Annotated in this window: 53 protein-coding genes and 1 tRNA gene (1 of these 54 running past the window's edge); 30 read left to right on the forward strand and 24 right to left on the reverse strand. The window is 42.0% G+C overall.

Going from position 1 to position 57,671, the window contains the following annotated elements; translation table 11 throughout:
• Window positions 1–2,010, forward strand: a 2,010-nt coding sequence (locus V7K42_RS20595; protein ID WP_334919217.1) for an AAA family ATPase, incomplete at its 5' end; no start/stop codon positions are given.
• 103 nt (window positions 2,011–2,113) lie between these two features.
• Here V7K42_RS20595 and V7K42_RS20600 read toward each other — a convergent pair.
• From V7K42_RS20600 to V7K42_RS20610, 3 genes are read right to left on the reverse strand one after another with little or no spacing between them, the layout of a single operon-like run.
• Window positions 2,114–2,356 (reverse strand): hypothetical protein, encoded by a 243-nt coding sequence (locus V7K42_RS20600; protein ID WP_334919218.1) that lies wholly within the window; start codon window positions 2,354–2,356, stop codon window positions 2,114–2,116.
• Between the two features lie 15 nt (window positions 2,357–2,371).
• Window positions 2,372–2,539 carry a hypothetical protein gene (locus V7K42_RS20605; protein ID WP_334919219.1) on the reverse strand — a complete coding sequence of 56 codons (168 nt, stop codon included), beginning with the start codon at window positions 2,537–2,539 and terminating at the stop codon, window positions 2,372–2,374.
• A gap of 4 nt (window positions 2,540–2,543) precedes the next feature.
• Window positions 2,544–3,146 carry a tyrosine-type recombinase/integrase gene (locus V7K42_RS20610; RefSeq protein ID WP_334919220.1) on the reverse strand — a complete coding sequence of 201 codons (603 nt, stop codon included), beginning with the start codon at window positions 3,144–3,146 and terminating at the stop codon, window positions 2,544–2,546.
• 219 nt (window positions 3,147–3,365) lie between these two features.
• Here V7K42_RS20610 and V7K42_RS20615 point away from each other — a divergent pair, with 219 nt between their 5' ends.
• The 10 genes from V7K42_RS20615 (at window position 3,366) to V7K42_RS20660 (ending at window position 9,554) form a co-directional block, all read left to right on the forward strand.
• Entirely contained in the window at window positions 3,366–3,722 is a 357-nt protein-coding gene (locus V7K42_RS20615) for a hypothetical protein (RefSeq protein ID WP_334919221.1), read from the forward strand.
• Between the two features lie 5 nt (window positions 3,723–3,727).
• Complete coding sequence (locus V7K42_RS20620) at window positions 3,728–4,162, forward strand: hypothetical protein (protein ID WP_334915496.1); 435 nt, start codon at window positions 3,728–3,730, stop codon at window positions 4,160–4,162.
• 3 nt (window positions 4,163–4,165) lie between these two features.
• A complete protein-coding gene (locus V7K42_RS20625; RefSeq protein WP_334919222.1) occupies window positions 4,166–6,298 on the forward strand; it encodes an alanine-zipper protein in 2,133 nt (710 codons plus the stop codon).
• A gap of 2 nt (window positions 6,299–6,300) precedes the next feature.
• Window positions 6,301–7,248: a hypothetical protein gene (locus tag V7K42_RS20630; protein WP_334919223.1), complete on the forward strand. Its 948-nt coding sequence runs from the start codon at window positions 6,301–6,303 to the stop codon at window positions 7,246–7,248.
• 344 nt (window positions 7,249–7,592) lie between these two features.
• The gene (locus V7K42_RS20635; protein ID WP_334919224.1) at window positions 7,593–7,952 is read left to right on the forward strand and encodes a hypothetical protein; all 360 of its coding nucleotides are present in this window, start codon (window positions 7,593–7,595) and stop codon (window positions 7,950–7,952) included.
• Between the two features lie 31 nt (window positions 7,953–7,983).
• Window positions 7,984–8,415: a hypothetical protein gene (locus V7K42_RS20640; protein WP_334919225.1), complete on the forward strand. Its 432-nt coding sequence runs from the start codon at window positions 7,984–7,986 to the stop codon at window positions 8,413–8,415.
• A gap of 6 nt (window positions 8,416–8,421) precedes the next feature.
• A complete protein-coding gene (locus V7K42_RS20645; RefSeq protein ID WP_334919226.1) occupies window positions 8,422–8,763 on the forward strand; it encodes a hypothetical protein in 342 nt (113 codons plus the stop codon).
• Complete coding sequence (locus tag V7K42_RS20650) at window positions 8,760–9,185, forward strand: hypothetical protein (RefSeq protein WP_334919227.1); 426 nt, start codon at window positions 8,760–8,762, stop codon at window positions 9,183–9,185. Before V7K42_RS20645 ends, V7K42_RS20650 begins: the two co-directional genes overlap by 4 nt.
• Before the next feature lies 1 nt (window position 9,186).
• Window positions 9,187–9,375, forward strand: a complete 189-nt coding sequence (locus tag V7K42_RS20655) for a hypothetical protein (protein ID WP_334919228.1) — start codon at window positions 9,187–9,189, stop codon at window positions 9,373–9,375.
• Entirely contained in the window at window positions 9,375–9,554 is a 180-nt protein-coding gene (locus tag V7K42_RS20660; RefSeq protein ID WP_334919229.1) for a hypothetical protein, read from the forward strand. The genes V7K42_RS20655 and V7K42_RS20660 overlap by 1 nt, the downstream gene beginning before the upstream one ends.
• Window positions 9,555–9,741: 187 nt before the next feature.
• Here V7K42_RS20660 and V7K42_RS20665 read toward each other — a convergent pair whose 3' ends face one another.
• The 7 genes from V7K42_RS20665 to miaA form a co-directional block, all read right to left on the reverse strand.
• Entirely contained in the window at window positions 9,742–10,206 is a 465-nt protein-coding gene (locus V7K42_RS20665; RefSeq protein WP_334919230.1) for a response regulator, read from the reverse strand.
• Between the two features lie 401 nt (window positions 10,207–10,607).
• Window positions 10,608–10,679, reverse strand: a tRNA-Lys gene (locus V7K42_RS20670).
• Window positions 10,680–10,740: 61 nt separating this feature from the next.
• Complete coding sequence (locus V7K42_RS20675; protein WP_334919231.1) at window positions 10,741–12,990, reverse strand: PAS domain-containing sensor histidine kinase; 2,250 nt, start codon at window positions 12,988–12,990, stop codon at window positions 10,741–10,743.
• 471 nt (window positions 12,991–13,461) lie between these two features.
• Window positions 13,462–14,046, reverse strand: a complete 585-nt coding sequence (locus tag V7K42_RS20680) for a hypothetical protein (protein ID WP_334919232.1) — start codon at window positions 14,044–14,046, stop codon at window positions 13,462–13,464.
• An 86-nt stretch (window positions 14,047–14,132) separates the two neighbouring features.
• A complete protein-coding gene (locus V7K42_RS20685; RefSeq protein ID WP_334919233.1) occupies window positions 14,133–15,371 on the reverse strand; it encodes a glycoside hydrolase family 10 protein in 1,239 nt (412 codons plus the stop codon).
• A gap of 212 nt (window positions 15,372–15,583) precedes the next feature.
• Window positions 15,584–17,056 carry a glycolate oxidase subunit GlcD gene (glcD, locus tag V7K42_RS20690; protein WP_334919234.1) on the reverse strand — a complete coding sequence of 491 codons (1,473 nt, stop codon included), beginning with the start codon at window positions 17,054–17,056 and terminating at the stop codon, window positions 15,584–15,586.
• A gap of 348 nt (window positions 17,057–17,404) precedes the next feature.
• Window positions 17,405–18,307: a tRNA (adenosine(37)-N6)-dimethylallyltransferase MiaA gene (gene miaA, locus V7K42_RS20695; protein ID WP_334919235.1), complete on the reverse strand. Its 903-nt coding sequence runs from the start codon at window positions 18,305–18,307 to the stop codon at window positions 17,405–17,407.
• 208 nt (window positions 18,308–18,515) lie between these two features.
• Between miaA and gyrB the strand changes: the two genes are divergently transcribed.
• Window positions 18,516–20,453, forward strand: a complete 1,938-nt coding sequence (gene gyrB / locus V7K42_RS20700; RefSeq protein WP_334919236.1) for a DNA topoisomerase (ATP-hydrolyzing) subunit B — start codon at window positions 18,516–18,518, stop codon at window positions 20,451–20,453.
• Window positions 20,454–22,127: 1,674 nt separating this feature from the next.
• Entirely contained in the window at window positions 22,128–23,297 is a 1,170-nt protein-coding gene (rpoD, locus tag V7K42_RS20705) for an RNA polymerase sigma factor RpoD (protein ID WP_094346204.1), read from the forward strand.
• Window positions 23,298–23,429: 132 nt separating this feature from the next.
• On the opposite strand, the gene V7K42_RS20710 is transcribed toward rpoD, so the two are convergent.
• The 3 genes from V7K42_RS20710 to gyrA all read right to left on the reverse strand — a co-directional run bounded on the left by V7K42_RS20710 (window position 23,430) and on the right by gyrA (window position 26,908).
• Window positions 23,430–23,615 carry a chlorophyll a/b-binding protein gene (locus V7K42_RS20710; protein ID WP_094332805.1) on the reverse strand — a complete coding sequence of 62 codons (186 nt, stop codon included), beginning with the start codon at window positions 23,613–23,615 and terminating at the stop codon, window positions 23,430–23,432.
• Window positions 23,616–24,034: 419 nt separating this feature from the next.
• Window positions 24,035–24,367 (reverse strand): GNAT family N-acetyltransferase, encoded by a 333-nt coding sequence (locus V7K42_RS20715; RefSeq protein WP_334919237.1) that lies wholly within the window; start codon window positions 24,365–24,367, stop codon window positions 24,035–24,037.
• 6 nt (window positions 24,368–24,373) lie between these two features.
• Window positions 24,374–26,908: a DNA gyrase subunit A gene (gene gyrA / locus V7K42_RS20720; protein ID WP_334919238.1), complete on the reverse strand. Its 2,535-nt coding sequence runs from the start codon at window positions 26,906–26,908 to the stop codon at window positions 24,374–24,376.
• A 332-nt stretch (window positions 26,909–27,240) separates the two neighbouring features.
• Here gyrA and V7K42_RS20725 point away from each other — a divergent pair, with 332 nt between their 5' ends.
• Window positions 27,241–27,642: a response regulator gene (locus V7K42_RS20725; RefSeq protein ID WP_334919239.1), complete on the forward strand. Its 402-nt coding sequence runs from the start codon at window positions 27,241–27,243 to the stop codon at window positions 27,640–27,642.
• Between the two features lie 301 nt (window positions 27,643–27,943).
• Here the strand turns inward: V7K42_RS20725 and V7K42_RS20730 are convergent, their stop codons facing one another.
• Entirely contained in the window at window positions 27,944–28,831 is an 888-nt protein-coding gene (locus V7K42_RS20730; protein ID WP_094332809.1) for a tetratricopeptide repeat protein, read from the reverse strand.
• Window positions 28,832–28,975: 144 nt separating this feature from the next.
• Here V7K42_RS20730 and V7K42_RS20735 point away from each other — a divergent pair, with 144 nt between their 5' ends.
• From V7K42_RS20735 to V7K42_RS20760, 6 genes are all read left to right on the forward strand, one after another.
• A complete protein-coding gene (locus tag V7K42_RS20735; protein WP_334919240.1) occupies window positions 28,976–29,614 on the forward strand; it encodes a TetR/AcrR family transcriptional regulator in 639 nt (212 codons plus the stop codon).
• Window positions 29,615–29,990: 376 nt separating this feature from the next.
• Complete coding sequence (locus V7K42_RS20740; RefSeq protein ID WP_334919241.1) at window positions 29,991–30,545, forward strand: hypothetical protein; 555 nt, start codon at window positions 29,991–29,993, stop codon at window positions 30,543–30,545.
• 102 nt (window positions 30,546–30,647) lie between these two features.
• The gene (locus V7K42_RS20745; protein ID WP_334919242.1) at window positions 30,648–32,225 is read left to right on the forward strand and encodes an efflux RND transporter periplasmic adaptor subunit; all 1,578 of its coding nucleotides are present in this window, start codon (window positions 30,648–30,650) and stop codon (window positions 32,223–32,225) included.
• Between the two features lie 129 nt (window positions 32,226–32,354).
• The gene (locus tag V7K42_RS20750; RefSeq protein ID WP_442938605.1) at window positions 32,355–33,635 is read left to right on the forward strand and encodes an ABC transporter permease; all 1,281 of its coding nucleotides are present in this window, start codon (window positions 32,355–32,357) and stop codon (window positions 33,633–33,635) included.
• Window positions 33,636–33,701: 66 nt separating this feature from the next.
• Complete coding sequence (locus tag V7K42_RS20755) at window positions 33,702–34,373, forward strand: ABC transporter ATP-binding protein (RefSeq protein WP_334714443.1); 672 nt, start codon at window positions 33,702–33,704, stop codon at window positions 34,371–34,373.
• 116 nt (window positions 34,374–34,489) lie between these two features.
• Entirely contained in the window at window positions 34,490–35,902 is a 1,413-nt protein-coding gene (locus V7K42_RS20760) for a TolC family protein (RefSeq protein WP_334919243.1), read from the forward strand.
• A 491-nt stretch (window positions 35,903–36,393) separates the two neighbouring features.
• Here the strand turns inward: V7K42_RS20760 and V7K42_RS20765 are convergent, their stop codons facing one another.
• Window positions 36,394–37,155: a hypothetical protein gene (locus V7K42_RS20765; protein ID WP_334919244.1), complete on the reverse strand. Its 762-nt coding sequence runs from the start codon at window positions 37,153–37,155 to the stop codon at window positions 36,394–36,396.
• A gap of 161 nt (window positions 37,156–37,316) precedes the next feature.
• Between V7K42_RS20765 and V7K42_RS20770 the strand changes: the two genes are divergently transcribed.
• Together V7K42_RS20770 and V7K42_RS20775 are read left to right on the forward strand one after the other, a co-directional pair.
• Window positions 37,317–38,183: an aldo/keto reductase gene (locus V7K42_RS20770; protein WP_334919245.1), complete on the forward strand. Its 867-nt coding sequence runs from the start codon at window positions 37,317–37,319 to the stop codon at window positions 38,181–38,183.
• Between the two features lie 82 nt (window positions 38,184–38,265).
• A complete protein-coding gene (locus V7K42_RS20775) occupies window positions 38,266–38,805 on the forward strand; it encodes a GNAT family N-acetyltransferase (protein WP_334919246.1) in 540 nt (179 codons plus the stop codon).
• A gap of 30 nt (window positions 38,806–38,835) precedes the next feature.
• Here the strand turns inward: V7K42_RS20775 and V7K42_RS20780 are convergent, their stop codons facing one another.
• Window positions 38,836–39,534 (reverse strand): Crp/Fnr family transcriptional regulator, encoded by a 699-nt coding sequence (locus V7K42_RS20780; RefSeq protein WP_334919247.1) that lies wholly within the window; start codon window positions 39,532–39,534, stop codon window positions 38,836–38,838.
• A 2-nt stretch (window positions 39,535–39,536) separates the two neighbouring features.
• On the reverse strand, window positions 39,537–40,940 hold the full coding sequence (locus tag V7K42_RS20785) for an amidase (protein ID WP_334919248.1): 1,404 nt from the start codon (window positions 40,938–40,940) through the stop codon (window positions 39,537–39,539).
• 208 nt (window positions 40,941–41,148) lie between these two features.
• Here V7K42_RS20785 and V7K42_RS20790 point away from each other — a divergent pair, with 208 nt between their 5' ends.
• Window positions 41,149–42,609: a hypothetical protein gene (locus tag V7K42_RS20790; protein ID WP_334919249.1), complete on the forward strand. Its 1,461-nt coding sequence runs from the start codon at window positions 41,149–41,151 to the stop codon at window positions 42,607–42,609.
• A gap of 253 nt (window positions 42,610–42,862) precedes the next feature.
• Here the strand turns inward: V7K42_RS20790 and map are convergent, their stop codons facing one another.
• From map to V7K42_RS20820, 6 genes are all read right to left on the reverse strand, one after another.
• Window positions 42,863–43,690: a type I methionyl aminopeptidase gene (gene map, locus V7K42_RS20795; protein ID WP_094333161.1), complete on the reverse strand. Its 828-nt coding sequence runs from the start codon at window positions 43,688–43,690 to the stop codon at window positions 42,863–42,865.
• A 281-nt stretch (window positions 43,691–43,971) separates the two neighbouring features.
• Complete coding sequence (locus tag V7K42_RS20800; RefSeq protein WP_334919250.1) at window positions 43,972–44,496, reverse strand: cupredoxin domain-containing protein; 525 nt, start codon at window positions 44,494–44,496, stop codon at window positions 43,972–43,974.
• 100 nt (window positions 44,497–44,596) lie between these two features.
• On the reverse strand, window positions 44,597–47,254 hold the full coding sequence (locus V7K42_RS20805; RefSeq protein ID WP_442938607.1) for a M16 family metallopeptidase: 2,658 nt from the start codon (window positions 47,252–47,254) through the stop codon (window positions 44,597–44,599).
• Window positions 47,255–47,883: 629 nt separating this feature from the next.
• Entirely contained in the window at window positions 47,884–48,327 is a 444-nt protein-coding gene (locus tag V7K42_RS20810; protein ID WP_334919322.1) for a VOC family protein, read from the reverse strand.
• 129 nt (window positions 48,328–48,456) lie between these two features.
• Window positions 48,457–48,969 (reverse strand): TIGR02652 family protein, encoded by a 513-nt coding sequence (locus V7K42_RS20815; protein ID WP_094333562.1) that lies wholly within the window; start codon window positions 48,967–48,969, stop codon window positions 48,457–48,459.
• 36 nt (window positions 48,970–49,005) lie between these two features.
• Window positions 49,006–49,194, reverse strand: coding sequence for a hypothetical protein (locus tag V7K42_RS20820; protein WP_334919251.1), 189 nt, complete (start codon window positions 49,192–49,194; stop codon window positions 49,006–49,008).
• A 14-nt stretch (window positions 49,195–49,208) separates the two neighbouring features.
• On the opposite strand from V7K42_RS20820, the gene V7K42_RS20825 reads away from it, so the two are divergent.
• From V7K42_RS20825 to V7K42_RS20835, 3 genes are all read left to right on the forward strand, one after another.
• On the forward strand, window positions 49,209–49,736 hold the full coding sequence (locus tag V7K42_RS20825) for a gamma carbonic anhydrase family protein (protein ID WP_334919252.1): 528 nt from the start codon (window positions 49,209–49,211) through the stop codon (window positions 49,734–49,736).
• A 187-nt stretch (window positions 49,737–49,923) separates the two neighbouring features.
• The gene (locus tag V7K42_RS20830; protein ID WP_094333564.1) at window positions 49,924–50,052 is read left to right on the forward strand and encodes a photosystem II protein Y; all 129 of its coding nucleotides are present in this window, start codon (window positions 49,924–49,926) and stop codon (window positions 50,050–50,052) included.
• A 156-nt stretch (window positions 50,053–50,208) separates the two neighbouring features.
• A complete protein-coding gene (locus V7K42_RS20835; RefSeq protein ID WP_334919253.1) occupies window positions 50,209–51,588 on the forward strand; it encodes a bifunctional folylpolyglutamate synthase/dihydrofolate synthase in 1,380 nt (459 codons plus the stop codon).
• A gap of 7 nt (window positions 51,589–51,595) precedes the next feature.
• Here V7K42_RS20835 and V7K42_RS20840 read toward each other — a convergent pair whose 3' ends face one another.
• On the reverse strand, window positions 51,596–52,894 hold the full coding sequence (locus V7K42_RS20840) for an ABC transporter substrate-binding protein (protein WP_334919254.1): 1,299 nt from the start codon (window positions 52,892–52,894) through the stop codon (window positions 51,596–51,598).
• A gap of 140 nt (window positions 52,895–53,034) precedes the next feature.
• Here V7K42_RS20840 and pilM point away from each other — a divergent pair, with 140 nt between their 5' ends.
• From pilM to V7K42_RS20860, 4 genes are all read left to right on the forward strand, one after another.
• Window positions 53,035–54,141, forward strand: a complete 1,107-nt coding sequence (gene pilM / locus V7K42_RS20845) for a type IV pilus assembly protein PilM (protein WP_094332619.1) — start codon at window positions 53,035–53,037, stop codon at window positions 54,139–54,141.
• Window positions 54,142–54,145: 4 nt separating this feature from the next.
• Window positions 54,146–54,922 (forward strand): PilN domain-containing protein, encoded by a 777-nt coding sequence (locus V7K42_RS20850; RefSeq protein ID WP_334919255.1) that lies wholly within the window; start codon window positions 54,146–54,148, stop codon window positions 54,920–54,922.
• Window positions 54,919–55,686 (forward strand): pilus assembly protein PilO, encoded by a 768-nt coding sequence (locus V7K42_RS20855; RefSeq protein ID WP_334919256.1) that lies wholly within the window; start codon window positions 54,919–54,921, stop codon window positions 55,684–55,686. Before V7K42_RS20850 ends, V7K42_RS20855 begins: the two co-directional genes overlap by 4 nt.
• A 118-nt stretch (window positions 55,687–55,804) precedes the next feature.
• Window positions 55,805–57,671, forward strand: the 5' portion of a protein-coding gene (locus V7K42_RS20860; protein ID WP_334919257.1) for an AMIN domain-containing protein. The gene runs 599 nt beyond the window's last position; the window shows 1,867 of its 2,466 coding nt (coding positions 1–1,867); it begins with the start codon at window positions 55,805–55,807; the stop codon falls past the right edge of the window.

The raw sequence follows: 57,671 nt of genomic DNA on the forward strand, positions 1-57,671 counted from the left end.
CTTCAGGAATTAGCTAATAGCAGCCCTGGCAGAAGAGTTAAAGACTTAGAAGACCTCTACATGAAATCGCTGTGTGCCACAGTCGAGCCACGAAAAAGTTTAGATGAGCTTGAAGAGGAAGTAGGCACACAGGGGAGACAATGGCTTTTGGGCGGAATACTTCCACAGGCAACCACAGCACTGGTAATCGCCGATGGTGGCGTTGGCAAAACCAAATTTCTTTACGACTTACTGCACTGCATAGCCGACGGTAAAAACTGGAATGGCTTCCCTGCCACTGCCGATAGTCGCCGCGTTCTTATCTACCAGGGTGATGAATCAAAACACGATATGCTTCAGGCCCTAAATAAGCGCGGCTTTAAACCAGGTACAGAAGTTCGTAAGAAGACAGGAGTCAGATTTGGCTGGAACACCGACGCAATGCCAACTCTGTATGAAGACGCGGCTGAGTTTAAACCCGCAGTCATCATGATCGACTCACTGACCTTTGTTAGCCGCTACTCCCTTTACGACGAAAACAGAACAGAATACTCTCGCCCCGTCCTGGAGCTAAACAAGTTCGCGGCGGAAACGGGGATAACCGTAGTCATTGTTCACCACACCAACAAAAGCGGAGGGTCTAGGGGGACGACAGCAGTTAGAAATGCTGTCTCAGAAGTTATCAAACTTGAGAAAGACTCCAACCCCAGCGCTAACCCGCAAGAGAAAATTCTCACGATCGAGAAATCGCGATCGCGCCGATTCCCCGCCAGCTATCGCCTATTCTTTAACGAAGAGGATTTCAGCTTCTCTCTGTTAGAGGAAGTTGGTCAGGAACTGGGTTCACCAGACAATTCCACCAAAGACCGGATCATCAAATTTTTACAAGAACACGCCAACAAGAAATTTGAAGCTGAAGAAGTAGCTCACTATATCAGCACTACCTCTGGCAATGCACGGCGCTGTTTATCGCAATTAGCCAGAGACGGACTAATAAGCCTTGACGAGAGAAGCTTGAGCGGTACGAAAAAGTTGTATTACATTGCTTGGGAATCGGGAAACTGTAGTACAGAAACTCTGTTACAAAGTGCAACAATAACACCATCTACGCGGATCACCTTTGAAAATAACTCAAACACTTATCATGACGAGATAAATGGTAAAAACGATGATGTGTATAAAAACGATGGATCACCTGTGATCACCTCTATGATCACCTTGACGGATCACCTTACCAACCACAATACCAACCATTCGTCAGAAAGCACTTCAGCCGATAACTTGCCAGAAAATTTGGAAGGTGATCACCTAAGTACATCAGGAATTGCAATTTTATCAAATCCCGAATCAGAAGAAAAAATCAACTTCAATGATGATCACCTGATCACCTTAGCCGGAAATGCAGAGCCAGTAAGTGATTCAGAAGGTGATCCGGTAAGGCGATCGCAAGGTGATCACGAGGTGATCCAATGCGATCGCGATCGCATTTGTGACAGCAGCGATATACTACATCAGCCCAAACTAACAGAACTTGGCTTTAAAACTAAAGACACAATCCGTATCACCGCCTGCCCCGGCAGGACAGAACTGATTGGGCGGGAAGAAACCATAGAGAGACTTTCCGATAAAACTATCAGGACTGCATCTGGATTGCACTTTGTAGCCGGAGAATTTGAGAAATGCTCACCAACTAAAAATAGCCCCACCTTTACCGCATTGCTCAAAGGTGATATTTGCCACTGCTCTCTTCACAACAAGAAAGCCAAGATCCAAGAAATAATTGTTACCAGAGCAGAGGCTAAAATCGTGCTTGCTGGTGACATAGATATAATCCGAGTGAAGCTATCTGACCTCACGGCATTAACCTGGAAGCCGGAACCAGGGAGAACTGCAATGTACGGGGGAGAACTGGTGAAAATTGTCGGATTCAAAAGCCGTGGCAGAGAATTGCAGATAGAGTACGCCTCTGGCAAATTTGACTATGTTAAGCCTAATAAGCTCAGTGAACCTAATTCAAGCACGCAATTATAATCTGGCGTTTGGCGATCGACAAGTATAAAAAAGCTCATACTAGCACTTGCTTGCATGAAACTACATCAAAAGTTAGCGTAGTGGAAACCTACCTCTGAGGGGTTCACCCGTCATCGTCGTCGTCATTAACATCATCAGCAATGACAATATTCACGCCGTCAGACCCAGCTTCAAAACCGACGATGCTAAATGTTTCGCCATAGCCATCAGTCAGGGAGATACGTGCATCGCTGGGAAAATTTTGTAATTCAAGAATCAGTTCCTGTACGGTTATTTCTTTGGTTGCAGAGGTCATATTTTTCTCCGATTTAAAAATGCGATCGCGGCTAGTTTGAATTAAAACCAATTTCAGATTATTCGATCAGCTCGACTTTGGGGGTAGTAGGTGGGGGTAGAGTTCCTCAACTTCATCCCAAGCACTATTGGTCAGCGCCTCCAGTGCCACGGCTAAATCAAAAGGGTGGTCATAGTTACCAGCTTGCAGTTGACAATAAAAACATTCAATTCTCACGAATAATGCATTGTTCATAGATTTATAAAGTAGCGATCGCGTTTTTCATATCGTCATCGCTCACCTCGATGTACTGAGAAAGCACTTTCAAGTCAGTGTGACCAGTAATTTTTTTAATCATGGCCAGGTTAATACCCTTGTTTGCCAGGTTGGTGATGAAACTCCGGCGGGTGCTGTGGGTGCTGATTCCCTTGGCAGATAATCCAGCTTTGTCAACCGCAGCGCGTAAAATTGCATCTGCCCACCTCAAGGTAATCGGTTTGTCGGTTTCACGAGCCGGAAACAGCCAAACAGAATCTGACTCTGGCTTGTATGCAAGCAATATCTCCTTAAGAACTGGATGCACTGGCACTTGTCGGTTTTTGCGTAAGGCTTTTTGTGCTTTCTGCTTACTATTGGGTTTAGCCTTGCGCGTTCTAGCTCGAAAATTGATATACTCACGTGGGCTACCATCGTCACTGTAAACATCGGTAACTCGCAGCTGTACCAAAGCCCCCCAGCGTTCACCTGTGTACCAAGCCAAATCAAAAAGCAACTTGTATTTACGGCTCCTAATCTGTGTGCGAATTTTTGAACAATCCGCATAACTCAAAACAGCAGCTTGACCTTCTCTATCATTTTTCATTTGACCTTCTCTTCTTAACTGTTCCGGTTTAACCACTCCCAATGGCTAAACCGGAACATTTCTATTTTTAGCTAATAGCTAAATCTGGCTTAATACTATTTACAGCAAGGCTTTTGCGTCTTCAGTGATTGTGCTTGTTTTACATAAAAGTGGAACATTTACATAAATTTGGCTTGCCGCTACAACGGATTTATTCACTTCATAAAATCCATTAATTTCATGGCAGAACCAACTTTAGTACAGATTTTTGGAACTGGGGCATCTCGATTAGCAAGTGGAGCGACAACACCAACTTCTGGATTATTTATTTCTGATGCAGCTTTGCAAGCAGCAGGATTAACTACACCATCAACAGGCACAGCCGAAGGGCATTTAGTAGCAATCGTAAAAAATGCTGAATCATATTTAACTCAAACTAATTTTGATGCAAATATTGATCAATCGCTAATAGTTAGTGATGGCTTTTCTAGTTTTACAACTAGAGGTAGTGATAATACAGCCTACAGACAAGACCAAAAAACAATATCACTTGCCAAAGTTGATGTTGGTTCTACTATCAACCCAGGTGATTACTAATAGCTATGAAATGTTGGAGGTTTTCTGGGCAAGGTGTTAACAACGATGCCTATTACGAGTATTTTGCTTGCGGTACATCCGCGACATTTCAGGCAATGGAAGGAGGGCAAGCACTTTTCCTTGATGGCAGCAGATTAGGGGGAGGTGGATTTGTTTATCGCAACGGTTCGCAATCGGCAAGTGCAGTTAACGATGCAACCCCAACACCTGGATATAACACATACGGTGAATGTAACGCTTGTAAGGTCGTTATAGTACTTTACGATTGCATAAACGGTGCGTGTACACCAAGTACAACGTACAAAACACCAGGATTGTACTCAGATATGAACGCTTGCGAACTCGCTTGTGGTACTGGGTGTAGTGGGAAATGTATTAGTAATAGCGACTGGGCACAAATCGAAGGTTTAGCATCACAACTTAAGAATCATGAGTGTTAAATTATGTCAGCTTCTAGCACTATTGGTAATTTAAAAAGTGCGCTTGGTTGCGCTAGCAAGTGCGATTGCTGTGAGAAGTTGCAAGCTCAAATCAATGCTTTGAAAGTACAATTAGCAGCGATTGATGGTAAATATATTCCTCGCACTAACGAAGCTGCAATCATTAATACTGCCAAAATTCAAGCTAAAGACTTGATATTACCCTTAGTAATTAGTTACGTATTAGGACAATTAAAACCTATTAGAGAACTGATAACAGGTCTTGAAAACACTCTTTTTAAACTGTCTGGACAAATCACTAATATTTTAGGTAAATTGACAGCCTTAGAGCTAACAATAGCTAATGCTTTAAAAACTGCTGCTAATGCATTAGGTATCAGTAATCAAGCACTGAAAGCGATAGGAGAACTATTTGCCAAGCTAGCACCACTGTTAAGCATTCTAGGAACGATTCTAAGTTTAGTAGAGACAATTGCAACCTTAGAGACTCTTGGTAGCCGCATTGATGCTGTTGAGCGTGGCTTAGAAGCTCTTGGTGCTAGCGTATCTGGCATCTTAGGAAAATTACTAGGATTGCAAAATCGAATCAGTAGAAATGAATCTACTATTGCAGAAGTGCGCGGTATAGCAATAGATGCTAGAGGAATTGGCGAGGCTGCAAACTTAAGGGCGGGAAGTGCTTATGTACTTGCAGGAAACGCTCAAACCACTGCTGTGAGTGCAAGCAGTAAAGCATCCCAAGCACAAACCACCGCCGATGGAGCCGTCAAGAATGCTGCAATAGCCAATGAAAACGCTACAACTGCTTACAACAAAGCGGTTGAGGCGCAAGCAACCGCCAATACAGCCACAACCAAGGCGAACGAAGCAACCAAGTTGGCTAACACTGCAAGCAGTAAAGCTGGTGAAGCGTTTGGTAAAGCCGTAGAAGCCCTTGGTGTCGCACTTACAGCACTTGCTTTATTTCAAACTTTCAAAGGCTTGAAAGGACTTAAGGGTGATAAAGGCGATAGAGGTGAGCGCGGATTTGCTGGGGCACAAGGCATACAAGGCCCAGCAGGTAGAGACGGATTGAATGGTGCGCCCGGTGCAAACGGCATTCCCGGTACAGTGGGTCCTACTGGTAGACCTGGTGTTAGTGGTATGCCGGGTAGGAATGGCGCACCTGGTAGACAGGGGAATCCAGGCATAGCGGGAAGGAATGGTAAAGACGTGAATCCAGCAGATTTGGCGAGCTTACGAGGATTGATTATTCAGCAACATGCGGCAACGAGGGCGAATATAAACGCTACCACAACAGGACTATTCGGTAAAATACAGGCTTTTATTGCAGCAGGCAATGCAGCGCTGACCGCCTTAGTAACTGCGATCGCAACGAATACCTATGTCGAAAAAGCAATGCAGTTACTTACCCTTGCAGCAACGTTGCACAATGCTGCAATGTTGTCTAACAACCTCGCTCAAACGTTAGGCACGATCATCAATCAATGTGTAGGTTTAATTCTGCCTAAAGGCATTAACGGACAGCCGATTAATATTACCGAAGTGCTAGGACACGCAATAGAAGACCTCGTAAAAGATGCGATTGGCACTGATAATTACACAACCATTACAACCGATTGGGCAAAAGCAAATCGCATCTATCAAGCGGGAAGTAATGTTTTCAATCAGGTTAGTAATGCCGTTGGTATCCTAACATCTGGCTTAGAAATGATAGGCGGTAATATCGGTAAAATCGGTAACGCTCTAAAAATTTGGGGAGTAGTAGGTCAACATGCCTACGCTTTCATGAACCCTCAACCGAACATGAAAGGCAAGTTTTTTGACTTCATTAATACCGCAAGTGCCGAGGCGAATACTATTCAAATGATGGTAGCAATACCAGTGGCTTTTAGTGCAGCAGCAATCGCAGTCAACGAGAGTACAGACGCTTTTTCTAAGGCATTAGATCAGACCGATCCTGTGGATGCACACGGGAACCCGATACATAATGCCGATGGTAGCGTGAAAAGATACGAACCAGGAGTAACGGTTCCAGATCCCACTAAGACAATACTCGCCCAAGAACAGGCGAAAGCAGATAGCACAAATATTATCGAGGCGACTATTGACGACATTTTCAATGGGAATGACTAACTATGACTAGTAACGGTGTAAATATTCCACCAATAACTGATAGTGGAGGTCAGTTTCCACCTACTTCTAATATCGCCACAGGTGACTCGTTAACTCATTCTAGTACTACCGTAACAGCGGCTACGCCTCCTGAAGATGCCTTACCTGAAAATTACGATCCTTTTCAGCACCTTAAGCAGGTTTATTACCCACAGCACAATGCAGCGGTAGCGCTTTATTTTAAAGATTTACCGACTGACTGGAAACCGAACATTGCAAGCGCTCGTAGTAGCTTACGAGTAGCGTGTACTATCACTCCTGACGATAATGAATTGCTCATTGCAATGAGACATCGTTTATTCTGGGATTTACTGGGATACGGTAACAGTAACCTGATTGTTTACAATGGCTCAACTAATGATATTGCTCCGCCTGTCGCGGGACATCCAAAGGTTTATTTCTATTTCTCACAGGATATTGCAAGTGTTCCACACGGCACATCAAGGCTAGACGCAGAATATAGCTTCCGACTGATAAAAGAGACTGCTGCTACATACACCAAAGCAAAGGCTATTGCTTTGGCAACGTTGATAAAAGAGTTTTTTGTTGTAAATGGGCAAGGAATACAGTTTACTAAGGGAAAAAATATTTATAGCTATACCGACCCGGCGAACGGGTACAGATTAAGAATTTATGCTCATCAAGAAACTGATGCATTGCCAATAATTCAAAAAATGTTGGAATGCACAGAAACTGTTTACAACCAAAATAAGCTAAATACTCATGAACCATTACGAGATAATACAGTTACACCAGTAGAACAATTAGTTTACGAGAAAGAGATAATACCACCAAAGTTTCGCCCAATTGCTAACGTTCGTTTTCGATATGCTTATGTTGAGATACCTTTAGTAAAAAAACCAGTTTATTTAGTAGATACAACATATAAACATATCCCTTTAGTACATTAGGTTTAGTTGCAATTGACAAGAGTTTTAGTTGCAATTGACAAGAGCTTTAGTTGTAATTGATGAGCAAAAGACGAGTGTTAAATCTCTAGTTAAAAATCAGTAGTATTAAAAGTCCCTTAAAATTTTTGTAAGTATCTGCTAATCGCTTCTGGTCTTACTTGAATTTCATCATTTTATTTACTTTTTAATACGAAAACTTCTTAAGTAATACGTATATAAATCTTGCTGTGTTGATTCGTGCGTCAAACGTGCTAAGGAACTATTTAAGGTTTCCTAGTTACTCGTGCGTTATTCGTCGAGGCTATAAAGGTTTTACAACAGGCAAAACGAAGGACGTATAGAAAATGGCAACGGTTGCAAGATTACCACATACTCTTTCTGTAGGTGGAAGAACTTATGTGATGATTCTTCCAGATGAATATGAATCAGCAAATCCCTCAAGTACGGTCGGGACAGTCCTTGGTATTACCAAGGTAACGGGTGCGTTACCTGCTGGTACAGAACACTTGACATTGAAGGCTGGACTTAACGCAGGACTGATATTCCATATAGCTATTTCTTACAAAATTAATGGAATTCGTAAGCGCTCTAAGCTCGTGTGCAGCCGAGATAACATTGCCGGGGGATTAGCTTTAGCAGGTTCAACTTTTAGAGGTCAACCTATTACTAGCAGTGTTATTCCAGAACATTTGACTTTCTCATAATCATCTATTAATTAAAAGGAAATAGAAAATAATGGCACTTTATGGTATTGCAAGGCTAGCAGTAGTAGTCACTGCTGCCACTCCAGGGGTAGGGAATGAACCGGGTACACCTGCTGAAACTGATGTGTATTATTTCAGAGTTAGCCCAGGATTTTATAGCGCAGGTCCAATCGCAACAGCCACAGGCATTACAGAAGTAGCTCTGACTAAAGCTACTGGCAAGGCTCTAACACCAATTAAAGAATTAATTCGTGCTGGAGTTCTTACGACTGCTACAGCAATTGCCAAGGCTAGTGATGGAAAAACATATCGCATTAAATTGCATTATGCCGATGCTAAAGACACAACTATTGGTTCTGATATCATCAATAAGACTATTCCGACAACTGTTAATAACACTAAGAGTAAAGGTGCAACTTTTATTGGATTAGTCAATACCACTCGTGTTACTGGACGCAGCTAGTAACGAATGGATTTATCTACTGGTTGGACAACTGTAGGGAATGGAAGCTTCGCTTCTGTTAATGGTTCTATCCCTATATTCACTGTACCAAGTCTTTTAAATGCCCAAATTGTTGCAATTAAGATTTCGACAGAGAACGCTAAACCGACTTGGTACACCGGGGCATGGATAGATCAGAAAGTCTTGACCGGGCTAGATGGCTCAACTTCGTGGATTACTTTCTCTAAAAAGCTTGGACTTGGAGGGAATATTATCTTTTTCCCTCAAGTCATTTCTAACTACTCAGTAGATATTAGTTTTCCAACTTACTTTAAAACTGTATCTGTTGGAGTCTGGATACAAGGATGAACACTCCAAAAAGCACTATTGCAGTTACCACTAATCCACAGCAAGGGATAGTTATAACCCTAGAGACTACAGAGATATTCTTAGCAACTCTTGTTAGTGTATCTATCTTATCTGGGGTGGCTATTCGAGTTATCAGTAAGATGAATACCATTTCATCTTCAATTACCCAAATTGAGAAAGCGCTTAAAGAGCAGGCGAGTAATACTGAAAAGATTGCTCGACTTGACCGGACTTTGGATTTACATATTCAGGAATATGTAAATCGAAAAGATGTAGTTCAAATGTTGATGGGACAGCTTGATCAGAAAATCAATCATAAGTTCAAAAGGCTACTCTTTTACACAAGGGATATTCAACGCTTTCTACAGAAAGGCGGAAATTTCACAATTCGAGAATACGAAGAAAACACAGAGGAAGAATAAAATGTCTAAATCTACTTTGAACACTTTAAGCACGATTTTTGGTTTAATCGCTGGTGGTTCTAACTTGTTAGGCAGTGCTGGTGTGATTAATCATGGTGTGGCTGGCACTATTGGGGGCATTGCTACGGTTATCCTCGGTTACTTGGTGCAGCAACCTGCCGCTGGTGAGCAGTCACAACCACAAAAGTAATGCAGCACATCATTGAGGTATTGGAAATCATTGATTCTGGTCAAAGAACTGGTAGATGGCAATTAACTACTAGATCCGATGGAAATAAACCTCATGGGTTATGCACTCACGTGCATAACTCCTACGATGATGCTTGGAACTGCGTTGAAGCATGGTTAGCAGCTAAAAAACTCCGATGAGTCGCCTGGGGATTCACTCTAACAAGTTGTGATTTTATTAAAATGAGCAAGGGTCGTCTTGCATCCAGTGGGAGGATATCGGCGGGTAGCTGTCCTCGCCCCAACGGGAATGTGGTAAGCCGTTCGACTCGGCAAAGCTTGGCGATTCATCCTAGACAATTAAAAATGCGATCGCAGTTCATCAATTCTATGTACCCCATGTAAGCTTTACCAAGATTTCAACTAGCTCATCTACTTCAAAAGGCTTAGGAATTAATTCTTGAAATCCAGCATTTATTACTTTGCTCAAGCATTCGTCATATGTATAACTTGTAAGAGCCACGGCTGGAAGAAAACCACCTTCCAAAGCTTCTTTGTTTCTGATACTGCGAATTAGTGAATAACCGTCCTTCCCAGGCATCGCGATGTCGCTGATTAGAATATTTGGTTTCCATATTTTTATTACTTCTATAGCTTCATCAGCAGATACCGCTACCTTGGTTTGTGCCTGATAATCTTCCAAAAAAAAATTCAGTAAGGTTGAGCAATCCTCATTATCATCTACTACAAGTACTCGTAAACTATTGAGAGATAAAGATTTTTGTGGGTGTATTCCCTCTAAAAAATTTCTATCTTTTTCTAGATACGTATCAGTCAAATTTTGTGGCAGCATATATCCACCTCCTTCTTGGTAATGACAATTAGGAGTCTTAAAAAGCAGATGATGATAGTCATCTGCTTTTAGACATTATTATCTTAAATTAAAAACCGTTTGTGAACAATTGAAAATATACATTTTTAAATAGTCAAAATCTCCCTAAAGTCACTTGCTATATTACAGCTAAGGCAATACCACCGGAACCGGGAATAAGGTCAAGCGGCCCCTGGCGTGTGAGCCTTCAAATTTTAGCTGCCCAGTGGACACACGAGAAAGTCCACTGGGCAGTAAGCGTTTTTATTTAAATTAGTCAAAGCTTTGCCGTGTTTACCCTTGATAAATGGGGCTTTTGGAGCGTGATACCACTCAATTTAGTCAAGAATTAGTCAAGGGTAAATTTTGAGGTGTGGAAGTAGTGGGTGACGAGGGATTTGAACCCGCAACCAATAGATTAAGAGTCTACTGCTCTACCGTTGAGCTAGTCACCCACACGAATAACCATCATAGCAGACCTCTAACAATTTAGCTAGTGCCGCGCCAAAAAACGAATTAAAGGGGGAATTTGATAGTGAAAGTAGTTTGACCAGTTCCACTCTCTACATAAATTGAGCCGCCTAAATGTCTGACCATTTTCTGCACTAATGCTAATTCCAGTCCAGTGCCGCTATGTTTCCAAGGATCGTGTTTGGAAAGATGATAAAAAGGCTCAAATATCCGTGACAGTTCGTTGCTGGTAAGCTCTAGTCCAGAATTGCTAATATTAAGCTCTACTGCATCCCCTCTCAGTTGAGCAGAAACTGTGACAAACTCACCTGCCGGGGTATATTTGCAGACATGGTTGAGTAGTTCGGTGATAATCCTCTCCATATCTGTAATATCTGTCTCTAAAAGCGGGAGTTCGCGAGCGATACTCAGGTTTAACTGCTGTCGCTGGCAGTTGGTGAGGTCTCGAAAAGACTCGACAATGGGATGAAGCCAGCTTTGTAAGTCAATGGCAATCAATGTTGGGGGATCGGGTTGGGCTTCGAGATATGTGAGTGTGAGTAGGTCGTTAATTAACTTGCTTTCTCGGGCACACTCGTTATGCAGAATCTGCAAGAGTTGTGGAACTATTTCTATCTCTAGTATTTCTGGGGGTGTCAAGACACTTTCGAGGGTTTGGACTGCAAGGCTGATACTAGTGATGGGTGTCCGCAGTTCTTGGGAGAGGTTTCTGAGGAATTGGTTTTTGAGCCGATCGCAATTTTCTAATTCTTTTACCTGTGCCTGGATTTGTTGGTAAAGTTGAGCTTGACGAATTGCGATCGCACATTCATTAGCTACCTGCTGTACTAACTCGATTTCAAATTCATCAAATCCCTCTTGTGATGGTCTTCTCAACCAAAGATTTCCCAAAAACCCTTGAGAATCAAAAATTGGACAAGCCATCTGGGACATAACCAACAACTTTGGTTGCCATGCAGGGGCAATTTCCAAAAATTGCAGAGGTTGTTTTTGCAACAAGGGCTGATAAACTTCCAGACAGTCTGCAATCTGTCTAGTCGCTCCTTGACACTGAGATAGGTTAATGCTGTACTCGTAGGCAATAGTTACCAGGGTTTGACAAGGGCTATAGAGTTCAATTTGGCAACATTCAAGGTTGAGTAACTCTGCTAATTCTTGAGTCACTGTCTGCAATACTAGAGTTTCATCCAGATTGTCGCGGATTTGTTCTGTCATCCGTCGCACCAAGGCTTCAAAGTTTCGCACCTGCTGCAACTGACTTTTGTGCTTCTGTTTTTGCGACTCCAGCTTGCCTTTTATATCCTCAAGCTGCTGACGAAGTTCTGCCTGTCCAGCAGCAATGCCGATTTGAGTTGCCAACTGTTTGAGTAAGTCAGTTTCTGTTTGCTGCCATTGACGAGATTCATGGCAATGCTGGGCAATCAACAGCCCCCACATATTTTGCTCTTTGAAAATTGGCACAGTTACATTGGCTCCGATCTGCAAAGATGCCAGAAAATCTATCTGGCTAGGGTGCAAGGCGGCTGCATAGATATCCTCGACAACTTGAATGCAACCTCGCCCGTAGTGTTCTGGATGTTTGCTATTAAAGCAGGGATCGGTGATATTTTTTCCTAGTAGTGCTTCACTTGTAGCCACAGTTGATTCGGCAATGATTACCCCACTGCCATCAGCCTCGAAGCGATAAATGAGGATGCGATCGCAATTCAAAAATTGTCGTAGTTCAATTGTAGTCTGATGCAGAATTGTCTCTAATTCTACAGATTGGTGAATTCGTCCAGCGATCGCTTCTAGCAATCGTTCCCGTTCAACCTGGAGTTCGACTGCTTCTTGGGCTTGCTTCACAGGAGTAATATTGCTACTAGTACCAATCAGTCGATAAATTCGGGAGTTAGCATCCCTTAGTGGCGTGAGAGTTGTACTCCACCAAGTGAGAACCCCCTGAAATTGCAAACATTGTTCGTAGGAAATAGTTTTGCCGAATAGCACACAGTCAGCATAATGCTGACGGACCCTAGCAGCATCAATAGGGGAAAGAATATCCTCTGGTTTTTTGCCTCGGAGATCGTCTGAGCAAATACCTATCCACCGCTCATGAGTGGGATTAAGTGCCACATACTGAAAATCTCCATCCTCTAGAACATCTACTACAAATATTGATGCCTGCACAGAATTGTACATGCTCAGTAGAAATTGCTCGCTACTACTTTTCTCATCTAGTTCTGTGCCGAAGATAATTTGAGGAGGCGATAATTTTGTCAACTCCATAGTTGATTCTGCTGGATTTATATTCATGCGAGAGTCCCTTTCTGGTTATGACTGACTCTTCTAGGCGCTCTCTTATGGTTACGCTTGTAGTAGATGCACCTTAGCGCCTATAGCAAAGTATTGTCAGCTGTTGCTCATGGAAATTTTGATCTTTCTCTACTTCTTGTCAGAAATCTAGGAAAGCTAATAGGAGTCAGCTTAACAAATCCTGCTTTGTGAAGGCAGAAATTCATTTGCAGGTTAGGGCAAATTTAATGATTTTTGAACAGTTTTCCCAGATTTTTGCATATATTTAGGTGCAATAATCAAGTTTGAACGATTAAATTTACAATTATTCATAAACTTATTGGCCGAGGGTAGGGAATGGGAAGATACAATAAAAGATCCGAAGAATGTTTAATTTCATCTTCAGTTAAATATTGTTGCGTGGCTTGTCTTTCGCTTCAGCAATTGTTTTAAGCTTTGCACAGCAGCATTCATTGACATTTGACTCTCAACTTACGTAGGCGTAGCCCGCCGCAAGCATCGCAATTTATGAGCATTCATTCCGGTGAGGATACCAACTAGCAGCCAAGTGATGGCTAATCCCATGACTTCACCTAAGAATAACCGCATCAGGCGGTGTAATATCATCCCCACAACAGAACCCACGGGGACAGCAACAGCCCAACTTGCTGAAGAGACAAATATCCATCGCCAAGCCATTGGCTGGGGAATTGCCAGCCATTGTGCTAATCCAATCCCCAAGCCGCCAAGTGCCCCATAAATCGCTCCCGACAGGATTCTCATAGGAAGAATCTGAGTGCTGGGTACAATCCAACCTACCGCACCAATACCGAGGGCGGTGATTATACTCCAACCCAAAAGACTTGACAAAATCCACCTGATGCAGAATACAGGTTCTTTGAGAAGACAACCTTGAGAAAGTGCGATCGCAATTGAGCCGATAGCCGCTTCTACCACCCCAATATCTGGCTTTTCGCCAATTTCAACAAAGAGTAAACTCAATAAAAAACCGCCACAAGTAGCGAGAGTCCACAGCAATGTAAAGCTAAATCTAGTATTTTCCGGCGCGAATGGCATTGAAGTACTGGGGACTGGGGACTGGGGAATGGGGAATGGGGACTGGGGACTGGGGACTGGGGACTGGGGACTGACAAATGACAAAATCAAAGTTTCTTTGGTTTTAATAGTCTGACAGTTTTAGTGTTAAACATCTCAAAAAAAGCTTTGCGTCGCTGTTGGGGTGATTCCGGTACAATGTAACCCCAGAGACTCTCCCAGTAAAAAAAGGAGATACCATCAAAATTGCGATCGCGCACAGCTTGAACTTGTTCTCTAACTTGTGCCATTTTCACTGGATTCCGTACCGTTCCCGTTGATATCCCAATTTCTACAGGAATTAGACTTTGAGCCAATTTCACAGATGGTTGTTCTAAGTGAGCAATAAAAGAGGTTTGATCGTTTCGATAAACCTGCAAAATTAACTCATTAACTAAACCTTTTTTTACCCAATTCTCCCAGTCTTGCAAATAGTATTTGTACGCAAAAGCTTGATAGTTGGGAGATAGAGATATTCTCACCTTGGGTTTTACCGCCTTCACAGCTTGATAGATTTCTGCCATAAAATCAGTAATTTTGTCTGCCCGCCAACGCATCCATTCTGAGTTAAAAGGGTCGATAGGGGGACTTTTGCCCTTATGCTCTTGCTGGTAGAGTTCAATAGTGAAGCGATCGTAACCAAACTGTACTGGCATTCCAAAATGATCGTCAATCTGAATACCATCCACATCATAATTCCTGACTACTTCCAAAATTAGCCCTTGCATAAACTCTTGCACTTGCGGATGTAGGGGATTCAACCAAGCCAGTTTACTTACTAAACTATTATCAATTTCTTCCGGTGGTGCATCTGGGATAGACTTTATACCTTCTTGCCCAATTGTTAACCAGTCAGGATAACGCCTTGCTAATTGTGAATAATGCGGTGTCATAAACCCGTATTCAAACCAAGGAATGACTCTCAAATTTTTATTTTTAGCAAGCGTCACTATCTTTGTTAAAACATCCTGTCCACCGTGCATGAACTTGAGAAAAGGTTGAGTATCTGAGCCTGTAGTCATTTCAGCTACAGCACTTTTATAAAAAGTATGTCCTCGGTTCCAAACCACAGGATAAATTGTATTAAATTTGAGAGTTGATAATTGGTTTATAGCACGATTAATACCCCAAGGTATAAATAGCACACCACTAGCAACATTAGTGAGCCAAACGCCGCGAATTTCTGTAGTGAAATGACTTATTTTTTGGGAATAAACTGGGCGTGAAGAGACTGAAGAGACTGTTAAAATTACTACTAAACCCAAACACATTAAGTAAGAAACACAACGGCGAGCAACCCGATTCATTTGTAAGCATGACCTAGTGCGATCGGAATATATATAACTACAAAATAAAGTTATAATCCTCCGGGTTATGTAAACAAATGATGATTTTATGCCGAGGTGTAAATTAATAAATGTGCCTTAACAGACAATTCTCGCTATTTTTAATTTTGGAAAATATAAGAGTTCATCTCGTTCCCATTTTAAGACTGCGAACAAGATGAACTTGGCGGCAATTAAAATCTTTCCACACCTTCAAATTGCTTGATAGCTGATGCATTTGCTGCTTCACCACAAGTCCGTGGTGTAGGGAATATCTTTTCAGGATTTGCTAACCCTTTAGGATTAAAAACTTGCCGCACCCATTGCATAGTTTCTAAATCAACTTGGCTAAACATCTGTGGCATATAGCACTTTTTCTCTGCACCAATACCATGTTCACCAGAAATACTGCCACCAACTTGGACACAAAGCTTCAGAATTTTTCCACCCATTTCTTCTACTTGTTCCAATTCTCCAGGCACAGAATTATCATAAAGAATTAGCGGATGAAGATTGCCATCGCCAGCATGAAAAACATTAGCAACACGATAACCATATTGTTCACTTAATGCCTCAATTTCATGCAAAACATAAGGTAATTGAGTCCGGGGAATTACACCATCTTGCACATAATAATCTGGACTTAAATGCCCAGCCGCAGCAAAAGCAGCTTTACGTCCTTTCCATAATTTTAATCGGGTTTCTGGGTCACTAGCAGAAGTAACATTACGTGCCCCATTCTTTTTACAAATTTCAGTAACTCGCTGCTTATTTCCTGCCACTTCCACTTCTAAACCATCAATTTCTATTAGTAAAATAGCAGTAGCATCGCGGGGATAACAATTTGTGGCGACAACATCTTCAACTGCATTGATGCTAAAGTTATCCATCATTTCCATACCACCGGGAATAATTCCAGCGCTGATGATGTCAGAAACAGTTGCTCCGGCAGCTTCAATACTGGTAAAGTCTGCCAACAGCACACAAATTGATTCTGCACTTTTGAGAATTCGCAAAGTAATTTCTGTAGCAATTCCTAAAGTGCCTTCAGAACCAACAAATACACCTGTTAAATCATAACCAGGTATTTCGGGGATTTGTCCGCCTAAATCGACAATTTCGCCTTCTGGCGTGACAATTTTTAATCCTAAAACGTGGTTAGTCGTTACACCATATTTGAGACAATGTACGCCACCAGAATTTTCAGCAATGTTGCCTCCAATAGAGCAGATAATTTGACTAGATGGGTCAGGAGCGTAGTAAAATCCAGCACCACAAACAGCTTGTGTTACCCAACTATTAATCACTCCTGGTTGAACAATTGCGCGTTGATTTTCCAAATCAATACTGATAATTTGCCGCATTAAGGAAGTGACAATTAAAACAGAGTCTTCTACTGGTAAAGCACCGCCAGATAGACCAGTACCAGAACCGCGTGCTATGAAAGGGATAGAGTACTGGTTGCATATTTTTACAACTTCTGCAACTTGTTCTGTAGTTCTGGGTAACACCACCACAGCAGGACGTTGGCGATAGCCAGTCAAACCATCGCATTCATAGGTGATGAGTTCTTCACGGCGTTGCACCACGCCATTTTTGCCAAGGACAGCCTCGAATGCTTTGAGAATGGGTTTCCAGTTGCGTTGCTTTTTATCTTGGATAAGCATAGGTTTTTACATTTAAAGGTAGATGTTGCAGGCTGGTTGATATAGCTGTAATTACTATTGTTGCAAGAATAGCAGCTAAGAGTGAGTAAAAGGTAATAGTCTACACGTTTAATGTTAAGTGCGATCGCATAATTTAAGTATGGAACAGCATGGGTTCTCCATTTCATCAAATAACACCAAGTTATCTGCCTTATTTATCCCTCCAATATTCTTTTACTTCAGTTCCATCCTTAAACCAATTACTAGCAGATAGGCTACGGGCAATGGGTTTCTATCCCGACACTTTTTAAGACACTCGCTGTAAAGATGCAAAGTTTTTTGCGTCTTTGCATGATCAAATAAATCTCACTAATTACTAGAATTAATAAACTTATTTATTCGCTGCCAAACATTATCTAATAAATCAGGATCGTTCGCATCAAACCATTCAATTTGGGGATATCCTCGAAACCAAGTACGTTGTCGCTTGGCAAATTGTCGTGTATGCAAAACTGTTAATTCTTTCGCTTCATCTAAGGAAATATCCCCAACTAAATATTGCTTGATTTCCTGATAGCCCAAAGTATTCAACAAAGACAAATCAGCGCCATATTTTTGACAAAGATATTCCACCTCAGCAACTAAACCATCTGCTATCATTTGCTCAGTACGCTGTTTAATCCGATTTCCCAACATTTCAACATTGCAATCCAAACCAATTTGTAAAATCGGATAATTCGGTGGATTCTCCCCTTGTTGTTCTGAAATGGGATATCCAGTAACATAATATACCTCTAAGGCTCTCAAGGTTCGCACTGAATCATTAGCATGAATCTTTTGTGCCGCAACGGAGTCAACTTGTTGTAACATGGCGTAGAGTTGTAGTTGACCAAGAGATTCAAGTTGCGATCGCAATTCCATTTGTGGTGCAACTCTCGGAATCTTCATCCCCTGGACAATGGAACGGATATATAAACCAGTGCCACCAACTAGCAAAAGTGGTGTAACATCAACAGAAGCAATTAAGGCTTGTGTTTGTTCCTGGTAGTCTGCTACTGTCATCGTGTCTGTGGGATCGCAGATATCTATTAAATAGTGTGGCACTAATTTTTGTTGTGCCAGAGTTGGTTTAGCCGTTCCAATATCAAATTCACGGTAAACTTGACGAGAATCGGCACTAAGAATTACAGAACCCAACTGCATCGCCAAAGCTAAAGCCAAACCAGATTTACCCGTTGCCGTCGCCCCACAAATCACAATTAATTTAGTCATTAGTCATTAGTCATTAGTCATTAGTCATTGGTCATCAGTTTTCTTTCCTTGCTCCTTTGCCCCTATTCCACGGTAGTGCAACCCTAGTATAAACTTCTCTTGAAAATGCCCTACAGACGCTAGCAAGGCTTTTGTGCTACAATTTTGGAGTGTTTTTGCTTTTATTTATTTTTAGGCGAGTTTAACCCCACGCATCAGGAGAGTTTACATGACGAGCAGTTACAGTGCCGATCAGATTCAAGTTCTGGAAGGTCTGGAAGCCGTCCGCAAAAGACCAGGAATGTACATCGGTACCACTGGGCCGCGAGGACTCCACCATTTAGTTTACGAGGTGGTGGACAATTCAATCGATGAGGCTTTGGCGGGTCATTGCACTCATATAGAGGTGGATATCAACGCTGATGGTTCCGTCACTGTAACAGATGATGGTCGCGGTATTCCCGTTGATACTCACTCGCGCACCGGAAAATCAGCTTTGGAAACCGTGATGACGGTACTGCACGCTGGTGGTAAGTTTGGCGGCGGTGGCTATAAGGTTTCTGGAGGATTACACGGGGTTGGTATTTCTGTTGTTAATGCCCTATCTGAGGTTGTAGAAGTTACAGTTTGGCGAGATAAAAAGGTTCATCTCCAACGCTACGAACGCGGTATCCCAGTTACTGAACTTCAAACAAAGGCTTACAAAGAAGCTAGAACTGGAACTTCTGTCACCTTCAAGCCAGATACCCAAATCTTTACAACTAGCATTGAGTTTGATTACATCACTTTATCAGGTCGCCTACGGGAATTAGCATATCTAAATGCAGGTGTCAAAATTACCTTTACTGACCACCGTCTGGAATTACTCAAAAGTGACACACCGAAGGTAGAAACCTACAATTACAAGGGTGGCATTAAAGAATATATCGCCTACATGAACCGCGAGAAGCAGCCTCTGCATGAAGAAATTATCTATGTGCAGGGGGAACGAAACAATGTTCAAGTAGAAGTTTCTTTGCAATGGTGTACTGATGCTTATACGGATAATGTACTGGGTTTTGCCAACAATATTCGCACCGTGGATGGTGGTACGCACTTAGAAGGGTTGAAAGCGGTTCTAACTCGGACATTAAATGCGATCGCTCGTAAGCGCAATAAAATTAAAGAGAATGAAACTAACCTCAGTGGCGAACACGTCCGTGAAGGTTTGACTGCGGTAATTTCCGTTAAAGTCCCAGATCCAGAATTTGAAGGACAAACCAAAACCAAACTTGGTAACACCGAGGTTCGCGGTATTGTCGATTCTCTGGTGGGAGAAGTCCTAACTGAGTATCTAGAATTTCATCCGGCGATCGCAGATTCAATTTTAGATAAAGCTATCCAAGCTTTCAAAGCCGCAGAAGCAGCGCGTCATGCGCGGGAATTAGTTCGGCGCAAATCAGTACTAGAATCTTCGCCATTACCTGGTAAATTGGCAGATTGTAGTTCTCGCGATCCTAGCGAATCTGAAATATTCATCGTGGAAGGAGACTCAGCCGGCGGGAGTGCAAAACAAGGACGCGATCGCCGCACTCAAGCTATCTTGCCTCTCCGTGGTAAAATTCTTAACATTGAAAAAACCGATGACGCTAAAATTTATAAAAATAACGAAGTTCAATCGTTAATTACAGCCCTCGGTTTAGGTGTCAAAGGTGATGAATTCGATTCTAACCAACTGCGCTATCACCGCGTAGTCATTATGACGGATGCTGACGTAGATGGAGCGCACATCCGGACTTTGTTGTTAACATTCTTCTACCGATATCAGCGATCGCTCATTGAACAAGGCTTTATTTATATTGCTTGTCCCCCACTGTTTAAAGTAGAACGGGGACGTAATCATGAATACTGCTATAGCGATCGCGAAAAAAATCAAGCGATCGCCAAATTCCCCGCTAACGCCAACTACACCATCCAACGCTTCAAAGGTTTGGGTGAAATGATGCCACAACAACTCTGGGACACTACAATGAACCCAGAAACCCGCAAAATGAAGCAAGTCGAAATTGAGGACGCTGCCGAAGCCGATCGCATCTTCACAATTTTAATGGGCGATCGGGTCGCACCCAGACGAGAATTCATCGAAACTTATGGTTCTAAACTCAACTTCACCGATTTAGATATTTAATATCAATTCCCTAACACTACTTGAATAATTTGTAACATTGGTAATGAGCGATCCGTTTTCACCCATTACCTTTTTTATGTCCGAAATTGCTATAAAAATACTTCTTTTGGCTGATGACAAACTAAAAAATCTTTAAATATTGTATCCACTCTGCGGTTTATTGTTCCCTAACTCTTAGGTAAATTCTAAGTTAGTGGAAAATCATATAATTTGCTTATTGTCAATATTTTACAAAAATTCAATATTTAAGTGTTAGTAAAACTACCAATTTTATTGGAAAGTTAGTCAAGACAAAACTCTTTGCACTGACTAGTACAGTTCGCTAAAAATCAGCTACCCATTTCAAATGTCTAAAACCCTTACACAATAGTAATTACGAATTATCGAACGCGCAGCGTTTTATAGAGAAGCAGTACTAACTAATTAATTTTGTCTCCCAACTAGAAACACATTTGTTATCCTTTAATAAAATAACTGAATATCATCTATCAAACAGCAATTAATAGGTATCTTGAGGATTTCTCATCATAAGATGACAGAAACTTACCGAAATAAAAGTATTTAAATTTACAATTCTTTTACGCAAAAAAGCTTTGTAACTAAAATCATTAGGTAATCTTCTTGATTCTCTCGGTTTGGGGTAATGGCTACTGAAAGCACACACCATCTGGCTGAAAACTTGTTAATATCTTCATATACTGCCGTGGCGATCGCTATTGTATCGTATGTATCTAATGAACTTTTGCCTAAAATAGGACTATACTAGCGAGTTCACAGGACAAATTGTTTTTGAATTGATTAAAATATCCTTGTATACAATAAGAAGAGTTTGTCAAGTTTCATAGGGCTGAAATCGCCACAGTGCGCTAACGTGTGAATAAGGCTGAATTAGTTAAACCTAAATTGATCTACTATCAGGTCAATTCTGCCAAAGCCTCAACTCCTCAGTTAAGGTAATTAGTAAGCAGACGGTTAACTCCTTCAAGGCAAGCACCACCACCCTGGTTGTATTTACCCAATCGAAAGACTAGCTTTAATCTCAGGAATGCGTAATTTATGAAGGAAATGTAAAAATGGGTAGATTAAGACTTCTCATCTGAGTTAACATAAAATGCACTTTTTCTAAGTAGTTATTGTTGTGTAAAATACATAGAACCAGGCAGGAGCAAGCATACTTACCTTGTAATGTAATAAGAGCGTCACTACAATTCCGAAAAGTTGAGAAAAATTTAAGGGTATAACTCCCGTTTTTAATGTCTTTTTGGTAATAGTGGCTAACAATTGCTGTGAGAGTTCATGATTAATACACAAAAAGAGTGCAATTTCTGTGAAACAGGCTACAATCGGAAGAGTCTTTATAGGAAAATCTGCCAACAGTCTGAACTCATTAGTATAGAGTGGCAAATTTTTTTCGAAAGACGAGTATTTTTTTTGACCAGTTAGTTGAAAGCAGTATGTGATAGCAACACATATAACATTTACTAAGGTGAGCAAATCACTTTTATAGATGGCTTAAACTAAACTAAAAAACCTCCAACAGGAGGTGTAAAATGTCCGAAAATATTTCTGGCAAATCTGCCAAAAAACTTATTTTCGGTTGACAATTAGCTCGTTTAAAAGAGCAGTAAACACATCTTGAGTAATTGATTCTGCAAGGAGCATGAGGAACGCGGCATGAACCAGGCTAACAACGTACTCGAAAGCATATATCAGCCTGACCTAGAAATAATGAATCAGCCTGAGCTCGAGTTAGAAGAACTCTTAATAGATGATGAAGAGGACTTGCTTATCATCGATGAAGGTGACGATGAATTTTTAGAGCCTCAGACTGATGAGGACGACGCAAAGTCTGGAAAAGCCGCTAAATCGCGTCGTCGGACACAAAGCAAGAAAAAGCATTATACAGAAGATTCCATTCGGCTTTACTTGCAAGAAATTGGTAGAATTCGGCTGTTGCGGGCAGACGAAGAAATCGAATTGGCGCGGAAAATCGCCGATTTGCTGGAATTAGAGAGAGTGCGGGAAAGACTCTCAGAACAATTGGATCGCGATCCTCGAGATAGTGAATGGGCAGAAGCAGTCCAACTGCCCTTACCAGCTTTTCGTTATCGCTTGCATGTTGGTCGCAGAGCGAAAGATAAGATGGTGCAATCTAACCTCCGTCTTGTGGTTTCAATTGCCAAGAAGTACATGAATCGTGGTTTGTCGTTCCAAGACTTAATTCAGGAAGGCAGTCTCGGTTTGATTCGTGCCGCTGAAAAGTTTGACCACGAAAAAGGCTATAAGTTCTCCACTTATGCTACATGGTGGATTCGTCAAGCAATTACCCGCGCGATCGCAGACCAATCCCGCACAATTCGTCTTCCGGTTCACCTTTACGAAACCATCTCTCGGATTAAGAAAACTACCAAGTTACTATCTCAAGAAATGGGTCGTAAACCAACCGAAGAAGAAATCGCTACTCGGATGGAAATGACCATTGAGAAATTGCGGTTTATTGCTAAATCTGCCCAGTTACCTATTTCATTAGAAACGCCTATTGGTAAAGAAGAAGATTCTCGGTTGGGCGATTTTATTGAATCTGATGGTGAAACACCAGAAGACCAAGTTTCCAAAAATCTTCTGCGCGAAGACTTGGAAAAAGTCCTCGACAGCCTCAGCCCCCGTGAACGCGATGTCCTCAGACTGCGTTACGGTTTGGATGATGGTCGGATGAAGACCCTTGAGGAAATCGGACAGATTTTCAACGTTACCCGCGAACGGATTCGTCAAATTGAGGCGAAGGCACTTCGTAAGTTACGCCATCCAAATCGTAACAGCGTTCTCAAGGAATATATTCGGTAGTTATTAATCATTAGTCATTAGTCATAAGTAAATAAACAAATGACGACTGACAAATGACAAACAAATAAAAAACCTGGTAGTGAATTAGCACTCCAGGTTTTTTTATTTATAGGTCATCTTAGATATTAAAACTTATAGGATGCCCCAAAAATGTAGGAAGCCTTGACCAGAAAAAACTTCAACCAAAATAGCTGCTGAAAAGCCAATCATTGCCAAACGACCGTTCCAAACTTCTGCTTGTGGGGTAAAGCCCCAGCGCCAAGCGTTGCGATCTTCAATTACAGGAGTAGTTACTTTTGTTGTGCTTACGTTTGTCATGGTTCTGACTCCAAACTTAATTTTTAAGGTTTATTGCCTTATGTAAACTAATATAACAAATATTTTTAGAAAAGCAACAGATTTTATACTTTTATTTCCATACCTTGACATAAATGGATATAGCTATTTATACATATTAAAACATCAACCTTCAGTGAGATTTACTGAGGTAGAAGAAATGTTATCCAGATTTTTAGCCTTATAAACAATATAAATTTATTGAAACTATTATCAAATAGTTTCTGTGAATTGCCTTATTTGGATAGATGTTATTATTTTAAATTAAAAGTATATTGATAATTTAAGTCAGTAGTAGACAATTTCCATTTCTTTTGAAGTCAAGATAAAACCAAACTTCTCATACATAGGTTTACCATCGTCAGTGGCGTGAAGCTAGAGGCGTTTTGCTTCAGCTGCTCTCACAATGTTGTAGCGATTCCCAGTCTTCGCCACATCGGAATTGTATACATATTCATAACATAGGCTTCTAAGCCTGAGAGATTGCCGTTGTAAAGGGGTCGTTGAAAAAATACTAAGCCGCTAGTAGCGACAACTTGACTATCTACTTCAGCTACCCAAGCTAAAAACTCACCTGATGGCATTTTTTTGCCAAGATATTTTCGAGTTGCTTCTGCTAGATTTGCGGTGTCAGAGTCACCTTTAATTTCGCTAACTTCCCGCAGGAGTTCGAGACGCAGTTGGATTAGCGCCTCTAAATCCTGCAAGTTGGCTTGTCGCAAGTTGAAAATCACTCTGATTTACGATCGCACTTCGGCAACAGTAATGATTTTTTCATCGCGGTTGAGTTGGAGAATGCTTTCACCTTTGACATCTCTACCCAAAATCGGCACTGTTTCCACAGGTATCCGCACCACCCGCTCTTTATTCGTTACTAAAGCGACCTCAGCAGATGCGTTGGCGTAGCCCGCCGTTCGCGTAGCGTCTCCAAGAGTTGGCATCGCTATGACCATACCAGCTAAATTATCAGTTTTGCTGGCAAATTTCAGCGCTTGCGTCCCCAAATCGCCGCGATTAGCCGCTCTTAACTGACTTGCGGGCATCCGCTTGGCATATCCTTCTTGAGTAACTAGCAGTAGTTGGTCATCTTTGCCGACAGTGACACAGCCAACCATTTGCTGATTTTTCAATAATCGAAATGCTTGTAAACCCATTGCTGTGCGACCCATGATCGGTAATTGTTCATCATTGGCTGCAAAACGCAACACTCGTCCACCGGAACTAGCTAAAATCAGATGCGCCCCTGGATTGGTGAATTGAGTAAATGACAATTCATCATCGTCTTTGAGCTTCAAAATCGTGATTCCGCGTCGCGTCAAGTTTGTGAATTCTCCCAGAGACAGACGCTTAATTCTTCCTTGTTTCGTCAAAAGAATCATCTGCTGAGTTTCGAGATTTTCCGGCAGCAAAAAGCGGCTAACCACAGCTTCCTGAGCGCCTTGAGCAGTATTACTGAGCATCGTAATCAAAGGTTTTCCCCGTGGAGAACGCCCAGTCGTTGGCGGAATTTCTCCCACATTCACAGGGTAGACTTTGCCGCCACCAGTTAGGATTAGTAAATCTTTTTGGGTGTCAGTCAACACAGTTTGGATAATGAAGTCATTATCATGCAGACCATTTTCAGTTTTTGACTTTCTCCCAGATGGTTGGGTGCGACGGACATAACCCCGTTGGGTAAATTCTAAAATCGCTTCTTCTGCCGGTTCAGAAGACTTCAGATTTTCCTCTTCCTCCTCTGCTCCTCTGCTCCTCTGCTCCTCTGCCTTAGACTTTTGCTCCTCTCCGATTTTTGTCCGTCGGGGATCGCTGTATTTGCGCTTGAGCGATCGCAATTCTTTTTTCAGCGCCTTGAGTAATTCGCGGCGATCGTTGAGTAATTGTTCTAGTGAACTAATTTGTTGGCTAACCTGCTCAAATTCTTGCTGCAAATTTTGCTGTTCTAAACTGGTGAGGCGACGCAACGGCATAGCCAAAATTGCATCTCCTTGCACCTCACTCAAATCTAGTTGGCTACAAAGATTTATTTTTGCCGTACTTCCATCGGGAGCTTGCCGTAAAATTTCAATTACTCGATCCAAATTAGATAGGGCTTTGAGTAAACCTTCTACCAAATGCACGCGACTTTGAGCTTTCCCTAACTCGTAATTGTAGCGACGGTTCAGCGTCTCTTCGCGGAAACTCAAAAACTCCTGCAACAGTTGACGCAAACTTAACTGGCGGGGTTGTCCATTGACGATCGCTAAGAGAATTGCCCCAAAGGTCATTTGCAAAGCAGTTTGGTGATACAAATGCTGGAGAACTTCTTGGGGATTGGTATCACGCTTGAGTTCAATTACGACTCGCATCCCTTCGCGATCGCTCTCATCCCGAAGATCGGAAATTCCTTGCAAACGTCCTTGATTTACTAAGTCCGCTACCTTCTCAATCCAGGCGGCCTTATTCACTTGGTAAGGCAATTCTGTAATGATAATTGCTGTCCGTCGCTTGCTTCCTCTAGCAGCTGGAATTTCCTCCAGAGTTGCAACTCCCCGCAGCAAAATTCCACCTTTACCTGTGGTGTATGCTTCCCGAATTCCAGTCTCACCAATTATTTCTCCACCAGTGGGAAAGTCTGGCCCTGGAATTAACTCGAATAATTTTTCATCTGGTAAATCTGGGTTGTCGATTAAAGCGATTAACCCATCCACAATTTCCCCTAAGTTGTGCGGTGGAACATTCGTCGCCATTCCCACCGCAATCCCAGAACAGCCATTGAGCAACAGAAAGGGCAATTGAGCGGGTAACACCGTTGGTTCTTGCTGGGAATTATCGAAGTTCCCAACAAATTCCACCGTTTCTTCACCAATTTCTGTCAGCATTCCCTCATGACTGATGGGTGCGAGGCGCGTTTCTGTATAACGCATCGCTGCTGGCGGGTCATTATCGACGCTGCCAAAATTACCGTGTCCTGCTAGCAAAGGATAGCGGCTAGAAAAATCCTGCACTAGCCTGACTAAAGCATCGTAAACTGATTGGTCGCCGTGGGGATGGTATTTACCCAACACATCACCCACTACACGGGCACATTTTCGATAGGGTCTATCTGGTACTAGACCGAGTTCGTGCATTGCATACAAAATACGGCGATGCACTGGTTTTAAGCCATCACGCACGTCTGGTAGCGCTCGCCCGACAATCACGCTCATGGCATATTCAAGATAAGACCGTTGCATCTCGGTGTGCAGGGCTGTTGGAATTACCTGTCCCGTTGAGAGAAGGTTTAACTGTTTTGCCATGAGTTTTTTCCCTGAAATTTAACTACACAAAAGCTGGCGGAACTCAATATTGCAGCAACCACAGCATAACGGATGAAGTGGGATTCCTAACAAAATATTGATAGTCATAAAAGAAAAAGCAGTAGTATCATCCTTGATGACAAGGATGTACATAGACTATTAAAAAGGGAACGGATAGCAAGTGGCTGTTTTAATAGAATGATAATCTGCTGCACACTTAATTTGTATAGACTCCATAGCCAGGATAGTTCCCATGACTGCATTTTCTCGTTTTTAACTTTGAATTGCCTAAGCTCCTTATCCTTACATCTACCTCTATTACTAAAATTCTCATGAAAACTGTTTTAATTGTCGAAGACGATCTAATTAATGCCCGCGTTTTTTCCAAGATTTTGTCCAAGCGTGGCGGCTTAGGAGTGAAACATACTGAAAATGTTGAAGAAGTAATAAAAATTGCCCAATCAGGAGAAGCCGACCTAATTTTGATGGATGTTTCTCTGTCGAGAAGTGTTTACCAAGGTAAATCTGTTGATGGAATCAAGATTACACAAATGTTAAAATCCGATCCAAAAACAGCAAATTTACCTGTAATTTTGGTGACAGCACATGCTATGGAAGGCGATCGCGAGAATTTTCTTAAGCAAAGCGGTGCTGATGGCTACATTTCTAAGCCAGTTGTTGACCATCAACAGTTTGTTGACCAAATCATTGCACTTCTACCCACAGACAACTAGTGAGAATTGACGACTGATTTCAGGAATAATCGCCCGCAAAGGTTTTTGGGCGACTATTTCCCGTCTTTAGTTAGTATAGGTGTACTACGAAAAGGTACTGTTAAGCAAGGGGTAATAGGAAAGTCATGAGTTATGAGTTGAAATATTTAACAGACGCGATTAATCGCGTCTGTTGGGGAACTCCAAAAAATAAATTATCCCAATTTCCAGACTTAACACGATCGTTCCTCCCCCAGCTAAGAGCGGCCTGCCCCCCTACCTACAAAGCAATGGGATATTTTTTTAGTTGGAAGTCCCTTGATTATTGCGTAGGCTGTTGTTTGGGGGCTGATGATGAGTTTTCTCGTTGCTGTAGGGCTGCTTGAATACGGGGTAATTCTAAGAATTTTTTCGTATCAGACAGTAGGCGATCGCCCCAGAGGTTTTCTTTGAGAAAATTCAAATTAGCATAGCGCTGATCGATGCGGAGTGCGGCTTCTCCTAAGCTTAATCCTTGTTGGCGATCGCCTTTAGTGTACAGTGCCACTGCCAAAGCCAACAAAGGTTCTGCGGCTTGTTTATCAAGGGTTACAGCAGATTGCCATCGCTTAATCGCTTCGGGAATATTACCCTGTTCGTAGTTGATTAAGCCAATGTTGTTAAGCGCTGGCCAGAATTTTTTATCTTGAGAGACTGCTTTGTCGTACTGTGCGATCGCATCTGGCAATCGACCCAGCAGAAAGTAAGCATTACCCAAGTCAAATAACCCTTCTGGATCGTTGGGTTTTAACTTCAAACCGTCTTGGTAATTGACAACAGCTGCTTGGTAATTTTTCTGCTGAAAATTAGCTGAACCCAAAGCAAACAAAATATCACCATTTTTGGGGTTGAGAGATTGCGCTTTTTTCAAACTAGCGATCGCCCCGTCAAACTCTTTGGTCTGTAGTTGCAATCCACCTAAGAGCAACCACACTTTATCATTCTTCGGAGCCAGTTGACTAGCCAGACGCGCTCGTGGCAAAGCTAATTCAACCTGTTGAAACTGAGCTAGTTGAGCCGCCTCTTGTGCCAAACTCAACCCCTGCTTCTCTAACTTTGTCCCATCTAGTTGCAGTGTATGGGGTATTAATGCCTGCGCGTTAGCGGCTTTTGGCATACTCCACAAACTACAGACCATTAGAAAAGAAATCAAACGAACATGTTTAGGCACATTACCGCCTTTAAGCCACTAATCAAAGAATCTTTCAGCTAGCTTAAACGATCTCCGCTCTTGACGGTAGCAAAATCTTACGTCATTAGCTCTTGACATCCCTATGCTGAAGCAATATATTAATAAGTAATTACTCACTTATTTATGGCTCGCATACCCAAAATCACCAATCAGCAAATATTAGAAGCGGCTCGTCAAGTTTTCCTGCAACATGGATTTGGTGCTTCAACCTTAGAAATTGCTCAACAGGCTGGTATTTCTGAAGCTTCAATTTTCAAGCGATTCTCAACGAAAGAAGAATTATTTTTTGCGGCGATGGGAATTCCAGAAAAACCCCTGTGGGTGAACGAGTTGGAATCTCTTTGTGGCAAAGGCAATCTTAAAGAAAATCTAATCAATATTTGCTTCAAAATAATGGAATTCTATAGCGAGGTGCTGCCTCAGATTATGATGCTGCGATCGCGAGGCAATGCGCTTCCAGAACCTGGAGGTAAAGAACCAGGGCCCATACGAGATGTCAAAGCACTGACCGCTTTCCTACAGTATGAAATAAACCAAAATCGCCTTCGCCCTTGCAATCCCCAGACAGTCGCTCATATTTTACTCGGATCGCTGATGAACTACGTTTTCTTAGAACAAATTTCGTCTCAAGCCATTATAGAAACGGCCAATTTACCAATAGGAATTTACTTAAATTCTGAAGTTCGTGCCATACAAGTATCAGCATTTATCCAAAGTTTTGTGGATATTGTCTGGCAAGGAATTGCACCAATGCAGAATTAAGGGACTTCCAAATAAAAAAATATTCCAAAACTGACGCAAAAATCCTCTTAATCTCTCTTCTCTCTGTGTTCTCTGCGTCTCTGTGGTTCGTTTTTTGGAATAATTTATTCCTTGGAAATTCCTAAATTTAATATTTTCATTCATCTCCTATTCCCCATTAAAAAAACTGATGACTTTGGTCATACATAAGTCTGGAATTACTTATGACTTTGGTCATACATTGGTTTAAAGTTTTTGAACGATAATTGTTATGTATGAATTTATACGATGAGGTAAATATCAAACACCTTGAAACCAAAACAAAAGCAACTATCCAAGATTGCTGAATTTGAACTTAAGCAAAATAGAACTTTAATCTAAATAAGGATTTAATTCCATGTTGAAACCAAACCGTATATCGATAGTATTAGCTGCTGCTACCCTGATAATTGTTCCCACTCTGTTGACTGCCCCTGCAAGTGCCCAAACGAAAGCCTACTCTGTTGCTCAGAACAATCAAGATCGCGATCGTGACGGCAGACGCGACTATAGACAAGATGGAAACCCTGGAAACAGAAGTAATTTGAACCGCGATCGCGACGGCAGACGCAACTATAGAGAAGATGGAAATGGAGACCGAAATAATTGGAACCGCAACGGCAGATCCTATCCTGGAGAAGTCAGAAACTCTAGAGATCGGGATAATTGGAACCGTGACAACCAATCCTATAGCAGAGTAGTCAGACTTGGTAATGGTGATATCAGATATCCCAATGGGCAAATTATTCCTGCTAGATCCATAGCCAGATTGCGTAATCAAGGTTACTTCAGACTTCCCAACGGAGATATTCTTCTTCCCAGTCAGGAAATTGTTCCTGCTGGAAGATTAGTAAGAGTTCGTGATGATTATTTCAGACTTCCTAGTGGGTTAGTACTGCAAATAAACCTTTAAAACACTCTTAACCCAAAAGAATTGTCAGTATAAAGGCTACCAGGTTATAGTTTTATCCTTGAACAACCAGCTTGGTAGCCGTTCCTTATAGACAAAATGGACATGAAAATTGATACACCAAATACCGTAGATTCATCAGTTTCGCTTCCAGAGATCAAGAAAAAAAAGAGCAGACGAAATTGGCTCTCTTGGCTAATTGCTTTTTGCCTTTTGGGGGGAATTGGCTATGCAGTTTATTATCAAGTAGCCGTTGTTTCCCAGCAACAAGCCAGCCGTCGGGTGCTGACAAGACCTGTACAAAGGCAGAGTTTAACAATCACAGTTTCAGCGAACGGAACGGTGAAGCCTGAGCGATCGATTAATCTCAGCCCGAAAAATTCCGGCATTTTAAAAACACTGCTGGCGAAAGAAGGAGATATCGTCAAACAAGGACAGATTGTCGCTTACATGGATGATTCCAATCTGCGGGGGCAACTTACCTCTGCTCAAGGACAATTGGCACAAGCCGAGGCGAATTTGCAAAAAGCGATCGCAGGTAATCGTCCTCAAGATATTGCTCAAGCCCAAGGAGTATTAGACGAAGCTGAGGCGAATCTGCAAAAGGTACAAGCAGGTAATCGCTCTCAAGATATTGGCCAAGCACAGGCACGTTTGCAAAGCGCTCAAGCCACCCTTCGCCAAGGAGAAGACGATTTGGTTCGCAATCAACAGCTTTACAATGCAGGCGGTATTTCCCTTCAGACTCTTAACCAAATCCGTGCCACTCGCGACAGCGCCCAAGCTAGTGTCAATGAAGCACAGCAAGCACTGGGATTACAAAAAGCTGGGTCACGTCCAGAAGACATTGAGCAAGCAAGAGCTGTGGTGAAGCAGAGACAGCAAGCTTTGGCACTTTTGAAAGCCGGAACGCGCCAAGAAGACATTAACGCAGCCCGCGCCCAGGTAACATCTGCTCGTGGTTCGCTGCAAAACATCCAAGCCGAAATCAATGACACGATCATTCGCGCCCCTTTTGATGGGGTGGTGACAAAGAAATTTGCCGATCCAGGTGCTTTCGTGACACCCACAACTGCTAGTAGTGAAGTAGCTTCTTCTTCTTCTTCTTCAATCTTGTCTCTAGCTTCAACAAATGAAGTTGTCGCAAATTTGGCGGAAACAAATATTTCCAAAATCAGCCTTGGTCAAAAAGTCTCGATTACAGCAGATGCCTACCCAGGAAAAACCTTTGAAGGTAAAGTCAGCCAAATCGCAGCCCAAGCAATAGTAGAGCAAAACGTCACCAGTTTTGAAGTCAGAGTATCACTTTCAGACCCTCAAAGACTACTGCGGTCTGGGATGAATGCAGAAGTAGATTTTCAAGTCGGTCAAGTTGAAAATGTTTTAGTAGTGCCAACAGCCTCAGTGGTGCGCCAACAAAATACCACAGGTGTGTATGTGGCTGGAGCAGATAACAAACCTGTGTTTACTCGCATAGAGACTGGCGTTACCGTGAATAACTTTACTGAAGTTAAGTCTGGATTGACAGGAAACGAGAGAGTATTACTCAGTTTCCCACCAGGATCGCGTCCGCAATCAACACCTCGTGGAGGAGTTTTCCCTGGTCTAGGAGGAGGCGGCGGAAGAGGAACTGGCGGCGGTGGCGGTCGTTCTGGCGGTCGTTCTGCTGGTGGTTCCCCTTAAAGTGAGTTTTTTAACAAACCGCATTCGCGCAGCGTCTCGTTAGAGAAGGACGCATAGAGGCGGAGCGGCTTCCCGCAGGGTAGGACACAAAGTGAAGAGAAGGAAGAAATGAGTTTTAAATAAAAGCTTATGTTTAAGATATTTAAGGGCTTTTACAAAGCTAAGAAGACCCGCACAGTACCGTTCCTAGAAATCTTGACAATGGCGGCAGAGACTCTGTGGAGTAACAAATTACGCACAGGTCTAACTATGTTGGGGGTGATTATTGGGATTTCCTCAGTCATTGCCATTACTTCTGTCGGTCAGGGAGTGCAAAAAGGGGTTGAGCAACAGATCCAAGCATTGGGTACAGATGTGATCCAAATCTTAGCGGGTGCTGCAAGAAGCGGAAATGTCCGTCAAGGAGTAGGTTCTAGCAGCACCTTGACTTGGGAAGATGCAAAGGCGATCGCTACACAAGCGCCATCAGCACAGATGGTTTCTGCTTATCTGCAACGGACTGCTCAAGTTGTATATGCAGGACAAAACACCTCAACAACTATCTATGGCACAGATTTAAATTACCCAGAAGTCAGAAATACTCACCCCCAACAAGGGAGATATTTTACTCAAGAAGAACTAGATACTGCTGCACAGGTAGCTATTCTTGGCCCTACAGTCCAAAGCACACTCTTTGGACAGGGTGTAAATCCGATCGGCGAGAAAATTCGCATTCAGGGAGAGGCTTATGGAGTGATTGGGGTGATGGAAGCTAAAGGTTCTCAAGGGCCGATGGATCGAGATGACCAGGTTTTCATTCCTCTAACTAGTATGTCGAAGAGACTGGTTGGTAACAATGCTCTGGTAGGCGTTTCTGTAAATGGAATTTTAGTCAAAGGCGCTAATCAGGAGCAATTAGAAGCGGCTCAGTTTCAAGTTACCAATCTCTTACGGCTGCGTCACAACATTTTTCCACCGCAAGCTGATGATTTTCGGCTGACCAATCAAGCTGATATTGTTAGCACCTTTACTAGTGTTGTGGGTTTATTTACAGTCATGGTGGTAGCGATCGCCGGAATTTCGTTAGTGGTTGGTGGAATTGGAATTGCTAACATTATGCTGGTGTCTGTAGTTGAGCGGACGCGAGAAATTGGGATTCGCAAAGCCGTAGGAGCAACTAATTCGGCAATTCTCAATCAATTTTTAGCCGAAGCGATCGTGATTTCCATTGTCGGCGGAGGTATTGGGATGGCAACTGGCGTTTTATTAGCTTTTGTAGCTTCAAGCATTTTCAAATTTCCGTTTGTAATTTCTTTCTTGTCGATCGTTGCTGGCTTTGGACTCTCATTGAGCGTTGGCTTACTCGCTGGGGTAATTCCAGCACGGAATGCATCTAAATTAGATCCAATCACTGCTTTACGTAGTGATTAGATAATTCGTAATGGGCTAACGCCTCGCTACGCTAACGTAATTCGTAATTCGTAATTTGTAATTAATATGCCAACCATGATTTGGATGGAATCTATTACTAAAACTTACTACTTGGGAGAAGTTAGTGTTCCAATACTTAAAGGAATTGAACTCTCCATCGAGGAAGGGGAATATGTCTCAATTATGGGTGCATCAGGTTCGGGAAAATCCACACTTATGAATATTTTGGGATGTCTGGATCGTCCCACAACTGGAGACTATATCTTTGAAGGGAGAAACCTGACGACTTTTGATGATGATGAATTAGCGTATATCCGCAACCAAAGGATAGGTTTTGTTTTCCAACAATTTAACCTATTGGCGCGAGCAACAGCGCTAGAAAACGTCATGTTACCAATGGTTTACGCTAATTTACCCAAGCCAAAACGTCGTGAAAGGGCATTAGAAGCCCTGGAAAAAGTAGGATTACAGGGACGCATATCTAACCGTCCTAGTCAACTGTCTGGGGGACAACAACAACGGGTAGCGATCGCTCGCGCCTTGGTCAACCGACCTGCATTAGTTTTAGCAGATGAGCCAACAGGAGCTTTAGATACTGAAACTTCTCATGAGGTGATGAATTTGTTGACTGAACTTAATAACCAAGGGATCACAATTGTGATTGTCACTCATGAACCAGATATTGCTGCTCAAACCAAAAGGATTATTCGAGTTCAGGATGGCTTGATTGTAGGCTAATTTGTTAATATCAACCCTTAGAGAGGAAATTTAAAATTTAAATCTCTGTAGGTCAATCAAAATGAAAACTTTTGATTGTATCCTCAAAGAAACCTAATTAATGACTACATGTATTTATGAATCTTAGCTTATTGTTTGTGCATTCTACCTGGGTTAGCATAGCGTTGGGGATTCTTTTTCCAACTTTAGCAAGTGCAGCAACTCCCCCAAAACCGCAGAATTCCTCAAACTCAGTACAGGTTCCCGATTACCTCAATCCTAATCCCAATCCTCTCCAATTCCCTACCAAACCGGAGGAAGTAAGGATTCAGGGAACCGTACCAATCAGTTTGGCACAAGCTTTGGAACTAGCACAACGGAACAATCGAGATTTACAAGTAGCTATATTGCAGCTAGAACGCAGTCGCTCATCTGTACGTGCATCTCAAGCTGCCTTATATCCAACTTTAGGAATCAACAGTAGTGTGACTAACAGTGGTAATGGTTTTACTAACAATTCATCTCAAAGCAGCACCTCTTTTAATGGTTCAGCACAACTGAATTACGATGTCTATACTTCCGGTAATCGACAAGCAACAATCCAAGCAGCTGAAGAACAATTACGTGTGGATGAATTTAATGTTGAAAGTCAGTCTTTGACAATTAAGTTGAATGCCACAACTCAATACTACGATTTGCAACAAGCGGATGAACAAGTAAGAATTAATCGGTCTGCTGTGGAAAATGCCCAGGCTAGTTTGCGGGATACTCAAGCCAGAGAACAGGCTGGAGTAGGTACGCGGTTCGATGTGTTGCAAGCTCAGGTTAATTTAGCAAACGCTCAACAACAACTGACTAATGCTATCTCACAGCAGCAAATTTCCCGTCGTCAGCTTGCTACCTTGTTAAGCTTGTCGCAGTCAGTTGATATCAGTGCCGCAGATCCTGTACAATTAGCGGGTCTTTGGGAGCAGACAGTAGAACAAACTATTGTCCAAGCATTTCAAAATCGTCCAGAATTGCCACAATTTTTAGCACAACGTAATATTGCCGAGCAACAGCGTCGGCAGGCACTTTCTCAGCTAGGACCGCAAATTAGTTTGGCAGCCAGTTACAACCTGCTAGATCGGTATAATGATGGTGTCAGTATTACTGATGGCTATTCAGTAGGACTCCAAGGAAATCTTACTTTGTTTGATGGGGGAGCCGCAAAAGCAAAAGCAGCCCAGTCGAGAGCTGATATTGCGATCGCAGAGACTCAATTTGCTAGCCAGCGCGACCAAATTCGCTTTAATGTAGAACAGTTCTATTCTCAATTACAATCCAATTTAAAGAATGTGCAAACTGCCGGTGTGGCTTTAAATCAAGCCAGGGAAGCTCTGAATTTAGCAAGGCTGAGGTTCCAAGCTGGTGTGGGCACTCAAACAGAGGTGATTGCTGCTGAAAATGACTTGACAACAGCAGAAGGTAATCGAGTTACAGCTATTTTGGATTACAATCGCGCTTTAGCTAATTTGCAAACTTTAGTTACTTCTAGGGCTTCGCGCTAAGGTCATATCATTATTAAGGGCTTTCACGCTTCCAAGAAAAAAATTGGCTACTTATGATTATCAGTTAGAAGTATAGCCTTCCGATTTGAGTTGGAGAAAATATCCGTAGCATGTGTTAGCACGGAGAGTACGGCATCAAACCCTTGATATATAGTGCATTACGAACTCCGTTCTAAGACAACGCCAGTTGGTACAACGGAGGGAACATCCCTTCGGGAAAACCAGTCGCCTAGGTTGGGAAACCCGCATACAGTGCTGGATTAACCCCAACGCACTGGCTCCTCTACAATACCTAATTTCGTTCAAAAATCAAATAGTAATCCGATAGTAACGGTTGATGTTGAAGAAAGTCCGATTGAACGTCTTAAAAAAAGTTTTACAGTAGGAAAAATAAACAGCATATACCAGAGGCGGAGCGTGTCTAGCTCCGCTTAAGTTACAAGTTGTAGCACAAGCGAATGGGAAAATCATCTGTACTGATCGCGGTAATGCTAAAACTTGAGGAATGAGTGTATTCTAGAAACTGCATATCTGATGCTAATTTCATCAGTGTATTGTGGATTAATTGGGATTTCTTTGAAGGATTTTAATACAATTACAGCCCGATAAAGCTTAGAGTATTTATATTGCTTTTCTTGGATATCAAAACGCAAAATACTTTCTAGTGGATATTCAATAACTTGGTTGCCACGCAGACTTTTACGTTCGATAAATAGCCGATCGATACTCTTATAGAAAGTGCAGATAGTTACAGGTGAGGTTCCAAAATAAGCTGCGATCGCCATAATAATTAATATAAATAAAACTAAGAAAAACAGATAATCTCTCTGATTCTGCTGCACTAATAGGGAAGTTTGCCCAGAGTTGATAAAATCGTTGATTTTAAAGGTAACTTCCTGATTATCTTGATAGCTAACATAAGATAAAAGAGCAAATTCTCCAAATGGAGTCGCAATAATAACTTGATAAGTTTTCCCTCCTTTGCTACCAGTCCTTGTAAGAATGTATGCTTCCTGGGGATCAAACATTTTGAATTTCTTCATACTTCCCAACAAAGTGAACCGCTTCAATTCACAATTAATTTGGGTTGGCGAAAGGCGATCGCAAGTTATTTTAACTGAAGCAGACTCAAAAAATAAGCAGTAAATCAAAAAGCTGAAACAAATAGCAAAAATGCACCACCCGATAAACCAATATCTGAGTGGTTTATGCTTTAGCCGCAATCGTGTACGAGTTTCCTCTACAATTTTCATCAGTGCTTGTGTATATAATACTTAACCTCTAAGTAGAGTATTCCCTTGGAAATCCATTTACCGATCGCTAACTCTAAGTACTAGGGAGGATTTATGATCAATTGCTAAATAAGCTTTGGCTAGCTGGTAGATAATTAGGGCAGAAAGCTATAGCTAGAAGTATGGAAACCAAACAACTAGGAAAAACTGGTGTCTTTGTGAGTGCGATTGGCTTGGGTGGTATGCCCATGTCAATCTCTAATCGCCCTCCCGAATCGGAATCAATCGAAGTTATTCATCATGCTCTGGATTTGGGTATTACATTTATTGACACTGCCGATTCTTACTGCAAAGATGAGTCAGAAAAACACCACAACGAGCGACTAATTCACAAGGCGCTTACTAGTTACAAAGGCGATGTTAGCCAAGTAATTGTGGCAACTAAAGGCGGTTTAATGCGCCCCGATGGAAACTGGACAAGCAACGGCAACCCAGAACATTTACGCGAAACAATTCGAGTTAGTTTTGAGGCGTTGGGTGGTGCTAAACCCATCGATGTTTGGCAATACCATTCTCCCGATAGTAATTACACCATTGAGGAATCTCTTACACCAGCGAAAGAAGCAGTAGAGGCAGGTTTGATTAGGTTTGTGGGGGTTTCTAACTTTTCCGTTGAACAAATTAAGCGGGCGCGGGATGTAGTAGATATTATCTCAGTGCAAAATCAATACAGCCCTTGGCAACGACAGCCAGAAAATGATGGAGTGTTGAAGTATTGCGAACAGCAAGGATTGACATTTTTGCCTTGGAGTCCCTTTGGTGGTAAACGTCGCCATCAGGATTTGCAAGATATTCCTGCGATCGCTAACTTAGCTAAAGAAAAAGGTGTGTCACTATATAACATCGTTCTAGCTTGGTTGCGTTCTAAGTCGCCCGCTATTTTGCCAATTCCTGGTGCTAGCAAGGTTTCTAGCATCGAAGACTCAGCACAAGCTATTAATCTGAAACTATCTGATCAAGAAGTGCAAAAAATTGATCGGGCAACTTAATCATTCCCCTAGCTATTGACAAGGCTGTACTCAAACTCTGCGGCCTTATTGGTACACTCCAATAAGCATATAGAGAAAATACATGATCTTAGAAACATACCGCTTGCTAATGCGTGACTTTATAGAGGCAGATTGGCAAGCGGTTTTTGCCTATCAATCTGATCCTTTGTACTTGCGTTACAGTTATTGGACGCATCGTACAGAAAACGATGCTTGTGAGTTTGTCCAGATGTTTATTAGTGAGCAAAAACAGCAACCAAGAACAAAGTTTCAGTTAGCTGTTGTCCTCAAAGAAGAAAATCAGCTTATTGGCAATTGTGGCATCCGTATAAACGATACTGAACTACGGGAAGCAAATATCGGTTATGAGTTAAACACTCAGTTTTGGGGACAAGGTTATGCAACAGAAGCAGCACGGGCAATTTTAAAGTTTGGCTTTGAAGAACTGGGAATGCATCGTATCTGGTCTTGGTGTGTTGCAGAGAATGTTGCTTCTGTAAGGGTATTAGAAAAAATTGGTATGCGACGTGAGGGACATCTGCTGGAAAAAGAGTTAATTAAAGGCAGATGGTATGATAATTTTCTTTACGCTATCCTTGATCAAGAGTGGAAAGCGAAATAATTCTGCTTCTATGAGCTATTTATCTCAAACCTAATCTATATCTCCAGAGGCAACCGCATGTAATCTCTCAGTATCAAGTATGATAATCGTCCCACCCCGATGATAGCTAATTACTGACTTGAGACTTTTAATTAACCGCACACATTCTTCGTAAGTAATGCCGCTACTTCTAGCCATGCGATAATAAGACAACTTAACTTTTAAACACTCGCCTTGTGGACTTAATTCAGTTCCCGATTCAGCAGCAAAATATTGAATTAATCTGGCAAGGCGAACAATCGCTCTTTCAGAAACTAATCCGTGGACTGTTTCATGCAATTGCTGAATTCGACTGTTAAAAACCATCAGCATTCGTAATGCAATGTCAGGATTTTGCCCAATCGCTTTTAATAAAGCGTCTCGTTCTACAGTGAGAGTTTCACAATCAAATTCAGCAGTTACAGTTGCCGGGGAAATTCCATTTCCTAATAAAGCAGGAGCCGCAAAAATTTCCCCAGCAGCTAAGGTGCGGAGAATTGTTTCTTTCCCCTTCATTGCTGTTTTAGTAACTTGAATTGCTCCACTGACAACAGCATAGAGTTTTGCTGGTAAAGCATCACCTTCATGGAGAATAATCTCTCCTTTGCGATGGCGTTGCACCTGAGTATAAGGTTGCAAACTTACTTTGTCTGCTGTTTCTAAACCTGCAAACACAATAATTTGCGAAAGTTGTTCCAGGGATGCCTGCATGATTAGCCTGATATTGCAAAGGCTGGACGATGATGAATCCAAGGGTTAGCTGCTTCTAATTGTGCTGCTAGGCCGATGAGTGTAGCTTCAGCCGCAGGTTTACCAATTAGCTGCACGCTGATAGGTAAACCCTTACTATCAAAGCCTACAGGAATTGCGATCGCAGGTTGTCCAGTTGCATTTGCAGGCGGACAAGGGGCAACCCACTCAATAATATTTTGGAATGTCTCTTCTGGACTCAGCGAACCCCATTCTCCAATGCGAATAGGTGAATGCAGATAAACTGGCAATACCAGCACATCGACAGTATCAAAAAACGCCACAATCTGCCGTGCCACTATCTGCATTTTGGCAACTGCTTTCAGATAGTCAGCGACAGAACCTGTGCGTGCAAATAGCCAGCGATTCATTGGTTGCAAGGCTTCAACTGGAAGTCCCGCCGCAGCTACTCCAGCTTGCCAAACGATTTGAAATGGTTCGACTAAATCGCTAAAATCTGGAGATTTCTGTTCAACTTGATGACCGAGTTGTTCTAATAACTGGACTGTTTGACGGACACCCTGCTGACAGTTCGCGTCAGCTTCTCCCAAAGGAGAAATGCTAGTGTCAAAGGCAATTCGCAAAGCACCAAGTTTTGTCTGAGTGGCGGCGAGAAATGATGGTTCGGGATCTGGCAACCAGTAAGGATCGCCTGTGACATAGCCACTTATGGCATCCAAAAGGGCAGCAGCATCAGCCACAGTCCGGGCGATGGGGCCGTTGACAGCAATTCCAGCGAGGCGTTCACCTACGGGTGCGTTACTCACTCTGCCTCTGGATGGTTTGATTCCTACCAAACCACAACAAGCCGCAGGCCCCCGAATCGAACCACCACCATCAGAACCTTGAGCGATCGCACACAATCCTGCTGCGATCGCTGCCGCCGCGCCACCACTGGAACCACCAGGAGTATATTCTAAATTCCACGGATTTCTTGCTGCCGGAAAACCCGTAGGTTCACTGTATGGAAATGAACCTAATTCGGAAGTGGCTGTTTTACCAAGAATAGTAAACCCAGCTTGCTTAATCTTTGTTACAACGCCATCATCATAGTTAGGGATACTATTCAGTAATGCTGGATTTCCATAAGTACAGGTAACATCAGCTACAGCATTCAAATCTTTAATGGAAATTGGCACACCAAAAAATGGCGGTAATTCTGAGGTAGTTGTCAATAATTCTGTTTTGGCTTTGGCATCTGCGATCGCTAATTCTGCCGTCACCGTAAAATAACTTCCTAATTGGGGATTCAACTGTCCAATCCGTTCTAAATATATTTCCACCAACTCTAGGGGTGATACTTCTCGGTGACGAATTAATTCCGCCAACTCTAGTGCGGGGGTAAATGCTAAATCAACTTCATTCATAAGTTAGTGAATGGGTAATTTTGTCTTTCTCTGGGATTTTTAAACTGAAATTGTTACTTTAGCAGGATTTACGGGAATTATACATTTTATAGCTCCTAAGATTTGTCACTCAACTAGGATGCTCAGATGCAACAGATGTGGTTATGTTCTGACTCAAGCCATTTTAATTGTTTCGTATAAACTTTCGACAAATCCCTAAGAGGTATTTATGGCTAACCTAGAAATACTTGTTAGTGAATTGCCAACACTAATTCAGAGTTTAAAACTGACTATTGGCGATTCTAATGAAATCATGGAACAAATTATCTCGATCAATAATGCTCAAGTAAAACTACGCAATATTAAAAAAATAATTATTCAAGAATTAAAATTTGATAATATCAAAAATTCTGCGATTGCTACACTTCCTCGCATAGATACTGTAGCTAATATTGGATTAGGAGAGCCAGCGATCGCAGAAAAATTTGAACATTCAAAAACTAAAATATCATTAACTGATTTACAATCCAAAATCGATGGCTGGATTGAATGGGGTTATTTTTTGCAGGCAATAGCTGGTGATATTCTCAGTGACGAGGGTTTGGTCAATCAACTAAATTTTGACATTAATCATCTCAGCTTATCTGCCCAATTTCAGTTAATTGCTGAAAGTTTAAAAATTAACTTAGTCTTGGAAAATTATCCTATTTTAGGACATCAAATTACAAAAATTAGTAATTATCAAAAAGAATTAATAGAATTACAACAAAAGTTAAATTATATTTTTGACACTATTAAAAATAGTCGTAGTTTATTAAATATTTTATTAGGGGTATCTGCTTTCTTTGGCAAATCTGGTTTTGCCTTAGAGTGGTTAGACGATGACCACGAATTAATTATATCAAGTAATGGTAAATTTCAAGAGTTGACGGATATTCTTAATGATTGTGATTATTTTCAAGATAAAATTGCTGCCTTAATTATTCATAGTGAAGTTTTAAAAGAACAAGCAGAATATGCCCTAAAAAAGATTGAAGAAGAAAGTAGTAATAAGCCAACTATTAGCCAGCATGTAGAGAAATTACCAAAATTTTCGACACCAAAAAGAGTCAGTTCAGCTTTGATTATAGTTTCAAGTTTAGTAATTTTAGGTTTTGGTGGTTGGAAACTTAAGGAGCAAAGCCACCAATGGCAACAGACTAATCTAAGTTTAACTCAAGAGGGGAGTGCCTTAGCTAAGTTTAAATCTGCTCAAAAACTTGGCATGGAAGCTGCTTTTTTAGTTCAAAAACCACCACATCCTCTAGAAGTCTGGCAACAAGCCGAAACTAAATGGCATCAGGCAATAATCTTATTAGATAGTATTCCTCCTGATAAAACATCGGTTTCTGATAAAGCAAAGAACAAATTAGCTTACTATCGAATTAATTATAAATCTATCACTCAAAGAGTCATAATTGAAAAGAAAGCTTTAAACAATTTTGAATCAGCCCAAAAACTAGCGATAGAAGCTAATTTATTTGTCAAAAATTTACCCCATTCGCCACTAATTCGGCAGCAAGCACAAGATAAATGGAAACAAGCAATCAATTTATTAGAAGCAATTCCAAATAGTACGTCCGTCTCTATACAAGCTAAAGAAACACTTAATATTTATAAAATTAATTATGCGTCTATCAGCCAAATATAGCAGTTAGAACCTGTTTATAAAGTAAATAACAAGTTAGGGTGTGTTACGGCTGTGTAGGAATTTGAAGGTTTGAGAAAGTCTAATTTAGCCATAACGCACCATATTTACTGGTACTACAATTTCAGGTTTACTTTATAAATGGTTCTTATCGCTCCGATGAGTATCAAGTTTGAATTGATTGAGAAGTATGTTCGTAGTAAGGACTGTTCGCGCAGCATTCCCGCAGGATAGTACTTACTACAGACATTAACAATTACACCTTAGAACGGTCAGTCAAAATCTCATAACCAGTATCTGTCACTAAAACTGTATGCTCAAACTGAGCCGACAAAGAATTATCCACGGTAACTGCTGTCCAACGGTCAGATAATGTCCGAGTGTGTCTAGAACCAGCATTTAAAATTGGCTCAATTGCCAGCGTCATCCCCGCACGAAGTTTAACATTTGGCATTTCGCGGGTACGGTAGTTGAATACTGAAGGTTCTTCGTGCAGGTTACGCCCGACACCATGTCCAGTGAATTCTTCGACTATACTAAAGCCGTTAGCTTTCACATGGTCTTCAATTGCTCCAGCTAAGTCAAGCAGGTATACACCAGCTTTTACTTGTTCAATGCCCTTAAATAAAGCTTCTTCTGCGACGCGAATTAATTTAGCAGCTTCTTCTGTCACTTCACCGACAGCAATTGAAATGCAAGAATCACCATGAAAGCCTTGGTAATAAGCGCCGGTATCTACTTTTAATACATCTCCCACGCGAATAACTTTCTTCGGGCTAGGAATGCCATGTACTGCTTCATTATTAATGCTGGAGCAGATAGAACCGGGAAAACCGTGATATCCTTTAAAACTCGGTGTTGCACCCATTTCGCGGATGCGTTTTTCGGCGTGAGCATCCAAATCAGCCGTTGTCATTCCTGGCTTTACTAGCTCGGAAATTTCTTTGAGGACAGTTGCTACAATTGCCGATGATTGTCGCATGATTTCAATTTCACGCGATGATTTAATTTCAATTCCACGTCCCTTTTTTTTTGATGTTGCAGGCTGAGTTGTTTGAGAAAGTAAGTTACTGAAAATGTTCATAGGAAATTAATAATTACTGGTAGCTTTGTCAATGAAGTATGAATGCTTTCTCTAGATTACTTGAGAAATAATATCTATAATTTAAGTTATTTTAATCCCTGATAGGGATTCTTGCAGTTTAACTGCGTAATGTATATATAGTAACACATTAGCCTCCCCCTGATATTTTAGACTTCAATCAAAATTGCTCTAACTTATTTTTCGCTGCCCACTATAGGATTTCGTTCAATTATCTTCAATTGAAACATTAGACGGTTATTCAATACTAAGTCTAAGAATTTTTAATTTTTTATGGCAATTTCTCCAGTCATACCTGCTTCCAGATGTCCCGGTATTGAACAACGTAAGCCATAAGTTCCAGATTTCAGAGGCACAAATACCCATTCTGCCTCAGCACCCGGCTTGAGTTCTAGTTCGTGAATGGCTCCTTTGATTTCTACTTTGCCTGCTTGAACTTTTTGTGTCCAGATGCCATCGGCAAAATCTTTAGCAGTAAAATAGTGCTTCAGTTGGCTGGGATTAGTAAGCCGGAGTTGATAGCGTTTACCAGCCTCGAATTCTAGATGATTTGGCTCAAACTTGAGTTCGTTAGCCAAATTACCTAAGCTAATTGTAATTTCTGTAGCTGGTTGCTTGAGTAAATCGCCAGATAAATTCGCCGCTATTGCTGGAGGAGCAGCGATAAAATTTAAGCTTAGAAGCAACGTTAATATCACGTACTTTAGACGTAATATTTGCAGCCAAGCAGTGTTAGGGAAAGTAAGAGATGTAATTACAATTTGGTATAAATAGTTGTAAATTTTCATCGGTAGTCCTTAAAAGCAATGCTGATGAGCAAGAACAATTAATAGATTGCGGTAAAAACCGCTTTACCTATTCTTTATTATCCATGCCCAGCGCCCATCTCTACCTAATGCTTTTTTCTGCTAACACAGATGGCCCAGCAGTCACGACTACGATTTTATCTGGGTGGAGTAATTCACGAGCCGCTTGATTAACTTGCTCAAAGGTGACTTTCTGGAGTTTGTCAGTAAAGGAATGTAATTCTACTTTATCTAGTCCATACACTTCATTCATCAGAATTCTATCTGTTAATTCTTCTGGGTTTGCCAGAGAAACGTTGTAGTTGCTAATGAGGGTGCGTTTAGCTGTTTCTACTTCCAGTGCAGTTACGCCTTGTTGATGGATTTGCTGTAGTATTTGACGAGTACTAGCGATCGCTTTGCTGCTATCTTCTGGACTAGTTTGCATTTCAATCAAAAATGTGCCCGCATTCTTCCCAGTATGGAAGTAGCTATAAATTCCATAGCTCAAACCTTGGCGATCGCGCACTTCTGCACCCAGTCTACTAGATAAGGTATCGCCTCCCAAAATCTGGTTCAATACTAAGGCTGCATGAAACCGAGGATCGTAACGGTTAATACCTGTGTAACCCATATATGTCACAGCTTGGGCTTTACCTGGTAAGACTGGGTTAACACTGATGATTTTCTCTGGCATTGATACCGGGGGATATTTTAATGTGGGTGCTTTACCGCTAACTCGCCAGTTACCAAAATCATTTTGAATGAGCGATCGCACAATGTCCAGATCAAAATCTCCCACCAGCGCCAACACTGTTGTATCTGGACGATAATGTTTAGCTTTGAAATCAATCACATCCTGGCGCTGAATCTGCTGTAAACTTTCTTCTGTGGGAAAGGTATGTAAAGGATGTTTTTTAGGGTAAATTGACTGCACAAATATTCTTCTGGCTACTTCTGATGGCTCATCTAATTCCAGTTGCAAATCAGTTAAAGTTTGTTGGCGGTGCAATTCCAACTCTTTTGCTGGAAAAGTACTATTTTTAACAACATCTGCCAATATCTCCAGAATTATCGGCAAATCCCCTGCTAAACTATCACCTTCAATATGCACACCTTCACGATGGACTTCAAAGTTGAGACTCGCCCCTCGTTCTGCCAATACTTTAGCAATAGTTAAGACATTTTTGCTCGTAGTACCATTTAGTAAATTTTCTGATACAAAAGCAGCCAATCCCGCTTGATTCTCTAAATCGAATTCTGTCCCGGCTTGAATGTAGCCGCTTAGAGTAACGGTGGGTGTACTACGATCTGGTAACAGTAATATCCGCAGTCCGTTGGTAAGTTTAAATTCTTGTGGTAATACTTGGGCAATCGCATCTGTAACCAAATCCACAGGCGGTAGGTATTTCGCCACCTCAGAAGGAAGCACAGCCACGCCAGGAGAGAAATTTTCGGTAGTTTGGGCTGAGTCTGGTTTGTCACTAACCCCTATTATCTGCTTTTGGGTTGGTTCAAAAAAGCCTACTGTCCGAGATTCTTTTGTGAGGTATTTGTTAATCACAGTTACAACATCCGTCGGCTTCACCAGACGAACAGCAGCCAAATAGCGGTCTGTGTAGCGATAATCACCAACAGTTGTCTCGTCATTACCCAAACGCATTGCTTGAGAGGTAATATCACGGTTACTCAGAATTACATCTGCTGTTAATTGGGTTTTGGCTCGTTCTACTTCCTCAGTTGTCACGCTTTCTGCTACATTAGCAATCGCGCTACTCAACACTGAATCAATTTTTTTCAAATCTTGTTTAGAACCAGCCGTCACCAAAACCTCATACCAGCCAGATTCTCGCAAACTGGTAACGGATGCTGTAACTTCACTCGCTAAACCTGATTCCACCAATGCCTGATAAAGTCTAGAATTTCGTCCCTCTGTAAAGATGTAATCCATCACATCCAGCGTTGGGACATCTGGTTGATTCGCATCTGGTAGCGGATACACAACTTGTAACAGTCGCCCTGCTCCCGGTTCTCGCAACACTATGGGAGTGGGGAGTGGGGAATGGGGAATTGGGCATTTGGTTGTTAATTCTTCTTTCCCTGCCCCCTGCCTCCTCAGTAGTTTGCCAAATACTTCTTTAATTGTTTCAAGGGTATTTCCGGTTTGAAAATCTCCAACAATCACTAAGACGGCATTATCAGGACTGTAAAAATTGCGGTAATATTCCTGTACTTGCTCAACTTCAAATTTCTCGACATCAGCTTTGGTTCCACCTACAGGCAATCCATAAGCATGATTAGGAAACACCGCTTGCATGACGGCACGGTTGAGGCGATATTCTGGTCTATTTTCGTAACCTTGCAACTCAGAAATTACTACTCGCTTTTCACTCGCTAGTTGTTCTGGCTCAATCTGAGAATTTTGCATTCTGTCTGCTTCTAGCACTAAGAGCGCTTTTAGCTTGTTACGTTCCACAGTACCGTAATATGCAGTTTGGTCATAGCTGGTGAAAGCATTGGAATCACTACCTAAAGCACTAAACAAACGGCCAAATTGAATGGGGCGATTTTGAGTACCTTTAAACATCAAGTGTTCCAACTGATGAGCAATACCATTCACGCCCGGTTCTTCATTGCGTGAGCCAACCTTGTACCACACTTGCACCGTCACCACTGGCGCAGTATGCACTTCCTTTGTTAGGACAGTTAGACCATTTTCCAGCACTGTCTTACGGACGTTTTCTGTCAGTGTTGAGGGCATTATTCTTTTTACTAGGAAGGTTGATTGGTATTTTTCTTTGTTAGATATGGCTGGATGTTGGCTATTAGCCCTCTTCTGTCACTCTCCGAAAACATTTGTCATTTCTGACTTCCAGAGCCTTTGTACAGGAAGCGATCGCCAGATTTTTTCCTAATAACAAATACAAGACCAATTTTTTTCTAATAGTATAGCTTGTATTGATTGCCTCATGGGGGTTCTAGCGATCGCCCTCCCGGAGAGTGACAGAAGAGGGTTAGGGACTTCCAGAAATTAAATTATTCAATTTTGGAGCGAAGATGATCAATTAGATTCTTCCTCCCCTGCTTCCCCTGCGCCCCCTGCCTCCCCTGCTCGCCAAAGCGATGGGATATTTTTTTAGTTGGAAGTCCCTTAGTCGATTGCTCGCTCAATAAAAAAACTGCTACTAGCCATAAGCTTAAAATTAATAACGGCAAGGGATATTTATAAAACCTGGAAAATCCATACATTTATTTAGCAAGCATCGCTGTAAATTAAGTTACATAGTTATTTTTGTGAATGATTAAGTTTAATCTGGCAAAAAAATCTGTTACTGAGGTAACAATACAGAAAAACAATATATTAGCAATAAAGGTAATAAAAAAGCTAAATTACGGGAGTTTTGTTAAAACCCGAATGAATTCCAAAGGTAAACCATCGGTATCGGCGATAAAAGCTACTTCGTAAATGCGATCGCCTATTTGCTGTTGTGTGGGTTCTAAAAGTACCTTCAACGGTTGTAATTCTTCACTTTGACTCTCAGTTGCCAATAATACACGTTCTTGTAAATTTGTCAACCAGCTAGGTAAATCTGGTGTAATCTCAGTTAAATCGAACGAGAGATGATAATAGCCCACATAATGCTCGTCAGCAAAGGCATCTGGGGCTGGCTTTGGTTCGGGAATTTGGATCAGTTCAATTCTGCCGCCCAGTCCTTCCATCCAGCAAGCTAGGGTGTAGCCTGTAGTAAAGCGTTCCGAAATTGTAAACCCCAAATGTTCGTAGAAAGCGATCGCTCGATGAATATTCGCAGTCCGAATAGAAGCATGGTGCATAATTTGTCTTTTATCCTTTGTCAGTTGTCCTTTTTTGTAAAAGTTGCGATCGGAGGTTTTCTCCGATCGTAACTTTGCACTTTGTACTTTGTTATTCACCAATGACAAATGACAAATGACTAATGACCATTACTCAAACAACCTGAAATAGGGGTAGCGTACAGGGACACCAGGCTCTTTTTCCAAGTCAAAGTTAATCACTTCCCAGCATGGATCTTCTGAGGTATCGGGGCTAAACTCTACGGGTAAGCCGTATAGTCGAGCAGCAGTAGCTTCCGGTTGTCCAGAACGCCAAGGTGTGCTGCGTTCTAAATAGCCACTCATCAATTCCTGATAGCGTAGAGCAATAATCACTTTTGTTGCTCGAAAGCCTTGGGTATACAGCTTATCTAAAGCTTCGTGAATTTCAAAGCGGATACCATCAGGATGAGTATGTTGTCTATACCATTCATTATTCCACCTCCGCCAATGACGGCCCGATTGCAAATGAACTAACTCACCATTTTTAGGATTAGCTTCAAAAGCGCCATGACGCGGACACAAATAGGTATCTGTTAATGTCAGCGCCTGAATAGTCTGGCGACAATGGGGGCACTGTATTTCCGGCCCAAACATTGGGTACTGAAAGCCTGGATTCATCATGAAGTGCGTACAAACATAATTTCGTCTTCACCAGCACTAGTGCATTGGATTATACACTTCGGCTCCACCACTTTGGGTTAATTGCTTACTGCTACACAAACACGCAGTTGCAGCATAAACATTCTTCACGAGTGTTTTCCTCACCGGAGAGGCTTGACGCTGTGATATTCTGGTTGTGCAACCAGCCTCAAAGGTTGGAGTTTCTCCAGTGTTCCTGAGTACCATATTCATATTCTATCGTGTCTACCGCTTCTTACTGGACATCTCCTGATTTTTCTCAAGCTACCTTCATCGCAGCCAATGCTGTTGTTATAGGTTCGGTAAATATAGCAGCAGGAGTGAGCATTTGGTATGGAGCAGTAGTTAGGGCAGATGTAGAACGGATTGAAATTGGCGAATGCACAAATATTCAGGATGGTGCAATTCTACATGGCGATCCTGGTTTTCCGACAATTTTAGAAGATCATGTTACCGTAGGGCATCGCGCTGTGATCCATTCCGCTTACATTGAGCGTGGAAGTTTGATTGGCATTGGCGCAGTGATTTTAGACGGGGTACGAGTGGGTGCTGGTAGCATTATCGGTGCTGGCGCAGTTGTAACCAAAAATATACCTCCTTTGTCACTGGTTGTAGGTATTCCTGGCAAAGTGTCACGACAAGTAACAGACGTTGAAGCCGCAGAATTGATTGAACACGCTAAACGTTACCAAAAATTAGCTTTAGTTCATGCTGGTAAAGGTACTGATATCGGTTTTTGCAAATCGTAGGGAGTCCTGAGTGCGGGACGACGAGCGAAAAATAACCAATGCCCAATGCCCCATTCCCAATCCCGCATCCCTCATAATTTAAACATTCTTTACATATATGTTGCGAAAAATTGCCCACTTCAGCTAAAAATAAAAATGAGAGCAGTTGACAAAACTTTAATTTCTACTTAAGAGAGAGGTTCTAGATATGGATTCTATCGATTTCCGTATAGCGATCGTTTTAGCACCAGTTGCCATTGCTGCTAGCTGGGCAGTGTTTAATATTGGTGCTGCGGCTTTAAGACAAATTCAAGGCTTTTTGGATCGGGAAGCCTAAATTCAGCATAATATCATCACTTTTGAACCGCCTGTTTCTATTTACGGAGACAGTCGGTTTTATCACTATTAATGGTTCATTGGAAGAGGGAGAGGGAAAAGTAGCAATTTTTATTCTCTCCCCTGCCCCTTGTTCCCTACCCCCACTCCCCCTTCCTTGGATATTGATTCTGTAATACAACCCCTTCAACGGTTTGGTGTCCATCTAGGACTCGATCGCATTGTCAACTTATTGGCAAATCTCGGCAATCCTCATCATCAAATTCCGGTAATTCATGTTGCTGGTACTAATGGCAAAGGTTCAGTCTGTGCCTATCTTTCTTCAGTACTTACTGAAGCTGGTTATCGCACAGGACGCTACACTTCACCGCATTTAGTCGATTGGACGGAACGTATTTGTTTAAATGAACAGCCAATTTCCTCAGAGGAATTGAGCCAATTATTAGAAAAAGTCCAAGCGGTTATTCGGTCTGGTGACGAGGAGATCCCCCCAACCTCCCTTGAAAAGGGGGGCTATGTTTCCCAATTCAAAAGGGAGGATAGGGGGAATCAAACCTTTTCGGAAAAGTATGGGAACCCGACTCAGTTTGAAGTAATTACGGCGGCTGCTTGGTTATATTTTGCCCAGCAACAAGTCGATGTGGCTGTGATAGAAGTCGGACTAGGAGGGCGTTTGGATGCTACAAATGTTTCCCTGAAACCCTTGGTTACTATCATCACTTCCATCAGCCGAGAACATTGGCAGCAACTTGGCCCCACTGTCGCGGACATTGCTAGAGAAAAAGCAGGTATTCTCAAACCTGGATGTCCTGTTGTGGTTGGAGGATTGCCACTGGATGCAGAAGAAGTTGTGCGATCGCGTGCTTTAGAATTAGAATGCCCAATTTTTATGCCTCAACCCGCCCGTCAAATCGCTACAGGATGGGCAGAATATCAAACACTTCAAAATTCTCAATTAATTAAATATCCTTTGCCATTAGCGGGACAAATTCAACTAGCAAATTCAGCTTTGGCAATAGCAGCTTTAGAAATTCTCCAACAACGGGGTTGGCAGATTTCTGAAGAAACCATAATTAAGGGCATGGCAAAAACTCAATGGCTGGGGCGGATGCAATGGACTACCTGGAACAACCGTAAATTATTACTTGATGGCGCTCATAATACTGCCGCAGCCCAAGTTCTTCGCCAGTATGTCGATAGCTTAGACATTGTTAACCGCAAGCCCGTCAACTGGGTTATGGGAATGTTTGCCGATAAGGATCATGAGGACATTTTTACCGCCCTGCTGCACCCAGGCGATCGCCTTTTTTTAGTGCCAATACCAGTAGAATCTTGGCCGGGTAGAACTTCCGCCGATCTACAGGAATTAGCAAACCTAGCTTATAGCCTTTGTCCCAAATTAAGCGATCGCCAAATCTATCCAGATTTATTCACAGCACTAGAAGCAGTTACCACAGACGATTTAATCATTGTATGTGGTTCCCTTTATCTAGTAGGCGATTTTTTATCAATCACCAATATAATTCGTAAATCATAATTACGAATTACCTATTATTCCACTCCTGCGCTGCATCTTCTACGGCTTTATCTACAGTTTTCTCCCCTAACATTGCTGCTTGTAAGTTCTCATAAATTGCCTTTTGCAGTTTGTTGAAATCCTTCAAATTAGGGGTTAATATTTCTGCCCGTTGCAATTCTTTAGCACTCATAACTCGCGCTTTTTCTACTATTGAAGCATTAGCAGGAATATCTTTAAAGTAACTATCAGACAATGCCTTGACTGTAGAAGGTAAGACATTTGCAGCTTTAGCGAAAGCTAACTGATTTTCGTCATTGGTGACAAATAAAGCAAACTTCACAGCGCCATCTGGTTGTTTACTGTCACGGGGAATAACTATGTTCATCACAGCGACATTTTTCTTGCCCGTGTCACCAGTCAATTGAGGGGCTATTCCCGTAGCTTGGGCGATTTTCGGGGCATTATTAGCGATCGTTTTTAGGAACTCTGGCCCAGAAGCTAGAAACACAGTCTCTCCAGATTGGTATAAATCGATGGCGTGGCGATGTCCTTGCGTTAAAGCCTCTTTTGGAAGTAACCCTTTTTTATACAAATCTACCCAATATTGAAACGCTGCCTTACCTGGTGCTGAATTAAACGCCGCTTTCCCATCACCATTTATTAGGGTGACTCCCATTTGTACGAAAGATTCCAGTACTTCACCAGAATCTTGCGGTACAAACGTCACAAAAAAAGCATATTTCCCTGTCTTATCTTTAATTTGTTGTGCTACTTGTGCCAATTCTGCGTAGGTTGTAGGGACTTTATTGATACCTGCCTGTTTTAATAAATCAGTGTTATAAATGGTTAACCGTGTGGTGAGATACCAGGGAATCCCGAAACTCTTGCCATTAAGTGTAGAAGATTCCCAGATATTTGGTAGATAGGAGGAACGGACATTGTTTGAGACTTTTGCATCTAAATCTAACCAGGCATTTCGTCCTGCAAGTTGGGAAGCAAAACCCGGATTGAGGTTAACTACATCAGGTGGCGTTTTTGCTGAGACAGCTGTTAAAATTTTGTTCTCCATAGCCGCCCAAGGTACATCGACCCAGCTAATCTTTATACCTGGGTTTTGCGATTCAAAATTCGCAATTAGGTTTTTGAAGTAGTCGGTAAATTGAGGTTGGAGTTGCATTGTCCAAAACTTAATAGTTGCTGCTCCTGAATTAACTTGTTTTGTATTTGTACTGACATTACTTGTACTGCAACTTACAATCCAACTGGTTAATAAGCCAAGCATTACAAAAGCAACAAGTTGTTTAAATTTTCGCAATTGAATCATTTTCCCAGTATTTTTACGCTTGATAGGTGTGAAAAGCTTAGACAGAATTGTCGAGATTATAGGCTAAATAAATTAATTAGCACCAAGTCCGTTTTTAGTATCATTTAAATTTTCAATTTAGCAGTCCAGCGGGCACAACTGTGGTAAAAAGCTTCAAAAGTCTGTTTGGCAAATCAAATAAAGGGGTCGGCATTGAACTTGCTCCCGAACGGGTCAATGTAGTTCAGCTACGCAAGCAGCGTCAAGGCATGAAACTAGAAACCTTTATATCGGTAGCAGTTCCCGAAGGTGTAGTTATTGATGGTCAAATCACCGATCCCGCAGCAATGGCGCAATTAATCCAGCAGGCGCTAGCTGAGAGCAAAATCAAAACTTCTCGTGTTGCTACTGGTGTACCAGGGCGAGATTCTATCGTTCGGATTATACCAGTGCCAGCAGAGTTAGATGACAAAGAACTGCGAGAAATGGTACTCAACCATGAAGCAGGTTTATATTTACCCTATCCTCGTGAAGAGGCTGATGTAGATTATCAGAAACTTGGGTACTTTGTAGATGAAGATGGCATTGAAAAAGTACACGTACTCCTAGTTGCCACCCGCAAGGAGATCACGGATACCTATATCAGTACATTTGAGCAGGCAGGATTACAAATTGATGTTTTAGAAATTAACAGTTTTGCTCTTATTCGGACTATTCGTGAGCAATTGCGACAATTTGGGCCGCAAGAAGCAGCAGTACTAGTTGATATAGAGTTCGACAGTACAGAAATTGCCATCATCGTTAACGGAGTGCCGCAATTTTCGCGCACAGTTCCAATCGGAACTTATCAAATGCAAACAGCCTTAGCAAGGGCAATGAGTTTACCCACATCACGAGATATGGAACTGTTATATGGAATGATTATTCCTCCAACTCCCATAGACGGCGGGAAAACCGGCGTTACCGAACTCGATCCTGGTATGGCAGCCATATTAAGAGTATTGGGAGAACTAACGGATGAACTGCGCCGTTCCATCGATTTTTACCTCAATCAAAGTGAAAATTTGGAGGTAGCGCAGATTATATTAGCTGGGCCAGGAGGTGGACTCCAGCAGCTAGATGAATTCTTTACCCAACGACTGAGCTTGCCAACTACCCAAATAGATCCAATCGGCTCTTTATCCTTGGAAGTTGACACTGAGAAATATCCACAGGTGCAACGCTCTGGGTTGGCGATCGTACTTGGTCTAGGAATGCGGGAGGTGTAACAAAATGTATAGCCTAGATGTTAACTTTCTAAAAGATCGCCCAGCATATCAGAAAAAGCCTGAGAGAAAGGGAGGAATATCCCTAAACCTGCCTACAGGAAATTTGACACCAGTGTATATAGGAGTTGCTGTAGGTGTAGGTCTTCCAGCTGTATTGGGAGTTGCTTGGTGGTTATTGCAAGGGAAGATTGTTGAATTAAATGGTCAAATCGCACAACTAGATCAGGAAAGCAAGAGGTTAGATACAGAAATAGGAAATATTAACAAAATCAAAGCCGAGACGAGTGCAATTAAAGGAGAAACTCAAGCATTAGTCACTGTATTTGACCAGATTCGACCTTGGTCAGCAATGCTGCAAGATTTGCGCGATCGCATTCCTGCCGCAGTGCAAATCGAAACTATCAAGCAAACCCCACCCGTTGCAGTCGCGGCAGGCCAGCCCCCAAACAATCCTGCTGGAGGATTAGAAATTACCGGATTGGCTCGTTCTTTTAACGATGTCAATGATTTCTTATTAAGTTTACAACAGTCTCGATTCTTGAAGTCCACAGAAAGCCGAATTATGACAGCAGCCTTGGTGGATGCTCCTATACCACCAGGTACCGAGCAACCTACTAATGGTGTAATAATTAAGCCACCTCAAGTAGTTAAATATACTATTCAATCGACTATGAGCGATGTTCCAGCTTCGGAATTAATCCGAGAGTTGGAAAAAAAAGGCACAGTGGGGTTAGTGACTCGAATTCGTAGTATCCAACAAACAGGAGTCATTTCAAAATGACGCTGAGTGATGATTTAAATTTTGCCGAACATGGTGGGGAATTCAACTCGGAAACGCCAGCCTACCCCGTGGTATTTGGCATTGCCTTTACACCAAAAATCATTGGAATTTTGGTGGGGGTAATTGGTTTAGCAGGAGCAGGTTATATATTGTTAAACTTGCTGATGCCAGCTTTGGAAAGCTATCAGCAGCAGCAAGCAAAAAGCTCTGAACTGCAAGGGCAAATTGAGCAAAAAAAAGCCAATATCAAACAGATTGACAAAGTTAAACAGGAATTAGCTCAGGCAAAACAGCAAAAAGTACAAGTTTTAGCTTTATTCGCTAACGAAAAAAGTTTAGATACATTGCTGTTAGATTTGAACCGCTTAATTGAGTCTGGAAATACTCCAACTTCTGTTAATGCAGTTAGAGCCAAACTGAAGAGGTTTGTGCCAGTTTCCCAAAAGCCAGAACCGATTACTGATGGAACTTTAGGACTACAGGTTGACGGTAAGTTGGAACGCAGCACTATCAATGCTGAAATTACAGGAACTTATGAGCAAACACAATCCATAATTCGTAACATTGAGCGGTTACAGCCTTTGTTAATAGTTAAAGATTATCAAGCAACTTTGGCTCCAGTAGAGTCAAGATCCCCATTAGATAAAACACCTGTACAGGTTGGGCCAGCAGCAATTAATACATCATTCCAGTTACAGGTATTGATGCCACTTAGTGCAGAAGAAATAGCTGCTGCCGCAGCTAAAGCTGCCCCGAAAAAGTAGTTAGCAATGAGAAGTTAGGAGTTAAGAGTTAGGAGTTAGGAGTTATCATTCCTAACTATTAACTCCTAATTTCTCACAATTTTTTGTAAACAAGGTTTTATAAGGTGAGGAATGAACTGTGAAACAGCTTCACGGTAATAGTTTTATATTAGGTACTGCCGCTTTTGTATTTTTGGCAGCGCAACCAGTTTGGGCACAAATTAGTCAAGTTACTAATGTACAGTTAAATCCAGTTAATGGTGGAATTAACGTTGCTTTGAAAACTTCTTCGGGTTCACGCCCCCAAGTTTTCACTACAAAAAGAGGCAAGACTTTAGTCGCAGATATTATCAATACTCAATTACGATTACCACAAGGTAATAGCTTTCGTCAAGATAGCCCAGCGCCAGGAATTGCGTCTGTCGAGGTTAATCAGCTTGATGCCAATAGCATCCGGGTGACGGTAACAGGGAGCAACAATACACCTCAGAGTCAACCGGTGGTGCGATCGCAAAATGGAATTACACTCAGCTTTAGCCCATCCACAGGCACTATGGCATCAGCACCAACGCCAACAGCGCCAACATCCACAGCGCCAACATCCACAGCACCAACATCCACAGCACCAACATCCACAGCGCCGCCTGCGACTACTCCAGCCCAATCTGGTCAAAATTCAGGTGTTCTAGTTCCAAACCCAGAAATTACCATTGACGGAAAACCTGCACAAGCTGCTGGGCCCGGTCAACCTCTGAGTCAGGCTCCACCTTTCTTACCCAGAGCCGTCGCCCCACCGGTGGGAGATATTGCTATTTCCGCTACCGATGCTTCTCCTAGCACAATTGACTTAGGAACTCAGGAGCGTGTACCCCGTTTAGTATTGCGAGATGCGCCAGTGCGTGAGGTTTTATCACTGCTTGCTCGTGCTGCTAATTTGAACCTAGCTTATGTTGGCAGCGAGCAAGGTGGTGGTCAACAAGGTGGTGCTGCACAAGCAACCTCTCAAACAATCTCGTTAGATATAGAAAACGAGCCAGTACAAGATGTGTTTAATTACGTCTTGCGTTTGAGTGGTTTAGAAGCTAACCGCAGTAATCGCACAGTTTTTGTAGGGCCTAAACTGCCTAATGCAACCCGTGATATGGTTATGCGTAGCCTGCGACTCAATCAAGTAACAGTGGGAGTCGCCCTGAATTTTCTGGTCGGTTTAGGGGCAGAAAGTGCTGTCAGCCGAGAACGGCAAGTCACTAGTGTTAGTGCCATAGCTGTTGGCAATGCAGCTGCTCCTATCACCCAAACTCAGACGACTACAGAAACCAAAGTTGAAACTCAACGTGTTGATTACAAAGACTCTAACCCATTACTTAGAGGTCTACAGGCATTAGGAGATGAGCGCACCAATTCTTTGACCCTAATTGGCCCTCCTCGGCTAGTTGAGATGGCGATGGCTCAACTAACTCAGCTTGATATCCGCCGTCGTCAAGTGGTAGTTAACGTCAAGATTATTGATGTTAACCTCAATAACACCCAGGACTACAACACTAGCTTTTCTTTTGGGATTGGCAACAACTACTTCAGCAGTGATGGTGGTGCAGCATCTTTTAATTTCGGTGGTTCCAGACCAGCTACTAGTTCTGAAGTAGCAAATAGTGTCACAAGTACACCTACTATTACGAATCCACTGACAGGAACCCCTTTTGTTAATCCCAACGGTAGTGTATCTATTCCAGGAACTACCCCAGGTACGGTAGTAGTAGACGCAAATGGTAACGTCACTAGAATCGCCCAGTCAGGAAGTGGCTCTTTCTATCAACCTATTTCGCCTGCTAGTACAAACGCCTTACAACCAGGTTTCACTAATATTACTCCAGCGACCGATAACATCATTACAAGGAACGCTGATGGTACATCAAGTATCACCCAAGGTACTTTGGGTACAGCTACTACAGCTTTGTCTTCTCTATACCAGTTTCCCAAACGTCTTCTTAGTAGCTTGCAAGCTCAAG

This window comes from Nostoc sp. (genome assembly GCF_036917455.1).
GTDB lineage: Bacteria > Cyanobacteriota > Cyanobacteriia > Cyanobacteriales > Nostocaceae > Nostoc.

Bases quoted from the DNA above. Each gene is read 5' to 3' on its own strand.
- V7K42_RS20785 (WP_334919248.1), bottom strand. From the start codon at position 40,940: ATGAATGAAGTTGATTTAGCATTTACCCCCGCACTAGAGTTGGCGGAA.
- V7K42_RS20610 (WP_334919220.1), bottom strand. From the start codon at position 3,146: ATGAAAAATGATAGAGAAGGTCAAGCTGCTGTTTTGAGTTATGCGGAT.
- gyrA (WP_334919238.1), bottom strand. From the start codon at position 26,908: ATGGCAAAACAGTTAAACCTTCTCTCAACGGGACAGGTAATTCCAACA.
- V7K42_RS20760 (WP_334919243.1), top strand. From the start codon at position 34,490: ATGAATCTTAGCTTATTGTTTGTGCATTCTACCTGGGTTAGCATAGCG.
- miaA (WP_334919235.1), bottom strand. From the start codon at position 18,307: ATGACTAAATTAATTGTGATTTGTGGGGCGACGGCAACGGGTAAATCT.
- V7K42_RS20710 (WP_094332805.1), bottom strand. From the start codon at position 23,615: ATGACAAACGTAAGCACAACAAAAGTAACTACTCCTGTAATTGAAGAT.
- V7K42_RS20605 (WP_334919219.1), bottom strand. From the start codon at position 2,539: ATGAACAATGCATTATTCGTGAGAATTGAATGTTTTTATTGTCAACTG.
- map (WP_094333161.1), bottom strand. From the start codon at position 43,690: ATGAACATTTTCAGTAACTTACTTTCTCAAACAACTCAGCCTGCAACA.
- glcD (WP_334919234.1), bottom strand. From the start codon at position 17,056: ATGCTTATCCAAGATAAAAAGCAACGCAACTGGAAACCCATTCTCAAA.
- V7K42_RS20770 (WP_334919245.1), top strand. From the start codon at position 37,317: ATGGAAACCAAACAACTAGGAAAAACTGGTGTCTTTGTGAGTGCGATT.
- gyrB (WP_334919236.1), top strand. From the start codon at position 18,516: ATGACGAGCAGTTACAGTGCCGATCAGATTCAAGTTCTGGAAGGTCTG.
- V7K42_RS20725 (WP_334919239.1), top strand. From the start codon at position 27,241: ATGAAAACTGTTTTAATTGTCGAAGACGATCTAATTAATGCCCGCGTT.
- V7K42_RS20615 (WP_334919221.1), top strand. From the start codon at position 3,366: ATGGCAGAACCAACTTTAGTACAGATTTTTGGAACTGGGGCATCTCGA.
- V7K42_RS20765 (WP_334919244.1), bottom strand. From the start codon at position 37,155: ATGAAAATTGTAGAGGAAACTCGTACACGATTGCGGCTAAAGCATAAA.
- V7K42_RS20750 (WP_442938605.1), top strand. From the start codon at position 32,355: ATGTTTAAGATATTTAAGGGCTTTTACAAAGCTAAGAAGACCCGCACA.
- V7K42_RS20745 (WP_334919242.1), top strand. From the start codon at position 30,648: ATGAAAATTGATACACCAAATACCGTAGATTCATCAGTTTCGCTTCCA.
- V7K42_RS20655 (WP_334919228.1), top strand. From the start codon at position 9,187: ATGTCTAAATCTACTTTGAACACTTTAAGCACGATTTTTGGTTTAATC.
- V7K42_RS20775 (WP_334919246.1), top strand. From the start codon at position 38,266: ATGATCTTAGAAACATACCGCTTGCTAATGCGTGACTTTATAGAGGCA.
- V7K42_RS20780 (WP_334919247.1), bottom strand. From the start codon at position 39,534: ATGCAGGCATCCCTGGAACAACTTTCGCAAATTATTGTGTTTGCAGGT.
- V7K42_RS20660 (WP_334919229.1), top strand. From the start codon at position 9,375: ATGCAGCACATCATTGAGGTATTGGAAATCATTGATTCTGGTCAAAGA.
- V7K42_RS20625 (WP_334919222.1), top strand. From the start codon at position 4,166: ATGTCAGCTTCTAGCACTATTGGTAATTTAAAAAGTGCGCTTGGTTGC.
- V7K42_RS20685 (WP_334919233.1), bottom strand. From the start codon at position 15,371: ATGAATCGGGTTGCTCGCCGTTGTGTTTCTTACTTAATGTGTTTGGGT.
- V7K42_RS20840 (WP_334919254.1), bottom strand. From the start codon at position 52,894: ATGATTCAATTGCGAAAATTTAAACAACTTGTTGCTTTTGTAATGCTT.
- V7K42_RS20735 (WP_334919240.1), top strand. From the start codon at position 28,976: ATGGCTCGCATACCCAAAATCACCAATCAGCAAATATTAGAAGCGGCT.
- V7K42_RS20820 (WP_334919251.1), bottom strand. From the start codon at position 49,194: ATGGTACTCAGGAACACTGGAGAAACTCCAACCTTTGAGGCTGGTTGC.
- V7K42_RS20855 (WP_334919256.1), top strand. From the start codon at position 54,919: ATGACGCTGAGTGATGATTTAAATTTTGCCGAACATGGTGGGGAATTC.
- V7K42_RS20790 (WP_334919249.1), top strand. From the start codon at position 41,149: ATGGCTAACCTAGAAATACTTGTTAGTGAATTGCCAACACTAATTCAG.
- V7K42_RS20850 (WP_334919255.1), top strand. From the start codon at position 54,146: ATGTATAGCCTAGATGTTAACTTTCTAAAAGATCGCCCAGCATATCAG.
- V7K42_RS20650 (WP_334919227.1), top strand. From the start codon at position 8,760: ATGAACACTCCAAAAAGCACTATTGCAGTTACCACTAATCCACAGCAA.
- V7K42_RS20805 (WP_442938607.1), bottom strand. From the start codon at position 47,254: ATGCCCTCAACACTGACAGAAAACGTCCGTAAGACAGTGCTGGAAAAT.
- V7K42_RS20740 (WP_334919241.1), top strand. From the start codon at position 29,991: ATGTTGAAACCAAACCGTATATCGATAGTATTAGCTGCTGCTACCCTG.
- V7K42_RS20635 (WP_334919224.1), top strand. From the start codon at position 7,593: ATGGCAACGGTTGCAAGATTACCACATACTCTTTCTGTAGGTGGAAGA.
- V7K42_RS20755 (WP_334714443.1), top strand. From the start codon at position 33,702: ATGCCAACCATGATTTGGATGGAATCTATTACTAAAACTTACTACTTG.
- V7K42_RS20620 (WP_334915496.1), top strand. From the start codon at position 3,728: ATGAAATGTTGGAGGTTTTCTGGGCAAGGTGTTAACAACGATGCCTAT.
- V7K42_RS20815 (WP_094333562.1), bottom strand. From the start codon at position 48,969: ATGATGAATCCAGGCTTTCAGTACCCAATGTTTGGGCCGGAAATACAG.
- V7K42_RS20830 (WP_094333564.1), top strand. From the start codon at position 49,924: ATGGATTCTATCGATTTCCGTATAGCGATCGTTTTAGCACCAGTTGCC.
- V7K42_RS20645 (WP_334919226.1), top strand. From the start codon at position 8,422: ATGGATTTATCTACTGGTTGGACAACTGTAGGGAATGGAAGCTTCGCT.
- V7K42_RS20800 (WP_334919250.1), bottom strand. From the start codon at position 44,496: ATGAAAATTTACAACTATTTATACCAAATTGTAATTACATCTCTTACT.
- V7K42_RS20810 (WP_334919322.1), bottom strand. From the start codon at position 48,327: ATGCACCATGCTTCTATTCGGACTGCGAATATTCATCGAGCGATCGCT.
- V7K42_RS20630 (WP_334919223.1), top strand. From the start codon at position 6,301: ATGACTAGTAACGGTGTAAATATTCCACCAATAACTGATAGTGGAGGT.
- rpoD (WP_094346204.1), top strand. From the start codon at position 22,128: ATGAACCAGGCTAACAACGTACTCGAAAGCATATATCAGCCTGACCTA.
- V7K42_RS20680 (WP_334919232.1), bottom strand. From the start codon at position 14,046: ATGCCATTCGCGCCGGAAAATACTAGATTTAGCTTTACATTGCTGTGG.
- V7K42_RS20640 (WP_334919225.1), top strand. From the start codon at position 7,984: ATGGCACTTTATGGTATTGCAAGGCTAGCAGTAGTAGTCACTGCTGCC.
- V7K42_RS20675 (WP_334919231.1), bottom strand. From the start codon at position 12,990: ATGAATATAAATCCAGCAGAATCAACTATGGAGTTGACAAAATTATCG.
- V7K42_RS20665 (WP_334919230.1), bottom strand. From the start codon at position 10,206: ATGCTGCCACAAAATTTGACTGATACGTATCTAGAAAAAGATAGAAAT.